Annotated in this window: 50 protein-coding genes and 5 pseudogenes (1 of these 55 running past the window's edge); 31 read left to right on the plus strand and 24 right to left on the minus strand. The window is 46.0% G+C overall.

All coding sequences use genetic code 11. The annotated features are described in order from the left end of the window. From TZ48_RS12600 to TZ48_RS12625, 6 genes are all read left to right on the plus strand, one after another. On the plus strand, window positions 1–1553 hold a 1553-nt coding region (locus TZ48_RS12600), incomplete at its 5' end, for a sodium:solute symporter family transporter (RefSeq protein ID WP_112479410.1). A gap of 249 nt (window positions 1554–1802) precedes the next feature. Continuing rightward, on the plus strand, window positions 1803–2861 hold the full coding sequence (locus tag TZ48_RS12605) for an AI-2E family transporter (protein ID WP_239670853.1): 1059 nt from the start codon (window positions 1803–1805) through the stop codon (window positions 2859–2861). Window positions 2862–3257: 396 nt separating this feature from the next. Further along, a complete protein-coding gene (locus TZ48_RS12610; protein WP_112479412.1) occupies window positions 3258–4109 on the plus strand; it encodes a type 2 periplasmic-binding domain-containing protein in 852 nt (283 codons plus the stop codon). Window positions 4110–4122: 13 nt separating this feature from the next. Beyond that, a complete protein-coding gene (locus TZ48_RS12615; RefSeq protein ID WP_112479413.1) occupies window positions 4123–5595 on the plus strand; it encodes a methyl-accepting chemotaxis protein in 1473 nt (490 codons plus the stop codon). 141 nt (window positions 5596–5736) lie between these two features. After that, window positions 5737–6186: a hypothetical protein gene (locus TZ48_RS12620; protein ID WP_112479414.1), complete on the plus strand. Its 450-nt coding sequence runs from the start codon at window positions 5737–5739 to the stop codon at window positions 6184–6186. 2 nt (window positions 6187–6188) lie between these two features. Continuing rightward, window positions 6189–6497 carry a hypothetical protein gene (locus tag TZ48_RS12625; RefSeq protein WP_112479415.1) on the plus strand — a complete coding sequence of 103 codons (309 nt, stop codon included), beginning with the start codon at window positions 6189–6191 and terminating at the stop codon, window positions 6495–6497. 132 nt (window positions 6498–6629) lie between these two features. On the opposite strand, the pseudogene TZ48_RS12630 reads toward TZ48_RS12625, so the two are convergent. The 3 genes and pseudogenes from TZ48_RS12630 to TZ48_RS12640 form a co-directional block, all read right to left on the minus strand. Then, window positions 6630–8190 (minus strand): annotated as a pseudogene (locus TZ48_RS12630) (hydantoinase/oxoprolinase N-terminal domain-containing protein). Next, window positions 8187–9320, minus strand: coding sequence for a DUF917 domain-containing protein (locus tag TZ48_RS12635; protein WP_112479416.1), 1134 nt, complete (start codon window positions 9318–9320; stop codon window positions 8187–8189). Before TZ48_RS12635 ends, TZ48_RS12630 begins: the two are co-directional and overlap by 4 nt. Beyond that, complete coding sequence (locus TZ48_RS12640; RefSeq protein WP_112479417.1) at window positions 9307–10608, minus strand: cytosine permease; 1302 nt, start codon at window positions 10606–10608, stop codon at window positions 9307–9309. The genes TZ48_RS12635 and TZ48_RS12640 overlap by 14 nt, the downstream gene beginning before the upstream one ends. Window positions 10609–10725: 117 nt before the next feature. On the opposite strand from TZ48_RS12640, the gene TZ48_RS12645 reads away from it, so the two are divergent. The 4 genes from TZ48_RS12645 (at window position 10726) to TZ48_RS12660 (ending at window position 15654) form a co-directional block, all read left to right on the plus strand. Further along, entirely contained in the window at window positions 10726–11652 is a 927-nt protein-coding gene (locus tag TZ48_RS12645; RefSeq protein WP_112479418.1) for a LysR family transcriptional regulator, read from the plus strand. An 88-nt stretch (window positions 11653–11740) separates the two neighbouring features. Further along, window positions 11741–12679 carry a LysR family transcriptional regulator gene (locus tag TZ48_RS12650; RefSeq protein ID WP_112479419.1) on the plus strand — a complete coding sequence of 313 codons (939 nt, stop codon included), beginning with the start codon at window positions 11741–11743 and terminating at the stop codon, window positions 12677–12679. A 139-nt stretch (window positions 12680–12818) separates the two neighbouring features. Next, window positions 12819–14729, plus strand: a complete 1911-nt coding sequence (locus tag TZ48_RS12655; protein WP_476723317.1) for a TonB-dependent receptor domain-containing protein — start codon at window positions 12819–12821, stop codon at window positions 14727–14729. 61 nt (window positions 14730–14790) lie between these two features. After that, complete coding sequence (locus tag TZ48_RS12660) at window positions 14791–15654, plus strand: alpha/beta hydrolase (protein WP_112479420.1); 864 nt, start codon at window positions 14791–14793, stop codon at window positions 15652–15654. A 74-nt stretch (window positions 15655–15728) separates the two neighbouring features. On the opposite strand, the gene TZ48_RS12665 is transcribed toward TZ48_RS12660, so the two are convergent. Continuing rightward, window positions 15729–17423 (minus strand): phospho-sugar mutase, encoded by a 1695-nt coding sequence (locus TZ48_RS12665; protein ID WP_112479421.1) that lies wholly within the window; start codon window positions 17421–17423, stop codon window positions 15729–15731. 141 nt (window positions 17424–17564) lie between these two features. Continuing rightward, window positions 17565–18167 carry a LysE family translocator gene (locus tag TZ48_RS12670; protein WP_112479422.1) on the minus strand — a complete coding sequence of 201 codons (603 nt, stop codon included), beginning with the start codon at window positions 18165–18167 and terminating at the stop codon, window positions 17565–17567. 119 nt (window positions 18168–18286) lie between these two features. On the opposite strand from TZ48_RS12670, the gene TZ48_RS12675 reads away from it, so the two are divergent. Then, window positions 18287–18757: an Lrp/AsnC family transcriptional regulator gene (locus tag TZ48_RS12675; protein WP_112479423.1), complete on the plus strand. Its 471-nt coding sequence runs from the start codon at window positions 18287–18289 to the stop codon at window positions 18755–18757. Between the two features lie 190 nt (window positions 18758–18947). Then, window positions 18948–19190 carry a YfgJ family double zinc ribbon protein gene (locus TZ48_RS26350; RefSeq protein ID WP_112479424.1) on the plus strand — a complete coding sequence of 81 codons (243 nt, stop codon included), beginning with the start codon at window positions 18948–18950 and terminating at the stop codon, window positions 19188–19190. A 93-nt stretch (window positions 19191–19283) separates the two neighbouring features. Here the strand turns inward: TZ48_RS26350 and TZ48_RS12685 are convergent, their stop codons facing one another. Further along, the gene (locus tag TZ48_RS12685; protein ID WP_112479531.1) at window positions 19284–19685 is read right to left on the minus strand and encodes a MaoP family protein; all 402 of its coding nucleotides are present in this window, start codon (window positions 19683–19685) and stop codon (window positions 19284–19286) included. A 257-nt stretch (window positions 19686–19942) separates the two neighbouring features. Here TZ48_RS12685 and TZ48_RS12690 point away from each other — a divergent pair, with 257 nt between their 5' ends. Continuing rightward, window positions 19943–21319: a DNA-3-methyladenine glycosylase 2 family protein gene (locus TZ48_RS12690; protein ID WP_112479425.1), complete on the plus strand. Its 1377-nt coding sequence runs from the start codon at window positions 19943–19945 to the stop codon at window positions 21317–21319. After that, window positions 21316–21792, plus strand: a complete 477-nt coding sequence (locus TZ48_RS12695) for a methylated-DNA--[protein]-cysteine S-methyltransferase (protein WP_112479426.1) — start codon at window positions 21316–21318, stop codon at window positions 21790–21792. Before TZ48_RS12690 ends, TZ48_RS12695 begins: the two co-directional genes overlap by 4 nt. A gap of 482 nt (window positions 21793–22274) precedes the next feature. Here the strand turns inward: TZ48_RS12695 and TZ48_RS12700 are convergent, their stop codons facing one another. Then, window positions 22275–23822, minus strand: a complete 1548-nt coding sequence (locus TZ48_RS12700; RefSeq protein ID WP_112479427.1) for a DUF3612 domain-containing protein — start codon at window positions 23820–23822, stop codon at window positions 22275–22277. 156 nt (window positions 23823–23978) lie between these two features. Between TZ48_RS12700 and TZ48_RS12705 the strand changes: the two genes are divergently transcribed. Then, window positions 23979–24551: an aldolase/citrate lyase/malate synthase family protein gene (locus tag TZ48_RS12705; protein WP_042502951.1), complete on the plus strand. Its 573-nt coding sequence runs from the start codon at window positions 23979–23981 to the stop codon at window positions 24549–24551. Window positions 24552–24625: 74 nt separating this feature from the next. On the opposite strand, the pseudogene TZ48_RS12710 reads toward TZ48_RS12705, so the two are convergent. After that, window positions 24626–25647 (minus strand): annotated as a pseudogene (locus TZ48_RS12710) (GGDEF domain-containing protein). 221 nt (window positions 25648–25868) lie between these two features. After that, window positions 25869–27118: pseudogene (locus TZ48_RS12715) on the minus strand (NADH:ubiquinone reductase (Na(+)-transporting) subunit B). Between the two features lie 142 nt (window positions 27119–27260). Between TZ48_RS12715 and TZ48_RS12720 the strand changes: the two are divergent. The 4 genes and pseudogenes from TZ48_RS12720 (at window position 27261) to TZ48_RS26130 (ending at window position 31038) form a co-directional block, all read left to right on the plus strand. Further along, window positions 27261–28606, plus strand: a pseudogene (locus TZ48_RS12720) (DASH family cryptochrome). A gap of 91 nt (window positions 28607–28697) precedes the next feature. Beyond that, window positions 28698–30248, plus strand: coding sequence for a cryptochrome/photolyase family protein (locus tag TZ48_RS12725; protein WP_112479428.1), 1551 nt, complete (start codon window positions 28698–28700; stop codon window positions 30246–30248). A 26-nt stretch (window positions 30249–30274) separates the two neighbouring features. Next, window positions 30275–30796, plus strand: a complete 522-nt coding sequence (locus TZ48_RS12730) for an SDR family NAD(P)-dependent oxidoreductase (protein WP_338062270.1) — start codon at window positions 30275–30277, stop codon at window positions 30794–30796. A 2-nt stretch (window positions 30797–30798) separates the two neighbouring features. Then, window positions 30799–31038 carry a Rossmann-fold NAD(P)-binding domain-containing protein gene (locus tag TZ48_RS26130; RefSeq protein ID WP_112459934.1) on the plus strand — a complete coding sequence of 80 codons (240 nt, stop codon included), beginning with the start codon at window positions 30799–30801 and terminating at the stop codon, window positions 31036–31038. Here the strand turns inward: TZ48_RS26130 and TZ48_RS12735 are convergent. Continuing rightward, window positions 31021–31173 (minus strand): DUF2256 domain-containing protein, encoded by a 153-nt coding sequence (locus tag TZ48_RS12735; RefSeq protein ID WP_112479429.1) that lies wholly within the window; start codon window positions 31171–31173, stop codon window positions 31021–31023. The genes TZ48_RS26130 and TZ48_RS12735 overlap by 18 nt on opposite strands. 298 nt (window positions 31174–31471) lie before the next feature. Between TZ48_RS12735 and TZ48_RS12740 the strand changes: the two genes are divergently transcribed. Beyond that, a complete protein-coding gene (locus TZ48_RS12740) occupies window positions 31472–32170 on the plus strand; it encodes a PhzF family phenazine biosynthesis protein (RefSeq protein ID WP_112479430.1) in 699 nt (232 codons plus the stop codon). A gap of 78 nt (window positions 32171–32248) precedes the next feature. Beyond that, on the plus strand, window positions 32249–32485 hold the full coding sequence (locus TZ48_RS12745; RefSeq protein WP_112479431.1) for a GNAT family N-acetyltransferase: 237 nt from the start codon (window positions 32249–32251) through the stop codon (window positions 32483–32485). Between the two features lie 56 nt (window positions 32486–32541). Here the strand turns inward: TZ48_RS12745 and TZ48_RS12750 are convergent, their stop codons facing one another. Continuing rightward, on the minus strand, window positions 32542–34242 hold the full coding sequence (locus TZ48_RS12750; RefSeq protein WP_112479432.1) for a heparin lyase I family protein: 1701 nt from the start codon (window positions 34240–34242) through the stop codon (window positions 32542–32544). Window positions 34243–34931: 689 nt separating this feature from the next. Between TZ48_RS12750 and TZ48_RS12755 the strand changes: the two genes are divergently transcribed. Next, the gene (locus TZ48_RS12755; RefSeq protein ID WP_239670834.1) at window positions 34932–35774 is read left to right on the plus strand and encodes an alpha/beta fold hydrolase; all 843 of its coding nucleotides are present in this window, start codon (window positions 34932–34934) and stop codon (window positions 35772–35774) included. 67 nt (window positions 35775–35841) lie between these two features. Here the strand turns inward: TZ48_RS12755 and TZ48_RS12760 are convergent, their stop codons facing one another. Next, on the minus strand, window positions 35842–36930 hold the full coding sequence (locus TZ48_RS12760; RefSeq protein ID WP_112479433.1) for a DUF3541 domain-containing protein: 1089 nt from the start codon (window positions 36928–36930) through the stop codon (window positions 35842–35844). A gap of 296 nt (window positions 36931–37226) precedes the next feature. Here TZ48_RS12760 and TZ48_RS25080 point away from each other — a divergent pair, with 296 nt between their 5' ends. Next, on the plus strand, window positions 37227–37382 hold the full coding sequence (locus TZ48_RS25080; protein ID WP_239670835.1) for a hypothetical protein: 156 nt from the start codon (window positions 37227–37229) through the stop codon (window positions 37380–37382). 686 nt (window positions 37383–38068) lie between these two features. Further along, window positions 38069–39325 carry an MFS transporter gene (locus TZ48_RS12765; protein ID WP_112479533.1) on the plus strand — a complete coding sequence of 419 codons (1257 nt, stop codon included), beginning with the start codon at window positions 38069–38071 and terminating at the stop codon, window positions 39323–39325. A 94-nt stretch (window positions 39326–39419) separates the two neighbouring features. Here the strand turns inward: TZ48_RS12765 and TZ48_RS12770 are convergent, their stop codons facing one another. The 3 genes from TZ48_RS12770 to TZ48_RS12775 form a co-directional block, all read right to left on the minus strand. Next, the gene (locus tag TZ48_RS12770; RefSeq protein ID WP_112479434.1) at window positions 39420–40145 is read right to left on the minus strand and encodes a sulfite exporter TauE/SafE family protein; all 726 of its coding nucleotides are present in this window, start codon (window positions 40143–40145) and stop codon (window positions 39420–39422) included. 250 nt (window positions 40146–40395) lie between these two features. Then, window positions 40396–40536: a hypothetical protein gene (locus tag TZ48_RS25085; protein WP_239670836.1), complete on the minus strand. Its 141-nt coding sequence runs from the start codon at window positions 40534–40536 to the stop codon at window positions 40396–40398. Window positions 40537–40831: 295 nt separating this feature from the next. Beyond that, window positions 40832–41551 (minus strand): SDR family oxidoreductase, encoded by a 720-nt coding sequence (locus tag TZ48_RS12775; RefSeq protein WP_112459942.1) that lies wholly within the window; start codon window positions 41549–41551, stop codon window positions 40832–40834. 301 nt (window positions 41552–41852) lie between these two features. Here TZ48_RS12775 and TZ48_RS12780 point away from each other — a divergent pair. Continuing rightward, a pseudogene (locus tag TZ48_RS12780) lies at window positions 41853–42328 on the plus strand (L,D-transpeptidase family protein). 21 nt (window positions 42329–42349) lie between these two features. On the opposite strand, the gene TZ48_RS12785 reads toward TZ48_RS12780, so the two are convergent. Continuing rightward, complete coding sequence (locus TZ48_RS12785) at window positions 42350–43465, minus strand: OmpP1/FadL family transporter (RefSeq protein WP_112479435.1); 1116 nt, start codon at window positions 43463–43465, stop codon at window positions 42350–42352. 351 nt (window positions 43466–43816) lie between these two features. Next, complete coding sequence (locus TZ48_RS25855) at window positions 43817–43948, minus strand: hypothetical protein (RefSeq protein ID WP_275426437.1); 132 nt, start codon at window positions 43946–43948, stop codon at window positions 43817–43819. A 318-nt stretch (window positions 43949–44266) separates the two neighbouring features. Between TZ48_RS25855 and TZ48_RS12790 the strand changes: the two genes are divergently transcribed. Further along, the gene (locus TZ48_RS12790; protein ID WP_239670837.1) at window positions 44267–45919 is read left to right on the plus strand and encodes an ABC transporter substrate-binding protein; all 1653 of its coding nucleotides are present in this window, start codon (window positions 44267–44269) and stop codon (window positions 45917–45919) included. Window positions 45920–45932: 13 nt separating this feature from the next. Further along, entirely contained in the window at window positions 45933–46070 is a 138-nt protein-coding gene (locus tag TZ48_RS25090; RefSeq protein WP_239670838.1) for a hypothetical protein, read from the plus strand. An 11-nt stretch (window positions 46071–46081) separates the two neighbouring features. Here the strand turns inward: TZ48_RS25090 and TZ48_RS12795 are convergent, their stop codons facing one another. Together TZ48_RS12795 and TZ48_RS12800 are read right to left on the minus strand one after the other, a co-directional pair. Next, on the minus strand, window positions 46082–46531 hold the full coding sequence (locus TZ48_RS12795; RefSeq protein ID WP_112479436.1) for a hypothetical protein: 450 nt from the start codon (window positions 46529–46531) through the stop codon (window positions 46082–46084). A gap of 184 nt (window positions 46532–46715) precedes the next feature. Next, on the minus strand, window positions 46716–47222 hold the full coding sequence (locus TZ48_RS12800; protein WP_112479437.1) for an EamA family transporter: 507 nt from the start codon (window positions 47220–47222) through the stop codon (window positions 46716–46718). 536 nt (window positions 47223–47758) lie between these two features. Between TZ48_RS12800 and TZ48_RS12805 the strand changes: the two genes are divergently transcribed. Next, entirely contained in the window at window positions 47759–48241 is a 483-nt protein-coding gene (locus tag TZ48_RS12805) for a GNAT family N-acetyltransferase (RefSeq protein WP_112479438.1), read from the plus strand. Between the two features lie 29 nt (window positions 48242–48270). Here the strand turns inward: TZ48_RS12805 and TZ48_RS12810 are convergent, their stop codons facing one another. The 4 genes from TZ48_RS12810 to TZ48_RS12830 all read right to left on the minus strand — a co-directional run bounded on the left by TZ48_RS12810 (window position 48271) and on the right by TZ48_RS12830 (window position 53155). After that, window positions 48271–48747 carry an SRPBCC domain-containing protein gene (locus TZ48_RS12810; RefSeq protein WP_112479439.1) on the minus strand — a complete coding sequence of 159 codons (477 nt, stop codon included), beginning with the start codon at window positions 48745–48747 and terminating at the stop codon, window positions 48271–48273. A 386-nt stretch (window positions 48748–49133) separates the two neighbouring features. After that, window positions 49134–49676, minus strand: coding sequence for a hypothetical protein (locus TZ48_RS12815; RefSeq protein ID WP_112479440.1), 543 nt, complete (start codon window positions 49674–49676; stop codon window positions 49134–49136). Window positions 49677–50099: 423 nt separating this feature from the next. After that, a complete protein-coding gene (locus TZ48_RS12825; protein WP_162674571.1) occupies window positions 50100–50765 on the minus strand; it encodes a hypothetical protein in 666 nt (221 codons plus the stop codon). Then, complete coding sequence (locus TZ48_RS12830) at window positions 50732–53155, minus strand: PAAR domain-containing protein (protein ID WP_112479443.1); 2424 nt, start codon at window positions 53153–53155, stop codon at window positions 50732–50734. The genes TZ48_RS12825 and TZ48_RS12830 overlap by 34 nt, the downstream gene beginning before the upstream one ends. Window positions 53156–53417: 262 nt before the next feature. Here TZ48_RS12830 and TZ48_RS12835 point away from each other — a divergent pair, with 262 nt between their 5' ends. Beyond that, window positions 53418–54494 (plus strand): MBL fold metallo-hydrolase, encoded by a 1077-nt coding sequence (locus TZ48_RS12835; protein WP_112479444.1) that lies wholly within the window; start codon window positions 53418–53420, stop codon window positions 54492–54494. A gap of 46 nt (window positions 54495–54540) precedes the next feature. Here TZ48_RS12835 and TZ48_RS12840 read toward each other — a convergent pair whose 3' ends face one another. Continuing rightward, window positions 54541–55986: a sucrose-specific PTS transporter subunit IIBC gene (locus tag TZ48_RS12840; protein ID WP_112479445.1), complete on the minus strand. Its 1446-nt coding sequence runs from the start codon at window positions 55984–55986 to the stop codon at window positions 54541–54543. 312 nt (window positions 55987–56298) lie between these two features. On the opposite strand from TZ48_RS12840, the gene TZ48_RS12845 reads away from it, so the two are divergent. Together TZ48_RS12845 and TZ48_RS12850 are read left to right on the plus strand one after the other, a co-directional pair. After that, window positions 56299–57288, plus strand: coding sequence for a LacI family DNA-binding transcriptional regulator (locus tag TZ48_RS12845; RefSeq protein WP_112479446.1), 990 nt, complete (start codon window positions 56299–56301; stop codon window positions 57286–57288). 192 nt (window positions 57289–57480) lie between these two features. Beyond that, window positions 57481–57671, plus strand: partial view of a glycoside hydrolase family 32 protein gene (locus TZ48_RS12850; RefSeq protein WP_112479447.1) — the start only. Its footprint extends 1447 nt past the window's final position; the window shows 191 of its 1638 coding nt (coding positions 1–191); the start codon lies at window positions 57481–57483; the stop codon falls past the right edge of the window.

Here is a 57671-nt window from a genome sequence, read left to right on the forward strand (position 1 = left end):
GATGGACTGAGGTATTGTTCATTTTTTGGGGTAATGCTTTGGGCTTTTTAGTGGCGGCTTGGTATTTTGCTGCCCGCTATCGCAAGATGCGTGTCGAAACGGCTATGGAAGCGATCAAGGTTCGGTTTGGACGTGTATCTGAGCAGGTTTATACCTGGCTCTCTTTTCCTTTGACTATTATGTCTGCGGCGATCTGGTTAAACGGTTTGGCCCTCTTCGCGGCAGCGGTTTTTAACATTGATCTTGTGGTTACGATTGTTGGTGTCGGCCTATTGGTGACCTTTATTGCCGCGAGTGGCGGCTCTTGGACAGTATCAGCAACCAATGTCATTCAGCTCATTTTGCTGGTTGCGATTACTATGTCGGTTGGGGCATTTGCTTTGCTTGAGATCGGCGGTCCGGTGTCATTAATAAATCGCTATCCTGCTGATAGTTACATGGGAGCAGACATTAGTTATTGGCAAATATTTTGGCTTTGGGTGGTGATGATGCTCCTCAAGCAAACGATTAGCGCGAATAACGCACTTTCTTGCTACCGTTTTTTGGTTACAACGAACGAGAGAGAAGCGAGAAAAGCGGCTATGTTCGCAGGTATCCTGTTTATTTTTGGCCCAGTTATGTGGTTTGTTCCTCCCTGGGCAACCGCAGCGATGGGCGTGGATCTTATGGCGCACTATCCTAAGCTTGCCGAGAGCGCAAACAACGCCGCTTATGTGTATTACATTGATCATTACCTGCCTGCCGGGATGCTTGGTTTGGTGCTTGCAGCAATGCTTGCGGCCACTATTGCTCCTATGACGACTGCTTTGAATCGAAATGCGGGCATTTTTGTGCGAAATGTTTATCAATCGGTGCTCAATCCCAAAGCAACAGAACAAAAGCAGTTATTTGTTGGCAAAGTTGCAACCATAGTCAATGGTTTGCTCTGTATCTTGGCGGCTTTGCTGTTTGCGTCGATTAAGGAATACAGCTTCTTCGATATCATGATGCTATTTGGCGCGCTATTACAAACGCCATTGGCGATACCATCTTTGCTTGCTCTTGTGACGTTAAAAACACCGGATTGGTCGGGCTGGGCAACGATTGCTGTTGGATTGGCAGTGTCGTTTTTTATGCAGTTTGTCTTCAATGTGGATTGGTTGTTGCCTTGGTTTGATGCTACTAGCTTCACCAATCGAGAGTCGGTTGACTTACTTGTTTCCATGACTCTGGTCGCGCATATTGTGATAACGGGTGGCTTCTTCATCTCTACACGATGCTTCTATCGAGAAACTTCTGGTGAACGTGGGGATGAAATCGCGTTGCTAAAAGCGAACTTAAACACACCTATTAGCTTATCTGAGGAGGCAAAAGTCGATACTCGGCAAGGCGCTTATCTTGGACGTATGTGTCAGATCTTAGGTGTTCTTGTGGCTTCAATCGCGATAACAACAAGTTCTATCTCCGATGCCTGCGTGTTCGTTTCAATTGGCCTTGCTATCTTGTTAGCGGGCACTCACCTCTACCGGCAGCGAAATGTACAGCCCTCCTTACAGGAGCCTATTACAGACTAGTTCTCCCGATTAGCCAGCCTGAAAATGCTGGCTTTCTTTTTGCCGAATCTTGAGAGTTAACGTTCGTCGACTATAGTTGACATATGCCCACTGTTTAGGGAGGAAGTTCAGTGGGTTAGCTAATCAGGTCATAGATAGTCAGCATCGATGATCGTCAAACTTTCATCATTACTCGTGTCAAAGAATGGAGTCTTAAGTGAACAACGATAATCTTAAGCAAGCCCTGTCTCAGCCTTTACGGCATCCCTAATACGTTTTTCTACCATTACCTTCATTGTATTGATGTGTTGGTGGGCATTCGCTCCTTTTCTGCCCATTTTACTTTGGTCGCTGGTTCTAGCGATAGCGCTGTTTCCAGTGCGTAATTTTTTAAAGACTAAGTTTGGTTGGACAACTAAGCGAAGCTCAATTGCCATCGCTTTGATAGGGGTGTTGGTACTCGGTACGCCTGTCGCTTTGGTGGGCAATTCACTCGCGGTAAAAACTCTGCAGACCTACCAAAGTTATGAACAAGGTGATCTTCATGTTCCAGCGCCTCCACAAAAGGTGAAGGATTGGCCATTGATTGGTGAAGATGCTTATACGGTGTGGAATGAGGCGGCGAGAGACTTGCCGAACTTTATCGATAAGTATCAGCCACAGCTTAAAAATGCATCTGCCTGGTTTGTTAACAAAGCCAGCGGTGCTGCCGGGAGTGTCTTTTTGTTGATTGGAGCAGTGATCATTGCTGGGATTATGCTCGCTTGGGCGGAAGATGGCACTAAAGCAATGCGCCGGATATTTAATAGCTTTTCCGATGAACACAAAGGGCCGGAGCTACATCATTTGACCACGGCAACCATTCGCCAAGTGGCAGTGGGTGTTATCGGTATTGCTTTCCTGACAGCAACCATTTTTGGTGCAGTCATCGCACTTGCTGGCGTGCCTGCTGCGGCGTTTTTAACGGTCATTGCATTAGTTTTTGCGATCACTCAATTGCCTGTCACCATCATTGCGATTGTTGCGGTCGCTATGTTGTGGTCGAGTACCGATGGCTCGACCGTGCACAACACTATCTTCTCTGTCTTGATTATCGCCGCTAGCTTGGTGGACAACATACTTAAACCTATGGTGCTTGGGCGAGGGTTAAGTGTTCCTATGCCCGTGGTGCTCATTGGCGCCATTGGTGGCATGATGTCTGGCGGTATTCTCGGCATGTTTATCGGTGCCGCGTTTTTAACTGCGGGATATCAGGTATTCATGAAGTGGGTAGATGAGGAAAATGACGATGTGTCACCTGAGACCGAGTCAGATGCGTCTCAGCATTAACCGCTATTAATAGAGGCATCTCATGAAAAAATATATGAGGTGTCTCGCATATTTTTGTTGGTTGGATGAAATTCAACCAGGCGTGACCGACTATTTTTTGTGATTAGTAGAGCGCCTTGACTGGTTTGTTATTTTGATTTTTACCTTTTAAGTAAAATAAAATCTATGTACCAGGCTTTTATGGTAGCGATAAAGTCTGGGTGACCTTTCTTTGCTGCCCGTGCGAACGATTGACTGTATATCGTTCTGTAGTTACATTCCGATACAAATATAAATGAGTGGCATACTGCGGCGCAGATCGTAAATGCGACAAATCCCTCCCCTACAAACCCGTTGTACCGCTGTTGTTTCTTACATGGCGGTGGTTGTTATTAGTATCAGAATGTTAGGTGCACCATGAAGAAGTTGCTATTGGCTACTTTGTGTGGGGTATTGTCGCTGTCGTCTGTTGCCCAGCCGTTAAGGCTAGCCGGTAAGCCTGACGACGATAAACTCCATTTAACCTTATTAAAAGAGATCATTTCTCGTTCCGAGCAGTACTCTTCCATCGATTTTATCTACGCCAAGACAGGCGAGCCCGCAGGGACTCGATTACTTGCTGATTTAGAAAGCGATACGTTAGACGTGGTGTGGACTGCGACCAACCAAGATCTTGAAACGCGCTTTGACGCCATTCCATTTCCCATTTATCGCGGCATGTTGGGCATGCGTATCGGATTAGTAAGCACAGAGCGAACCAATAAGTTAGCAGCGGTTAACTCTGTTGCCGATTTAAAGCGCTTATCACTTTGCTCAGGAAAAACGTGGGCAGATACCGAGATTCTGGAAGCGAATGGATTATCGATCGCCAAATCACTCAAGTACCCAAATATTTTCGACATGCTGGTTGCTGGCAACCGCTGCGATGCGTTTATGCGTGGCGTAATGGAGCCTTGGGCGGAAGTGAAATCTCACCCGCATCTTCCATTGGAAGTCGATGGAAACGTGATGCTTCGTTACAAGATGCCTTATCTCCTGTTTGTGCGCAAAGGCAACGATGCATTGAAGCTTCATCTCTATGACATCATGCTAGAAATCCATAATGAAGGGCTCTACGAGACTATGTTCTTTGCGGACAATGAGATTAAAGCTGCATTGCAACAAGCAAATTTGAGTGAGCGCGTGGTATTTGAGTTGGAAAATCCGAATGTCACCGCTGCCACGAAAGCCATCCCTGAACACTTTTTCTTTGACCCTTTAGCTAAGTAACCACAGGTGTAACATGAACAAACTGACCAAAAAAATTATTCTTGTGGTGACACTCGTCATGACGCTGGTTACAGCGATTGCCTTGTCGACCCAATATGTATTGACTAAGCAAAATGTGGAAGCAGATCTCGCGAAGGTTACCGAAGAAATCGAGCAGGAGTTGCAAGTTATCTTGCAAGAGCCGGTGTATGTGTATGACAAAGCGCTGATTGGCAGCATTCTTGAGGCTTACATCAAGAATGACACCATTTCGAGCATCGTGGTTCGCGATCAAAACGGCAAAGAAATGAGTCAAATTCGCCAGCAGGCGGCGGAATTTGAATCTCGTATTGATATTGAGTGGGATGGTCTGCCAATTGGCTCTGTTTCGCTTGGTTTTAATAGTGAGCAAGCGCGCAATGAGCTAGAAAGCTTAATGCTTCGCTCGATGTTGATGTTCGGGACTTTGTACTTAGTGGTGATCGTCTCGCTTGGTTTCATTATGGATCGCTTGGTTGTGACCCCAATAAAAGGGATGGCCAGCAGTATGAATGATATCGCGGCTGGTGGCGGCGATCTAACATCGAGAGTACAAGCAACGTCAAACGATGAAGTGAGCGATTTGGCCAAGGCGTTCAACCGTTTTGTAGAGACAGTGCAAGAGATCGTTATCGATACGGCTCGCACGACAGAAAGCTTAAAACAAAATGGCTCTGCTATTACTTCCGTGCGCACTTCAGTAAGTCAGCAAACTGAAAATCAGTTGGCGCTCACTCATGAAAGCCTGAGCAAGATTGAGCAGTTTAATCTGGCGACGAGTGAAATTGCAGCGAACACAGAGAACACTCTTTTCAAATCCAATGATGCACTTTCTCTTGGGGCTTCAAGCGAACAAGCGATTATGCAAAATGTCTCTAATGTAGAAGACCTGTCCGCTAACCTTGAGACTGCCGCCGAGCGCGCTAACGCGCTCAAGAACCGAAGTGACGATATTGGCCGCGTCGTTGAAGTGATTAAAGCGATTGCTGAGCAAACCAATCTTTTGGCTCTAAATGCTGCCATTGAAGCGGCGCGAGCCGGTGAAAGCGGCCGCGGATTTGCTGTTGTTGCTGATGAGGTTCGCGCCCTTGCAAGCAAGACTCACGACTCTACCAGCGAAATAGAATCCATTATTGAAAGCCTGCAACAAGAGGCAACCGAGTCGTTTAATGCGACTCAAGAATCTAAGCAACTGGTGGAACTCACAAAGGTAAGCTCTGATGAAGCGCAGCTTGCGCTCACTAAGATGATTGAAGCCGTGACCAGCATCAACGCCATGGTTGATTCTGTCGCGAGTGCTTGTGAAGAGCAGTCCAATGTGAGCAATACCGTTGCAGGGGATATGCGCGAGCTTGATTCTAGCGCAGCAGACATGCGCAGTGTTAACAATGAACTGCAAGCCTTAGCGGAAGCCATCACTTTGAACACGACTGAATTGGATAGTCAGATCCGTCGTTTTAGGTACTAATCACGATTGCACATAACCAGCGAAAGTAGTAGTGAAGTGCTAGCCTACCAAGAAGTGATCGCAGATTGTCTTTCTGTTTCATTCGTCGCTTTCTAATAGGGTTACTATCGCTACTGCTCATCTGTTGCAAGTGAGGTGATTATGGAGCGTAAAAAATGGAAAATTGTTTTTGAAAAAGAAGGCACAACGGTTGACCCAGTCTACTCACAAAAAGTAGTGATTTACGATGAAAAGGGGGATGTGTTAGGTACCTTTAAAGGTAGTTCGACGCCGAACCCTTATAAACCAAGAGAGCCCCAAATTAGCGGGCACGCTGCCTATCCATACATTCGTTCAGGAACATATAACATCAAACATGGCACACATAAAAATTTACCGGCGTTAGTGGTAAACGATAATCAGTTTGTGCCAACTCTAAATAGTAATCCTAATTTTCCAGCTTATGGAAAAAAAGCTAATTACATTCATGTACATTGGGGGTACAAAACAACATGGAAAGGTTCTGCTGGTTGCCCAACAATTCATCCTGGACAATGGAAAGACTTTTTGTCCAAAGTTCCAAATGGTGCCGGAGATTTGGTTATTCGCTAGCTTTGGCGCTTTCTTTATCTGCTATTGCAAATGATACTCCCATCTCAACAGAATATACGGAGCTATCTCAAAGATACGATGCTTATTATCAGCAAGATAACTTCCAAGCTGCGTTTAAAGTAAGCCTTGAGCAACTGAAGATGGATCCGAGTGACGCTGTTGCGTTGATGAGGTTAGCACTCGTTGTTGATGGATCGTGTGATCTTGTAGAACCTCATTTTGCTCGTTTTGGCTCTATGGATAGATTTAAAGAAATAACGTTACTTGCCAAGAAAACTATTACCAAACAGTGTGGTGTTGACTTGCTTTAGTACATGAGGTCGAGTTGTAACTTTATGAAGCATTGACCAGAGCCCATTTTTATGCATTTTGAGTGAGTAGAACGCCCTGTCGACTTATCGTCCGAAGGGGCGTTTTATTTCTGTCAGTGTCAGTGTCAGTTATCACGCAATTTTGCCTGCGGCTTTTATTTTGACATGTACCATGTTCCCTTGCAGGTAACTGAGCGGTATTTCACTGCGCTCGATTACCGAAACGCTGTTTGCGCACGCACCGGCTTCCATGGCGAGTTGGCAGGCTTCTCTCTCCAAATCAGCCAGTACCTCAGCTCGCTGATTTGGCTCGATGGGGACAATCTTGTCTAACTGACCTGATATCTCACCGAGCGCGACACCAATCGCATTGGCGACTTCAAAGTGCTCAGGACGAACGACTGAGCTGACACCTTCAAACTCGTTGGGCATTAGCGCGCTGCCACCGCCAACGAGAATAACCGGCACTTTGGTGGCGGAGGTCTTCATTCTGTCGATGGCATCTTCAACCTTTTCCACCATATTTGAGTAAATCTGATCAGCCATTTCTGGTGCAAAATCAATAGACTCTTGCTTTGCCTTACCAGTCCATTCCATCACTTGTTTAGTGAGTGCTACGTCGGTGAGAGTTAGCGTGTCTCCACCAAAACTGAGTGCCTTTTGAGTCAGTTCATGACCGACACTTTCAGGGCCTAACTGAATGTCACCATCGTTGAGCATCACTTTGGTTCCCCCACCAATGGCGATGGCTAAAATGTCCGGCATGCGAAAGTTGGTGCGCACTTCACCAAGCTCGACTGCTACGCTCGATTCGCGAGGGTAGCCATGTGTTAGTGCACCTACATCTGATGTGGTACCGCCAACATCGACCACAATAGCATCATCAAGCTTAGTGAGATGACTGGCTCCGCGAATGGAGTTGGTAGGACCGCACGCTACGGTAAGAATAGGGTACTTGAGCGCAAATTCTTGCGACATCAGTGTTCCGTCGTTTTGCCCAAAATAGGGCGTAACAGCGATGCGGTGTTTCTCTAGCGCGTGGCAAAATCCTTCGACAAAGCGTTTCGCTGTGCCTTGCAGAGCCGCATTTAAAATAGTGGCGTTCTCACGCTCTAGGATACCTAGACTGCCAACTTTATGCGAAAGGGAAATATTAACCTCTGGCAGTTCCTCTCTCACCCAATGTTCAACCATTAGCTCTTGGTCACCGTTCACGGGAGAAAACACACCACAAATTGCGATAGAATCAACCTTGCCCCTCATTTTATGACATAGCTGACGGATCTCTTTCTCATCCACGTCGGCGATTTTTTGACCGTCGTACTCATAGCCACCGTGGCTTGATAGAAATGCTCGCCGAGTAAGGTCTGCCAAGATACGCTCCAACCACAAAGAGGGGCACAGCGCTGCCGCTCGGCAGTGCTAGGCGAAGCATGCCTACCTTGTCGAGACCTCGCTTCTCAACAATGGCATTGGTGCATTGAGTCGTGCCAAGCATGGCATGTTTGACACTCTCGCCGGTCAGGTTTGCTCGGCGAAGCAGTTCATCAATGGCGTTGTCAATGCCCGTTGAAATATCGTGTGTTGTCGCGACTTTGACCTTAGAGATAATCTTGAGTGACTCATCCAAAAGGACACCGTCTGTGTTGGTTCCACCGACATCAATACCGAGGCGATAAATAGCGGTTGTCATAGTCCTGCCTCCGTATTTGTGCGTGTTGAAAGGTTCTCAATGGCGACATATTTCACGCCATAGCCAAAGTAATCGGGACCGGCGACTTCGATACCCTTAGCGGTGCGCCATTTGGGGTCGCAAGGGTAAGCGATAAGCTCAATCCGCTGTCCGTATCTAAGCTGCTCGGTCGTGATGGGCTGCCCAGTTTCATGGTCTAAGATGCTTATTAAATCGGGTGTGCAAGCTAGGAGCGATTCTTGGGTCATATCACTCGCATTAGTTCCCTTGTGAGCGAGCAACAGTTCATTTTGGAAATGAACGTAGACGGGATCCGCATTGCTTTCAGAGGTTTTAAGCGGCTCAATGACGACACCGCCAGTTACGAAACCACCGCCGGTATTTCGATCGATATCGACAATCTTTCCACTAATAATTCGATGCCCTTCAACGATCTCCAACACGGCGTCGACCGCACTGTCACCGCGAGCATTGGCTTCACGAATGGCTTTACCTATCTGCATGGCTTTGGTCAGGGTCTCACCGAGTGCGCTGCGTTTGAGCTCTTTACCATACATAGGGTAATCACACATCGCTGCAGAGCCACCCATTTGCTCAGTGATTGGGCGAGCAAATCGCTCAGACCAAACACCGTCAATAGGATGCAAAGTAACCACGTTACCCTTTTCATCAGCAAGTGTGTTGGGCGCGGATGGCAGACCGTCTAAATAAAAGGTCACCATTTGTGACTCTGGGAATGCACGTCCCATAGCATCACAGTCGATCACTGGGATCCCTTTTTGTGCCGCAACCAAAATTGGGATCAATGAGTTGAAACCGCCAACCTCAATAGGGAAGGTCGCTTCGATACGCTCACCGACGGCTTGTTCCATCGCTTCAAACGCGACCAACATTTGATCTTGAGAGTTGAGTTTCTCAATGGCGACGGTGGGTGCGCCGATCATAGACGAAGGCACTGTCATCCAGTCATCTTTCACCTCATCCAGCGAAATAAGCTCAACAGGCTTTTTTGTATTGGCGATGGCGACTTTCGCCATCAGCGCACCACTGTAGGGATCACCACCCCCTCCGGTGCCAAGTACAGTGGCACCTAGGGCAATGTCATCAATCATTTGATCATTGAAAATCACGAACCGCTTCCTTATTTGATACTGACAGCTTTACAAGCACAATGTAGGCAACGAAGGACGCAAGAATACCGTCAATCGCTGAAATACTGGTTAATGAGAATAGGTTGAAGAACTCGCCAGCGGTGCATGCACTCACCGCACTACCCAATGCCCAGGCCACCAAGCCTTTTAGCATCCAATTAGGCGCACTTTGAATACGTTCAAACTCAAGTGCAGACTTATCCAAGAAGTAGTATTGAGCGAGGTAAACACCTGCTGAAGGCGCAATCGTCACACCTAGAAGTGTGAGAAATGCAGTAAACATATCGATCATGCCAAGCTGAGCGATAGCAAGGCCAAGAATGGTCATAATGATGACCAAAATAGGACGCGGTACATTCGGCAACACAACCGACATGCCCAGAGCGCCTGAGACAAGGTTACTGCTGTTGGTCGTCCACTGAGCAAACACCAGCACGATGATCGCTGCCATACCTAAACCAATACCGAAGAACACATTCACTAGGTCGTCGGAGCCGGTCATTTGCGTGAGCAGCAAAGCAACCACAATCGTCGCGCTGTTACCAAATAGGAAGCCAAAGCCGGCACCAAGAATCGCGTCTTTGCGCGTTTTCGCGTAGCGGGCAATATCAGGAGCCGCGACTGCAGCGAGGATCCAAATCGACATGACATAGGAAATAGCTTCACCCATAGAGAGTGGTGATTCAATAACCTTGTCACCCGCGCTTTGTGCACCTGCTGCCATAAATAGGCCAACGGTAATCAGTGTCACCATCAGTGGCACTGAATAGGCGCTGAGCTTACCGAGCGCTCGGACACCATAGATAGCAGTGATCATCATCAGCACACCACCGCCAACAAGCGCAGCAAAGTGAGAGACGACGATGTCATACTGCGCTAGCGCATCGACAAGTATGTAGGCGAAAAAGTCCGCCTGAAACGCGAACCAGCCAACAAGAGAAATACCGTTGATGGCGCCGAGGACCTTACCACCGTGGCGACCAAATACAGAGCTACTCATTAATGGTGTGGAGACGCCAGATTGGAAACCAATATTAGCGCAAAGCATGGCAAGTACGGCGAGAACGGCAGAGCCTGCAAACGTCGCAAATAGGGCGTCATGAATGGTGAGTCCGGTACTTAGAAACGCACCCAAGAACAGGCCAGAGATATCAATACCAATTGCAAGCCAAATTAAACTGATGACGTACCACGAGCGTTTTGCCTTCTCGGGTACGGGCTCTAACTCAAAGTCATCAATCTTCCGTGTTGTTTGTGTGTTCGCCATCCTAAGCTCCTAAATAATTATCCATAAAGTTCACATAAAAAAAGTTAGCAGCTTGTTACATACAAATAAATACATATTATTAGATGCAAACATTTGTTTTTGGTTATGTATTAAATTATGGCTATTCATATTGAGAAACTGGACAAGCGTGACCTGAGACGATTAGAGATTTTCTGCGAGATCGTTGAGCAGGGCGGCATCAGCAATGCTACCGTAAGTACTGGGCTGAGTCAGCCTGTGCTGAGTAATCAGTTGATAGAACTCGAAAAGAGCTTGGGCGTGACGCTTTGTAAGCGTGGCCGAAGTGGGTTTGATTTAACAAGTGAGGGACACACTGTGTATGGTTATGCAAATGAACTGAGTAATGTGCTCAGTGATTTTGCCTTTAAATTGAAGGGCGTACAGTCAAAGCTGACGGGGCAGGTGCGTGTCGGTGTTCTCGACAATACGATTACGCTTCCTAGCAATCCTGTTCCGACCGCCATCGAAAATTTTTATAAGCTGAGCGACAGTGTGGAGCTCACGCTCGAGGTTGGCGATTACACCTTGCTTAATGAAAAGCTGGCGAAAGGACAGCTGGACATGATGATCGTCGTTCTCGCTGAACATCAACTTGATGCCTTTAGTCATGCTGAGTTTCTGTTCACTGAAAAGAGTTACCTTTTTGCCCGCGAAGATGTTGCAAAGGAAATTGAAACTAACAATCACTCGCTTGAGGGACGACGCATTAACATTGGTGGCTATGCTTCTGAGGTAATGCGTAAGCTTTTGAATGTTGAGCAGTACCAACAACTAAAACTTATCGATGGTTGGAACGTTGAATCTGGCGCTTTGCTCGCGATGGCGGGGACGCATTTGAGCTTTCTCCCTAGTCATCTTATTGAAAGCAACCGATCTCAACAGGCGTTGGTGGCAGTGAACCCAGAGCAGTGGTGGTTTACGAGTGACTTTTCGGTTGTATTAAAGGGAGCAAAGACCGCATTGTCACCTGCTGCAAATGCATTTTATGAGTGTTTAACTAGCGTTAAGCAATCTCCGGTTTGAGGAGTCAGTTGTACAAGCTAGATATTTACGTTCGTCCGCAATTACTTGTACTATTTGAACGACAAAACACATAAAGACACCAAAGCTAATGAACTTATCTCAATTTGATATTAACTCTCTGACGATTCTAAAAACCTTGTTGGATGAAAAGCATGTCTCGAATACCGCTTTGGCAATGAATATTAGTCAATCTTCTGTAAGTCGCGCGCTGCAGAAAATGAGACTTTTGTTTTCAGATGAACTACTTGTTCGAACTCATGCCGGTTATGAACTCACCCCAAAAGCGGTCAGTATCAAGGCGGACATTAACACTGTAATCAACAGTCTAGAGGTTTTGGTTCACAAACAGGCTTTTGAGCCAAAACAAGACGCCAGTGTTGTGAAGTTTTTCGGCCTTCTGCCACAGGTTAATACCTTAATGCCAAGCATAGTCTCCGAGATTCGTGAAAGAGCCCCTAATATGGTGGTGAGTATCGATACGACCGCACAACGCCATTTTGATGCGCTGGTGGCCGGAGATGTACATTTTGTGTTGTCATCCCATCAACCTCCGACATCGGAACAAAACCTTTACCGAATGTTAGTGGCTAAACGTGAATTTCAGTTGCTAATGAACCGAGACCACCCATTGGCAGAAGAGACGCTGAGTGCTAAAAATTTGTTGCCTTGTCACTTTGGGCAAATATCTTTGCAGGGAGAGCAAACCCTCTCTTTTGAGCATAAATTTATTGAGTTGGGCTTAGTCGATCGCAAGAATCGCCTGTCTATACCAGTGAGACTAAGTCATTTCAGTTCTGCGGCAAGTATTGCTGCTGAGTCCGATGTTATTTTCCACCTTCCCACGCCTTTCGCGCAAGAAGCTGCGAGAGACGATAGGCTGATCGTTCGTGAGGTACCTGAAGAGCTAAAACTGGACTTTCAATCTGTCTACCTCTACTGGCACAAGCGATTTCATGAGGATTCAATGTGTGAGTGGATTCGAGATCTGTTTAAAAAACAATATGCTGATGGGCAAGCAGTGGCATAAATATGGCATAAATACGGCAGATGTTATGCACAATGCGGATAGCCACATTCGATGTTCTAGATACTGTAATGGTTGTGGTGAAACTGTTTTGACTGTTTAATTGATAACGATTATCAATAACAAGAAAGTTTGCCAACCCATGTCGTCTATTCACCACCTTAACGTTTCTAGCTATGCTGGTGCCGCTTGCATCAGCTTGTTTACCTTATCTTTTCCTGCTGTTTCTGACGAGAAGGCTTCAGAAGCTATGGAGACCATGGTTGTCACTGCTTCTGGTCACGAACAACTCGTCACTCAGGCTCCGGCATCGATCAGCGTGATTGACCGAGAACAGATTGAAAATCGCGCTTATCGTGATCTCACAGATGCCATCAAAGACCTACCTGGTGTCGTCGTTACCGGTGGTGGCTCTCGGCAAGAGATTTCGCTGCGAGGTATGCCGTCAGATTATACGGCGATCCTTGTTGATGGACGCAAACAGTCAGGCCGTCAAACACAAGTGAGCAGCGGTGGTGGTTTTGAACAAGATTGGCTCCCGCCTTTGAGCGCTATTGAGCGAATAGAAGTTGTGCGGGGACCGATGTCAACCTTGTATGGTTCCGATGCGATTGGTGGGGTGATTAATGTGATTACCCGCAAAGACTATCAAGAGTGGCACGGCAATTTGCGTGCTGAGACGACTCTGCAAGAAAACCCGAAGTCTGGTAACGAGTATCAAGGGGAGCTGCATTTAGCGGGGCCGATCATCAAAGATCTACTTAGTGCTTCTGTCACTGGTTTATATCAAGAGCGGGTTGAAGATGAAATACTGTATGCCAACGGTGGTAAAGATCTAGAAAACTATCGCGCCTCTTTGTACCTCACACCAACGGACACGGACACTTTTACGCTCGACTATGCGTATCACGATCAAAAGCGAGTGAATACAGAAGGGAAAACTCGAACCTCAACGTCAGAAACCCAAAATAATCGCAATGCTATTGGCCTTGCTCACGATGGCAATTACCTTTGGGGTAGCGGCGCGTCCTATGTGAGTCAGGAGCGGGTAGAAAACGTTGGTCGAGAGCTAACGGTTGAAAATACCAATGTTAACTCTCAATGGTCGTTGCCGTTGAGCGATCACTTCCTAACACTCGGCGCAGCCTTTGAGCAGCAAGAACTTGATAATACCCAGTATGTATTTAAGAACGCTCAGTGGTCACTGTTCGCCGAAGATGAATGGTATCTTCTCGATAATTTCACCCTAACAGCTGGACTTCGTTACGACAATAATCAGCAGTTTGAATCACAGTTTAGTCCGCGTTTATACGGGGTTTGGAGTGTGGATCAAGCTTGGACGGTGAAGGGCGGTGTTTCCACGGGTTATAAAGCGCCGAGTCTTACCGAGATGGAAGGCGATTGGGTTCAAGAGAGCTGTAACGGCCGATGTGATGTTTACGGCAACCCAGACCTAAAACCAGAAACGTCGGTGAATACCGAGCTCGGGGTTTATTTTGTTGGCTCCCGCTCTTTAACATCAAATATCACGCTGTTTTATAACGACTTTAAGGACAAAATTGACAAGGTCAATCTTGATGACAGTTGTACGGGGAGAGCATGTGATGCGACCTACGTCAATATTGAGGATGCCGTTACCTATGGTACAGAAGCTGCAATAGCCAAACAGCTAACGGACTCAGTAAAAATCGCTGCCAGCTATACCTTTACGCATAGTGAGAAAAAATCGGGTGCGGATAAAGGACAGCCGTTGACTCAAATGCCTAGGCACCTTGCTAATCTGAACGCTGACTGGGCGATTCGTCCAGATATTCGTTCTTGGCTGCGTGTTTCATATCGTGACAAAGAGGCAGATACGATAACGAAAGACTCACGCAATAGTCTTGCTCCCGCGGTGACTTACGTTGATGTGGGTGGGAACTGGCAAGTTTCAAACAATGTACGTTTGATGGCGGGTATCTATAACCTACTTGATAAGCAAACGAATTATGAAGAGTACGGTTATGTTGAAGATGGGCGCCGTTACTGGTTGGCTATCAACACTTCGTTCTAAACCTGACTGTTTTGTTTTGGCGTGCGGCTTTGTCTCGCGCCTTTGAGATAGAGAACTATTGATGAAAAAAACACTGATAATCATGCTGCTTTTTCTGCTGCCCGTTAGCTTAGCGAACGCCAACTATACCGTTCGTAAAGACATTGTTTTTAAACAGGTCGGTGACAAGACATTGGCTTTGGATTTGTACTTGCCAACCGTCACAAAGACTCAACCTGCACCGTTATTAATTTGGGTACATGGTGGTGCTTGGAAACGAGGCTCGAAAGATGCCATCCCGACCAAGAATCCACGGTTACTGAACTCGTTTCTAGAGCGCGGTTACGCGCTCGCTTCAGTGGATTACCGTCTGAGTGGAGAGGCTACTTTTCCAGCGCCAGTGGCGGACATCAACGATGCGCTCAACTATTTGTACGAAAAAGCTGCGCAATACCAAGTTGATGCAAACAAAGTAGTACTGATGGGGCGTTCTGCGGGTGGTCACTTGGCGGGGCTCGTCGGGGCTCTCAATACGCACAAAGAAGTTGGTTTTATCTCTTCGCCAAACTACCAAGTAGCGGCTGTGGTGAGCTTCTTTGGGCCGACGGATCTGTTGGCTCTGGGTAATAAAGGAAATAAAAAGGCGTCAGCGAAGTCTTCCGTATCACGTTTTTTAGGTGGGATTCCGAGTGATATTCCTGATGTGGCGATTGAGGCCTCCACAACCACTTATATTGGTGCCGACTCGCCAGCGTACATACTCCTTCATGGTGATGAAGATAAGCGTGTGCCGCATTCACAAAGTGAGCTGCTCAAGGCTAAGCTTGATGAGTTTGGTGTGGAGAATGCGCTGTATATTGAAAAAGGGGTAGGTCATAGCGCTGACGTGTTCGATTCGCCAAAATACGTTCCTACTGTGGTCTCTTTTGTAGGCAAGTATTTGTAAGTCACTAAGTCACTAAGTCAATAAGTCACTAAGGCAATAAAAACAGGGAGCGATGAGTCGCTCCCTGTTTGTACTTATAGACTCTGTTGATGTGCCAAAATAAGCGTGTTCATTTTGTCTTCTGCATGTTGGTTGGCTGATGCGTAATCCATGCTAGCGGGAAAATCGCTGATCACTTCGTAATAACACTTCAATTTAGGCTCGGTGCCAGAAGGGCGCACGATAACTCGTGACTGATCTTCTAGGATATAGATGAGCACATCACTGGATGGTAGATTGATAGTCTCTGTCGAACCATTGGCTAACAAGCGTGTTGAAGACTTAAGATCCTCTGTCACGACGACCTTTTGCCCTGCAATCTGGGTTGGTGGTTGCTGGCGTAACTTGTCACCGATCGGTGGCGAGTTTGGGTCGAGCGCAATACTGCGCTGCGCATTGCAGTAGAAGCCATGTTGTCGATACAAGGCTTCGAGTTTATCCCAGATGGTTTTACCTTGTGCTTTTAGCTCGCTTGTTAGTTGGGCAAAGGCAACCAAAGCAGACAGACCATCTTTATCCCACACTTGATTTCCGATGGTGTAGCCTAGTGCTTCCTCATAAGCGAATAGGAACGGATGGACTTCACTTTGCTGCTCCATAGCGACGTTGGTGAGCCATTTAAAACCGGTGAGTGTTTGGTAGTATTGTGCGCCGTGCGCTTTGGCTATCGCACTCAATAATCTGGAAGACACAATCGTATTGCCAACCAGCGCATTTGGGTTATTTTTCAATAGGTAATCGGCAAACAGCGCTCCGACTTGGTCACCGGTTAACATTTGATACTCGCCATCTTCGCGTCTTACCGCAACGGCGAAGCGATCCGCGTCTGGGTCGTTTGCGCAGGCGATGTCCGCGTTGTGCGTTTTGCCAAGTGCCATCACCAAATCCATAGCGCCCGCTTCTTCTGGATTTGGGAAATTGACGGTGGGGAAGGTGCCATCAGGCTCACGCTGCTCTGCAACGCTGGCAACGTTCTGAAATCCGGCATCGGCAAGCAAGGTTTCTGCCATCTCGGCGCCCACACCATGCATCGCAGTATAGGCAATGGAAACATCAGTGTGATTACTACGTTTAAGTAGTGGATTGCCATTCATCGCAATGCGATAGGATTGGTAGTAGTCTTCTTTTAGCCATTCCAGCAGGCCTTGTTCGCTCGCTTGCTCTAGGGACATTAATGTGAGTGGCTTGGTGGTGGCTTGGTCAATATTCGTCGCGATGCCAGTGTCATGAGGCGGGATGATTTGCGCGCCATTTTCCCAATAGACTTTAAAGCCGTTATATTCCGGCGGATTGTGGCTCGCGGTGACAACGACTGCCGCCGCCGCGTTAAATTTTTTCACGCCAAACGCGACAATCGGCGTTGCCGCTACTTGGCTGGTCAAATAGACCTTAATACCCATTGCGGTAAGCACACTGGCGGTATCGTGAGCAAACTGTTTTGAATCGATTCGACCATCATAGCCGACAATCACACCTCGCGTGTCCGCATTGTCTATTTGCTCAAGCAGATATTGCCCAAGTCCTGTTGCGGTTTCTTGGATGACGAGTCGATTCATTCGGTTGGGGCCTGCGCCGACTTTTCCTCTGAGTCCTGCGGTACCAAACGCTAGACGAGCACTGAATCTATCAGCCAGCTCTTGTTGATTGTTACTATCGATAAGCTGTTGCAGCTCTTGACGAGTTTTTGAATCCGGATCTCGTGCTAACCATTGAGTGATGGTTGTGGTCATGGTGTTCTCCTTACCCGCAGTGAATGGGCAGATGTCGCATCTTTAATGTCTTATATTGTAAATGACTCTTACTCTCATTTCTGGGGTGGCAATCGATAAAACTGTGTTTGTTAAATCTTAGCTCAATGATCAGGCGATGGGTCAACCCAACATGGTGTATAGCCCAAACCCAATAAACAGTACTCCTGCGAACTTCTCTATCGGCGCGATATAAGTATTGACCAATGACCTAAACGGTTTGGTGGTCAAAAAGTAGGGAAGGAGGAGAAACCAGGCTAAACAAATGGCGGTGATGACAAGGCCATATTCAACTTGTACCCAAATTGAAGTGTCGCTGGATATGACTTGGCTAAACACACTTATGAAGAAAAGCGTCGCTTTAGGATTAAGGGCGTTGTTGATAAAGCCTTGCAACCAAAAGTTGCTATTCGATCTTGTTTTAGCTAAGTCAACATCGTCTTGTCTCGTCTTCAAAGATTGATACCCCAAATAAGTGAGATAGCACGCACCAGCGTATTTCATCCCTTGGAAAAGCCATTGGGAGTGAGAAGAAGCCAAATGAACTAGTCCAATAGAGTAAGAAATATGTATCCAAACGGCGCTAGCCACACCACAAGCAGTCAACCATCCAGCCTTTCTTGAGTGCACTACCGCATTGCGGGACACAATGAGAAAGTCGGGACCTGGAACGATAACGGTAATGATGGTTAGGGCAATTAATGTAATCAGCTCTGGCGTGTTCATAGTCGTCTCACGTTTTTATGAAGGAGCCATGAGTATGCAAAATCCACCTGAAACAAGTTGGTTGATTTATCATCAAAATAGAGCCAGTATGAAATAAATTTTCTATATTAGGCTGATAAATGAAACAAAATACCGATAGTCTCAGTAGAATGGATATAAACATACTTGAAGAGCTACAAGGTGATAGCCGGATTACGGTGAGCGAGTTGGCAGAGCGCGTTAGCTTAAGTGATAGTCCTTGTTGGAGACGATGGAAGAAGCTTGAACAAGATGGCTATATTACGGGCTATCATGCGAGCTTGGATCGTAAGAAGTTAGGGTTGCAAGTTGTTGGATTTAGCCAAGTTCGTTTGAGTAGCCATCATCCTACCGATACCGAGAAGTTTGAAGCCGCGGTCAATGCGTTGAGTTGGGTCATCACATGCTTTTGTATTGCCGGTGATGCGGATTACATTGTTCAAATTGTCGCTTATGATCTCGACCAATATTATGAGCGAGTATCTGAACTGAGAAAACTACCGAGTGTTTTCTCAATTCAATCTAGCATTGGTATTAAAGAAGTTAAAAATACCCATAGATTGCCAATTTAGCCTTGGTTGAGTTGCGAGGTGTCGGTGAGTCATTTATGACTTAAATAGATGGCTGATTTACCTATTTAAAACTCTAATTGTCAGTGCTTGGTGGTTTTGTCATCAAAGTCGGTGAGCAATTATACTGAGCTATCTGTAGTTGTTTGCCTTCTTGAACCGGTTGAGAGAAGCGTTAAGTAAAAGGTAGAACATGGATCACGCAGCGATTCAAGCACTAACGTTGGCCTGCCCAACATGCAAGATTGAAGTGAAAAATGAGGAAGGTCGCACTTGCACTCAGTGTCAGGTGAGCTTCAATAAAACGCCATTTTGTCCTGATTGCGACACAAAGCTGGATGCTATGAAAGCGTGTGGCAACGTAAGCTATTATTGTAATTGTTGTCGAATTCCAAAATCACGATCCGTCATTAAATGGAAGTTGATTCCAGCGTAGACATATAGTTTTCAGCTTAAGAACAACAGTTGTAGCCCAATTTCCAAATTGGGCTACAGTCTTCAGATGAACCGTTAAACGCGAAGCTGGGATTTAGTCGTCTGAACGAGCCTCATCATCAACGATGTCATTACCAATATCGTCATTACTATCATCATAATCAGTCTCATCCTCGACACTTTCGGTCGCGGCCGCCTTTTTCCCATTAAGGGTATGGAACTTCTTCCGGTCTCGAGCTAGATGGATGTACTTGATCCACGTTTTCTCAAGCTTGCTTTTTGCTTGCTTCTCATCGGCAACGACTTGCAGAAAATGACGCTCCCCTTCAGACTCTGGCACGAGCTCGCCGCCTTCAAGTAAGTTCATCGTATCTCCGAAGCGGATCAATATCTCCTCTTCAGCAATGGTAAAGTCCCCGGATTTTGCAAACCCACGTCGAAACCGCTTGTTATCGTAGAACGGTTTCTTTCCAAGACGAAAATCTACATTAGACATAGCCACCCTCATAAAATGACGTTTATCATCAAACTCTGCCTCAGTATAGACAGAGCTTTGGCGTTTTTTGAAATTTTGCCAGACGATTAATTTAAGCACTTAGTAAGTCGTTACTTTTACGTGAAAATTTGAAACTTAGATGACAATGTGATGAAGCTTTCCTTGCGAAAATTATCCTATGTTGAGTTCCGAAAATGGCTAACGACGGACCTAACTTGGTTTACACTGGACACTAATGATAAAAAGAATGAGGCGACATGGTGACAGTAATCTCAATGACCAAAGAACAGTATCAGCAGGCGAGGCTAGCTCGTGACGCCCGCTTCGATGGTGTGTTTTTCGTTGCTGTGAAAACAACAGGAATTTTTTGTCGGCCGATTTGTCCTGCGAATTTGGCGAAAGAGGACAACGTGCGTTATTTTCAGCATGCTCACGCTGCCCTTGAGGCGGGATATCGTCCGTGTTTGCGTTGTCGTCCGGAAAGTGCTCCTAACTCATGGGCTTGGCTTGGCGCGGAAACCAGTTTTCGTCGCGCTCTGACACTTATTGAGCAAGGGGCGCTGAATCAGTCGAGCTGTGAGGCGCTCAGCGAGCGTTTGGGCATTAGTAGCCGCTATCTACGCCAGCTATTTCAAGAGCACCTTGGTTTATCACCTAAGAAATACGCCCAGTATCATCAATTGATGTTTGCTAAGCAGCTTCTCCATCATAGTCATTTATCTATCGCAGACATCGGTTTTGCCTGCGGCTTTAATAGCGTACGGCGTTTTAATGATGCGTTTAAGAAGACGCTTAGGTTAACCCCATCACAATTGCGTCGCGGAGATGGCAAAGTTACTGCCCGCAACGAAGTCTATCTGGCCTATCGTGGCGCGTATGACTGGTTAGCAATGCTCAGTTTCCTTCAAAAGCGTGCGATCAGCGGCGTTGAGTACGTCACCGAGCAAAGCTATGAGCGCTACCTTGATATCGATGGGACGCTAGGTTGGTTCCGCTTGTATGCAGACCTAAACGGGACGCAGACGGTCAAAGTCGAGTTTGAACTAGAGCAGGTCACCAAGTTGGCAAGTTTGTTAAGTGGCATTAAGCGTGTATTCGATCTTGATACTGACATGACTGCTGTCGAGTCTCACCTAAACACTGTTGATGAGGGGCTTATTTTAAAGCCTGGTCTTAGATTGCCTGGAGTTTGGTCGGCTTGGGAGGCGGGCGCACGGGCGGTGCTTGGACAGCAGGTATCTGTGAAGGCCGCGATAGGTCAGCTCAATCTTTTGACTGAGACTATGGATCAGCGCCTTTCAGGCCAGCGAGTGTTTCCGACCCCTGACTATGTCGCGGGAAAAGACCTAAGTTTTTTGCGAATGCCCGAAAGCAGGAAATTAACCTTATCGCGACTTGCCAGCCATCTAGGCGAACACCCAGACGATCACCCTGATAATTGGTTGTCGCTAAAAGGAATTGGGCCTTGGACCGTCAACTATGCAAAAATGCGCGGCTTATCGTCCCCAGATTTGCTACTTAGCTCAGATCTTATTGTTAAAAAATATTTGGTTGATCATAACGAAGTCAATGCAGAGCATACTGCACCCTGGGGCAGTTATGCCACTCTTCACTGTTGGAGTCATTTCTCATGAACTATTACACTGTATTCACTAGTGAACTAGGGCCTATTACTGTGCAAGCGAATAGTGAAGGCTTACTGGGTATTTGGTTTGAGCAGCACACTACCTGCCCAGATGAACTTGGGGAGCACAACCCAAGCTATCCGTTATTGAGACAAGCTGAAATCGAGCTAAAAGAGTATTTTGCTGGTGAGCGTCAGGCGTTTACTTTGCCGTTAGCAGCTATAGGGACTGAGTTTCAACGTAAGGTTTGGCAAGCTCTGTGTGAGATCCCATATGGTGAAGCAATCAGCTATCAAGAGCTTGCCAATCGAGTGGGTAACCCGAAAGCGGTAAGGGCGGTTGGGACGGCGAATGGCAAGAATCCGCTGTCTATTGTTGTCCCTTGTCATCGAGTAGTGGGTAAGAATGGAAAGCTGTCGGGTTACGCTGGTGGTGTAGAGCGAAAACTTAGATTACTCAATTTAGAGTCGGGCAATTACTGAAATTTGGAGGGTTGTGCGTTGGGTGTATTTAATCGAACTGGCCTAACGACAGCTTAACTATTTCACACCCTCACCTATGCAACTGGTAACGCTTGTGGGTTACGTATTTTATCAATATTCCTACTATGAGAACCGTCGTGATTGCAAAATGCATTTTAATTTGCATTTTGCAAAAGTGATATGAACGCTATTTCCCTGAAATTGGTGTAGATTTAGTCAAAATCAATTAAATAGAGGCTTTTAAAAGTTGGCACGCATACTGCATTAGTAAGAGCGACCCTTTTTAAGCCGAGGGTCACCTAGCCAACTGACGTTGTTAGTGAACCTATTTTGTTCACACTTGTATATAGCCAGTCACACACTTTTTGTGGCTGGCTTTTTTTCTTTCTGGGCTCAGAAAAGGCTCTTTCCAAGCCTATTCCTCACCTAATTTTGATTCGCTATTCATTCATTAATCTTTCGCTTGCTAGGCCTTGTGCATGTCAAACAATGTCTCCCAGTGTCCGACTTGCATCATCCTGACAACCTTCATAACAACTTGGTTTACGCGGACAAACAGCCCCTCGTGAGCAGATTAATCGAGCATCACCTTCAATCCCCCGCTCTACCCAGTTTATGTTGAGTATTTTGGCGACAGTTTGCAGATCTTTTTTGATATGACGCGGAATGGTGACACTACCACCGCCTTCAACGCATGAACGTTTAAGTTCGCTAGCGATGTCTAATGCATTGCCTCCCTGCGCATCAATAGCAGGGTTGAGATCGATGCCCGCACACAGCACTCGATTGTTACCCGCAGGGTCGGTCATATTGATGGATTCACAACAATAGATCCTTGGTTCATCACCGACATTCAATATGGATATTTGCGCCGACGAACCATTTTGTGGTTCAGACAATCTTCTGAATACTGCCCAGTGCTGACAGGGGTCATTAACCATCCGCATATTTCCCCACGGAAGCGGAATACCATTTCCGCGATAGACAGCCTTGAGTTTCCCAGGGCCATAAGCATCGAAATAGTGCCAGTGGGGATATGGGGACACAACAGTCATGCGACGCATAGCGACCGAAGGTGACACGCCGACCCGTTTATGAACATCAATCTCATAGCCGCTTCGGTCGAGCAGTTGTCTGAATGGCACTTTGGGACACAGTAGTGCCCCTGCAAAGAAGCTGGATTCAAAATCGCGCCATGCTTGAAGGATGTCCTGTGAGTTGAGTGCCGAAGAAGACTGATGAGCTGCACTGTCGTCCCAGGTATTTTGATTGCCGACGCTGAGTACGCTTTTTAAGCCTTCGTCGCGATGCAGGATACGGTGACCAATATATACCGCCAAATCGTATTTTAGACGTGTTGGGTAGGCTTTCAGGATTTCGTTGAGGTAGATGGTGCCGGGTGGCTCGAAAAATGACGTCACCAGCTGCTTAGCGTTCACCCCAAGCTCGTCCACCACATCTTTCGGAGTCCGGTTTACCCATTGCACGCGCAGTCCCAAATCGCTCGCAATATCGATGAGATCTTCAATCGAGAGATTAAGTCGTTTCAAGCCAACGTCTTCTGCGGCACGTTCAAGGTCGGGGAAGTGGTTCTGCAAACTTTCCTGATGCGCACGTATCAACAAGTGAGCAAATTGACGACCCGTGATCCCGGTTTGCGAGAGCATTTCGGGAATGGCGATCTGCAAAATGTCATTGGAGAACAAAAAGCTTGGCTCAAGTGCCATACCACTTATTCCGCCGCGATTTCCTTTTACCGGGGTAATTTCATCTGGCTCGGGTTCATTGTCGAGAAACCAAGCGGGATCCTTTTGAAATACTTCGGCGATCACCTCCAGCATATCGATGCTAGGGACGCGTTTTCCACGTTCAATCATCGATAGGTAAGAGACGGAAGGCGCGTACTCTGGGTTGACGCGAATACAACGCGCAGACAGATCTTCCATGGTTAAGTGGTTACGTTTTCGTAGGTTACGAACTTTGGTGCCCAAAAAATGGGACTGGCGGATCAGACTTTTTGACACTGGCATTTTGTAAAATTCACATTGTAAAATTTTTGTTGTGAAATTGTAGTCAAAAACACGCTAGTCTACAAAGTATACAAATCACAAAACGAATATAAATTTAAACATCCGTTTGGGTTGATTACTCTAATTTGGATCTAGCAGCAGTAAGAGGGACAGACTATGAACATGTTGACATTCGATAAAACAGAACTTCATAAGAACCATTCAACCTTTATCGCAGAAGCCGTGTTCGCCGTCGAGATGGTTAAAGCTGATGAGCAGATGGAAAAACAAAAGATGGCAAAACAGCTGCTAGACACCCTGTTTCCCCTCGAAAAAGGCTCACATGAGGACGTGGTGAGCTACGAAATTGATTATCGCCACGTACAGGCGTATTTCAAAAATGGAGAGCACACGGGACTCAAACGCGCTAAGCACTTCGTAGCTTACCTTGGCGATAAATGTGCACCAGAAGGTATTTTGCTTCGTGATGAAAGCGGCACTCACCTAGAGGTTACGATTGGTCGTCGTAAAGGTACTGGCAATTTAGAGCTGGTAGAAATTGAAGACATTCAATTGGAAACATGTACCACGTTTGGTCAGTCAGAAAACTGTCACGCTTCGGGAATTCGTCACTGGGTTAGTCTAGTGAAAGGCGATGAGCAAGGGCGACCACGCGCTTGCAGTGAGGATAAAGAGTACACCGCGAAAAACGGTGACGATTACACATTAGGATTCAGCTTCGCATTTTAATTCACGCTAGCACGTTTATTATTACCGCATTTTCCTTTGGTAGTATTGCCCCGCCTTAACGGTGGGGCGTTTTTTTAGAACGGCATCACTCGGTTACGACCAGAACGTTTCGCGTCGTAAAGCTGCTTGTCGGCACGGTCAACCAGCGACGCATAGCTGTCCCCTGTTATGAATTCTGCCACGCCAAAAGAGGCGGTAATGTTGCCGACCTTTTGGCCGTTCTTACGATCTTTAATGGTCATTTTTTCAACGGCCAAACGCAGGGCGTCTGCCATTTGTCTCGCAACACGCAGTGATTTATTCGGTACAATCAGCGCGAATTCTTCGCCACCGAATCGATAGGCAGTAATGCCGCCACGACAAGCTTGCTTCAGACGCTGAGAGATCCCTTTCAAAATGGTGTCGCCAAATAGATGCCCCATTTCATCGTTGAATTTTTTAAAGTGGTCGATATCTAACAAAATCAAACTTAGTGGCTGCTTGGCTTCGCAAAACATGGTTAAGTCGGCATCAAAAGCACCGCGGTTATACAGCGAGGTTAAGCTGTCGAACATGGCGTTGCATTGGACTTTTGCTAACTGAGATTTGAGTCGGCTGATCTCATCGCTGGCGTTTTTGAGCTGTCCGTGTATGAAGTCTGTGGAGTGCCTAATGTCGTTGGCTTCATCGACTAATTGTTTGATAAGGGGCATCACTTCATCAAGGTCGGTGCACGCTCGGCATCCAGACTTGATGATAAGCCGTCAAAGCTATGTTCAAGCGCTTGTGAAAACTCGCTGGTGTCGCTAAGGGCATCATCCATCGAGCTCGACATCTCAGTGACAATGGCTTCCAGGTTTTCTTTTAAACCCTGAAGATCCACTTCTGCTTTTTCAGCAATGTGGCTTCGATAAAGAGAAGCGGAGTTAACAGGTGGTAGGACTTCGTAATCTTTAAGTATGGCATCCATATCGGCATTTAACTCAGGGATGGTCTGATCCACATAGGTATACCATAAAGCGTAATTCGCCGGCGTTGCCGGTACGTGATGTTTCACCATCAGCGGCACCGCTTTTTTCAGATTGGCAGCCGATTTCTGAAAATCGTTTTTCTTCATAGTCCCTTCGTTGTCCTTAGCTCATTCCGATAAATGCCATAATTTCTTGTAGTTATTTTTACTGTATAGCTGTGCAATTATCTAATGAGATGAGTAAATTGTCACTTTCGGATCCTCAGTTTTTGAAAATAGACACTAAAAAAGGTGTGATCTTTATTCCGCAACAGCACTCTTATAAATGCTGTTGCAGTTTACAATGTGTATTGCACGCTTTTTGAGCATTATTGATTAAGCTTGTTCATCCTACGTGTTCGGCGCTTAACCATAGACTCTTTGACCACATGATCGAACAGTGGCGCAAACAGGTTCGCGAACAAGATCGCGAGCATAATGCCCTCTGGATAAGCTGGGTTGAGTACACGTATGAAGATGGTCATAACCCCTATCAGCACACCGTAAGCCAGTTTTCCCGAGTCAGTAAATGCAGCGGAAACCGGATCGGTCGCCATAAAAAAGGTGCCAAACGCGACGCCGCCAATCACAAAGTGCCACCATATCGGCATGGAGAACATAGGGTTACTATCTGACCCAATCAGATTGAGCAATGTCGCGGTAGCAGTCAGGCCAATCAATACACCAAGCACAATTCGCCAAGACGCAATGCCTATCGCAATCAAGAATAGGCCAGCCAGCATGATAAGTAGCGTCGACACCTCGCCCATTGAGCCTGGAAGATTACCGATAAAGGCATCACTCCAAGAGAGGGTTTCACCCGTCATGTTATTGATTAGCGCACTTTGACCACCTTCATACCATTGGCTTAGTGGCGTTGCGCCTGAGTAACCATCGGCAGCCACCCAAACTGCCCCGCCAGACATTTGAGCAGGGTAAGCGAAATACAAAAAAGCCCGTCCGGCGAGCGCAGGGTTTAAGAAGTTACGCCCTGTCCCTCCAAAGACTTCTTTTGCAACCACTATCCCGAAGGTGATGCCAAGCGCTGCCTGCCACAAGGGAATCGTGGGGGTAAGATAAGTGCAAACAGGATGGAGCTGACGAAAAAACCTTCGTTGACTTCGTGTTTGCGGACGATAGAGAACAGCACTTCCCAAAAACCGCCGACGATAAATACTGTCGCATAGACTGGCAGAAAGAAGAGCGCGCCGTAGAACATTTCACTGGCCCAACCGGCACTGGTCAGTGCCTCTGGAGACCCAAAAGCTAGAGACAAGCGCCAACTTTGCTCAAACACTGGCACCAGTTCATCCAGTGTGTAGGTGACACTGAGTGCCGCTGTTGCTTGGTTACCTATGTTGTACATTCCCCAGAACATGGCTGGGAATACCGCAATCCATACCATGATCATGATGCGCTTCAAGTCGATGCTGTCTCTTAAATGGGTGCGCCCTTGTGTTACGTGACCGGGCGTATAAAAAAGGGTAGCGACAGCTTCGTACAGTGGATAGTAGGTTTGGTATTTCCCTCCTGGCTCAAAATGTGGGGCGAGATTATCGAGTGTTTTTTTGAGTGCCATAATGCAAGCCTCTTATGGTTTAGACACACTTTTTACGTGTGTACTTCGCGAACCGCCCACTCATTGACTAAGCTAACAAGCGCGTCTGTACGTATGTGTAAACACTGCCCGCGCTTAACGCGACGAACATAGCGAGAACAAGATGGCCATCAAACGAGGATTGTATTGGTTTTATAACGACTTGCGGTTGCATGACAACGCACTGCTCTCCAAAGCAGCTAGAGAAGTAACCTCTCTTCACTGCGTGTTTTTTCCTGAATTAAAGACGCAGTTCGAACGTCGATTTCTCCCGGTTGAAATCAATAATGATGCTAAGCAGCACTTCTTAATGCAGTCAGTCGGAGAGCTCAATCAGTCCCTCAGACAAATTGGGCAAGTGCTCCACAAGTTGGAGGCAGATAGCTTGGGGAAGCATCGCAGCAGTTAAGCGAACTCATTGGCCGTTATGACATTACTGACCTGTTTGTTGCACAAACAGCCAGCTGGTACGCTGAGACTGTGGTGGATCACTTGGCTCGTCATCATCCAAGACTCACCGTACATAGAGAAGAAAGTCACAGTCTGTTTTGTGAAAACACATTACCTTTCGACTTATCTGATTTACCCGATTCATTTTCAAAGTTTCGAAAGCTGATAGAAAAGCAGCCCATTGCTCTTCCCGGAAGTACGGTGACTGAGCTGCCACCTCCGATTAACAATCGCCAAGGACTTCCTGAAGCGTACGGATGCTTCGAGCAGGTGGTAAATTTGGGAGAACAAGGTGTCCGGGGTGGCGAGCTTGCAGGACTTGCGCATGTGCGAGGATATTTCGAGACAGATGCCGCGCTGAGTTACAAGCAGACACGCAACGCGTTGGACGACTGGCGAAGTTCCACCAAGTTCTCGTTGTGGCTTGCCAATGGCAATGTGTCACCAAGAACGATTGTGAGTCAACTGCATCGGTTTGAAAGGCGGTTTGGTGCCAACGAGTCAACCTACTGGATTGTGTTTGAGCTGCTGTGGCGTGAATACTTCCATTGGTATGCTCGCTGTCATGGCGCAAGATTGTTCGCGTTTTCAGGTATTAAGCACAAGTCGCCGCTGACTTCATTCTATGCACAGCGATTCCGTCAGTGGGTAAACGGCAACACCCCTTACCCCATTGTTAATGCCTGTATGCGTCAGCTGAAACAGACAGGTTATATGTCTAATCGTGGCCGACAGCTGGTGGCCAGTTGTCTTGTCCATGAACTCGCCATTGATTGGCGCTACGGCGCTAACTACTTTCAGCATACATTGATTGATTACGATGTGGGCTCGAACTGGGGGAATTGGCAGTACTTGGCAGGTGTCGGGGCTGACCCGCGTGGTCATCGTAAGTTTGACTTACAAAAACAGACACAACTCTATGATCCTGAGGAAGTTTTCATCCGTACGTGGGAAGGTGATGGCCTATCTATGAGTGTAGATGCAGTAGATATGGTGGATTGGCCACTTGATAACGGTTAAATGACCCGCTAAAGGTGTCGCATCATAAAGACGAAGTCAAATATCACGGGCAAAACTGACTGCCAACATACAACAGAAAAGGAGAGTAGCGATGGCGTATCACACGGTTCGACTCATATTGGGTGATCAACTCAACTTACAGCACTCTTGGTTTTCAGATGTAGAAAATGGCGTGCTCTATCTTATTGCTGAGTTAAAACAAGAGTCTGAGTATGTGACTCACCACATCCAAAAGCAGGTCGCCTTCTTTCTCGCCATGGAATCCTTTGCCCATGCCTTGTCTGAGCAGGGGCATCACGTGGAGCATTTGACGCTTGATGATAGCGCTCGGTTTGAATCGTTAGACGAACTCATTTTCGCAAAGTGTTTACATCATGGCGCCGAGCATTTTCAGTACCAAAGACCTGACGAATGGCGTTTGCTCGAGCAACTGAGACAAATCGCACTACCAGATATCGCTGTGAAAGAGGTGGATACCGAGCACTTTCTGTTGCCGTTTTCAGAGATCGAAGCACTGTTTCCAAAGGGTAAAGCGATCGTTATGGATCGCTTTTATCGGAAAATGCGCAAGAAACATGGCATGTTGATGGAAAGCGAAGACAAACCGCTTGGAGGTAAGTGGAGCTTTGATGCTGACAACAGAAATAAACTGAAAAGCAACGACTTAAATGACTTACCTGCGCCTCTCCTGTTCGCCAACTCCACACGCGATGTCATCGATCGCATGGTGAGACACGATATTGAGTCCATTGGAGAGATTGGTCAGCAGTTGCTGTGGCCGATTAATCGCGAGCAATCGCTGAACTTACTCGCCCATTTTTGCCAGATCTGTTTACCCAACTTTGGCCGCTTTCAAGATGCCATGACGGCGGAGCATGAGTCGATGTGGAGTTTGTATCACAGTCGGTTGTCATTTTCACTCAACAGCAAAATGTTGTCTCCGTTGGAAGTGTTGTACGCCGCTATTAACACGTATTCTGAATCGGATGGCTCGATCAGCTTAGCGCAGGTAGAAGGTTTCGTGCGTCAAATATTGGGTTGGCGCGAGTACATTCGTGGAATGTACTGGAGCAATATGCCGGAGTATCAATACAAAAATGCCCTTGAAGCATATCGGCCTTTGCCCAAGTTTTACTGGACTGGGCAAACGAAAATGCGCTGCATGCACCATGCCATCTCTCAATCGCTAGAGTTTGCCTATGCGCATCATATTCAACGTCTTATGGTCACAGGTAATTTTGCATTATTGACGGAAGTTGACCCAGACAAAGTTGAAGAGTGGTATCTCGGGATATACGTCGATGCCATAGAGTGGGTTGAGATGCCTAATACGCGAGGAATGGCCTTGTACGCCGATGATGGGCTTATTGCGACCAAGCCGTATTGCTCAAGCGGTGGCTACATCAATAAGATGAGTGATTATTGTGGCGGCTGCTACTACAACGTAAAAGAGAGGAGTGGCGAGCAAGCGTGTCCTTTTAATGGCTTTTACTGGCGTTTCATGCACAAACATCGTGAAAAGCTCGCGAGAAACCCACGCGTTGCGATGATATATCGCACTTGGGATCGCATGGCGCCGGAAGTGCAAGACGAGCATTTGACGACAGCAGAAGCCAATTTAGCTCGAATTGACGAGCTATAAATCATGACACTGTTTAGGAGCAAGGGATGTCAGATTTAGGGTTAAACGTTTTGATTGTTGGTGGCTCAGGCGGCATTGGTTGGGCACTATGCAAAACTCTATCTACCCTTCCTAACGTGACCGTCATGGCTACATATCGACAAGGTATTCCGGCAGAAGCAGAAGACTATAGTGACATTGTTTGGCTGCCTTTAGATGTATGCGAGCCTTCGCAATACGCGCCTCTGGTTGAAGGGATAACAGAGGTTCTATCTGGAAATAAGGCAGCTAGGCAATCTGCTTGCCTGGATTGGGTGATAAACTGCGTTGGTCAGCTTTCTATCGACCACGAGCTGCCTGAGAAAAATCTCAAATCTATTGAGGCTGATCGGTTTACTAAAGCGATGCAGATCAACACATTACCAACTCTGCTTCTTGCTCAGCATCTACAGTCTTTATTGAGGCGCTCCGCTGCACCTCGTTTTGCAACGGTGTCAGCTCGCGTTGGCAGTATCAGTGATAACGGTTTAGGGGGTGGTATAGCTACCGCTGCTCGAAAGCGGCACTAAATATGGCGCTGAAAAATATCAGTATTGAGTGGGGGCGGTTGATGCCCAACTCCTGCACGGTTGCTTTGCATCCTGGGACGACCGATACCTCTCTTTCAAAACCTTTTCAAGCCAATGTGCCTGAGCACAAGTTGTTTTCAGCAGACAAAACCGCACGCTTGCTAATGAGTGTGTTGATGTCTCTGCAGCGTGAGAATAATGGCCAGTTTCTTGCGTTCGATGGTTCACTGATCGAATGGTAATCGATGTTTATTAGAAGCACAGCGCTTTGAGCAATATTTCACATCATCCCAGCAGCGTTGCCATTTCTTGCGCCAGTTAAAGTGGCGGCGACACACGGGGCACAGTTTACTCGGCAGATGGGCTTTGTTGTGCATAGGTAACTCATGTCTAGTTCGGTATGATCCTATACGAAACTCCGCTGTAGATAGATGAAACTCGGCTGTAGATAGATGAAACTCGGCTGTGGATAGGAGCAAATGTGACTATGATTCCGTGGTTGCTTCAGGTTTATTGAGATATTCCCTCGTTTATTATCTATTCTTTACACAGCAGTGGTGTAAAAGGTTATTCTCATGAAACTCGATATTTATCAGTAAACGCGTTTACCGCAGAGCCGTTTAAAGGCAACCCCGCAGGGTTTGTGTTACGCAGCAGCCGCTGCCGGCATCATTGATGCTCAATATCGCAAAGGAAATGGCGATTTCAGAAACCGCGTTTTTGTCGCTTAGCGATAACCGACTTCGCTGGTTCACGCCGCAAATCGAGGTCGCGCTTTGTGGTCATGGCACTCTGGCTACCGTTAATGTACTAGATGAACTTGGGTTGCTAGGTGAAAGAGGGACGTTTACGTTTCACACCTTATCTGGCGATTTGTCTGCGCAAAAATCTGGTGCGCGAATTTCAATGGATTTTCCTTTGTTTCCACCACTCCCACGAGCATCCATGTCAACCGAGCGTTTGGCTGCGTTAGGGCTTAGCAGCGATGATGTTGAGTTTGTTGGAGAAGTCGAAGGTGGGAAAGATTTCTTAGTTCTGAAACATGAAGACAGTTTGCATCATCTGCGTCCAAACTTTAATGCATTATTAGAATCGGATGGCAGGGCAGTGATCGCCACAGCCCAATCTTCGAGAAGCGATGTCGATTTTATTGCCCGTTACTTTGCTCCTTGGGTTGGGGTGAATGAAGACCCTGTAACAGGTTCCGCCTACTGCGCTCTCGCGCCATACTGGGCAGAAAAACTTGGCAAGTGCTCACTTGTAGGCTATCAGGATTCAGAGCGAGGTGGCTACGTTGGTATGATGGTGAAAGGTGAGCGTATTGAGCTGTGTGGCCAGGCTGTGACCCTAATTAGGGGGACGATCGATGTTTAATACTGGTTTTCTAATTTCATAACGCGCTGATTTTCGGTAGTCTTTGCCTTTCTATCCCGACGTGAATCTGGAGATTTTATGATTGAACACCAACAAGAACGTCAACGTTTTGTGGTTGCGAAAGATGGCCACGAAAGTGTATTGGAGTATAAATTAAACGGTAACAGCATTAACTTTACTCGTACTTATGTGCCGGATGTATTTCGTGGGCAAGGTATCGCCAAACAATTGGTTGATCAGGGTTTGGAATGGGCTCGTGCGGAGCAGTTTGATATCGAAGCGGACTGTTGGTACGTTGCGAAGTTTTTAGACTGACTTCATTTTAGAACGGCGAATCGTCAGTGACGGTTCGCCGATCGGCTTATTATTGGCTATCGATTGGGATCAAAAGGATAGGGATCGAGTCCATTACTCACCCCGTCATCGTCACTATCGTTATAAATGCCATCTACGGGCGCCTGTCCCCACTCTTCTAACGAGCGGTTAATGGCTTTAGACACAGATACGTTGTCAAAATATAGGGTTCTCGCGTCACGAATCTCAGTGTACATACCTAGCTTGGTATAACCATTGTTACCAATCAGTAGCGTTTTACCTGTGCGATCGAGTTTCAATTCACCGTTTACCCAGATCATCACACGACCATCAGCGTCTAACGATTTTTTGAAGTAGACCCGAATATCCGTCCAAGTGTCTTGCGGCGCAACGCCAAGATCCATCGTTGGGTAGTTAGGTGCGTGGTAGGTGAGCTTAAAGTCGCCGTTGTTGCTCAGTCGAATAGCGCCATGTGGCCCCGAGCTAAAGGATTTCCACTGCGTAACGATAATGGAGTACTTAGTGATGTTTTGCCATGATGCATCAGGGCGAATACTGGCACTGTAATAGTAATCATCCCCCGGCGCGAAATTGTAATCACTGTTCATAAAGGCAATTTCACTGCGATACGCCGGTGGCTCTCCATAAAACTTGAGCACATGCTCACCCGTTCTTGCCCAAGGGACGTTCTCTACTTGGTAATAATGGTAGCTAGCTGGCTCTTTTGTCAGTGAGTCATAGCTACTTGAAAATGAAGCCGTCAACGCTTGATTTAATCCTGATTGAGGGTCACCATTTTCGAAACCGGCAGTGTAGATAGGGGCAGCATCCTCAATAGGTGTCGTGCGATCTATTTGCACGCTTACCCATTCTGGGTCGGATACATTGAATCCATCATCAACGCGGTAGCTAAATTCATCAAGACCAACGAAATCAGCAGAAGGCGTATACAGAACTTTGCCTTCAGCGATACTGATGGAGCCATATGTTGGCTGTTCTGTCAGTACAATGGTGAGTTGATCGTTTTCAGGATCATTATCATTGGCGAGTACATCACACAGCAACTGCTGATTTTCCGCGCCGATACATTGATCCGGTTGAGTGCTGGTGGCGATATTTTCTGAACGTGTTGGGTCGAGAGGGTAATCATCATCGACATCGGGAACGCCATCATTGTCATCATCAGGGTCTTGGTTGTCACCTAGATCGTCTTTGTCTGAATCTTTAGTTTCTGCTGGATCGTTAGGGAAGGCATCTTCGGCATCGACAACACCGTCACCATCGGAATCCTTTGACAGTGGTGACAGATCGAATTGCATTCTGTCGACACGTACCGAGCCATCTCGAGCAAAAAGAGTAAACGTGTGCTCACCGGCGGCTAGAAAAAGAGTATGTGGTTGGGTTTGCTCAAAGTTTCTTGTTTCCCCTGTACTTGACAGGAAGGGCATTTCGACCAGGATCGTATCCCCTTCATGCAGTTCGAGAGAGCGAACTTTTGTCGACTTAGAGCCAAGCCAGGCAGAAAATTCATAATAACCCGATTCAGGGACACTTACGGTGTAGTTCATCCATTCACCGCGACCAAACCAGCCGACATGGACTTTGCCATCGTGAGTGGAAAAATCGACCCCTTCGTTTCGATAATTCTTTGACCCTAGGTTGTCCGCTTCTCTATCCGAGTAAGCAATATTTTGACCACCGAGATCGAAGTCTTCCGCTTCAATGACAGTGGGCAACTCATGAAACGGCAGAGCCATTTGGCCGGATCCCAAGGGAATACATCAAGACTGTCATTGATACCATCTCCATCGGTATCGTTCGCCAACGCTGTTGTCGACGCACAGGCAAGCGCAATAGCCATCACCAGTGTTCGATTTTTTATGGTTGTGGACATAGTGCCACTCCTTATTTATGGGTAAGCAGAGCTACACCGCCAGGCGTACTTGGCGGTGGATATTGAAAATAGGAGTGCACTCATCTTCAACATAGCGAAGTTAATTTATATATCAAACTGGGTTTATATTGGCCTGGTGAATAGTTTGCTGAGTGTGGTTCGTAAAGTAAATATCTGTTGTCGCTTTCTATATTAACCACGAGAAAGTGACGGTTTTGATTATTTAGACCTTATATTTCGTATGGTTAACTTAAAGCGCAGCGAATCTAAGCGTGTAAATTTTACGAGCTCAGGAGACAAAACTATGATTTTGCTTCCGCATTAGAGGGGGCGTATTGAGGTAAGTAGTATCGAGTTCAAGATTGCCCGCATTTTGCTATCTCTCAGTTGTTAATAGTTTTTATATCAATAAGTTGTGCTACCCGTTTTCTCAATGTTCTATCGACCACTAATATGTCGTAATTTGGAACAAAAATCCCTTCATCCCCTCCTAGTACAGGTAGTACCCGTTTGATATGCTAACAATGGATCGGTGGTTTGGAGAGAGGTAACATGATGCGGAACAATTGGGCACTGCTTGTACCCGCAATATTACTCGTAGGATGTAGCAAACCCGAAATGGAGGTCACTGACGCGCAGTATCAAGCTCATCATGGCGAGCAGGTCGTGATAGTGCATGGTTTAGCGCGTAGCGCTTGGTCGATGCAAAATATGTCGAAGGGCATTGCAGATCAAGGTTATCAAGTCTGTGTTGTAGACTATCCAACGTTGCGTCAACCTATCGAAAACACCTTGGATAAAAGTGCCGAAGAATTGTCACGCTGTATCTCAGAGTTCAATGACTCTAAACAGAAGAGAGATAGTCAGGCGGTAGCGAAGCATGCTTCTGGTGAACACGTACCCACCAACTTTGCTTTAAAAAATCACGCCAAGATCCATTTTGTAGGCCACTCCCTTGGCGGTTTGGTGATTCGCTCTTATCTTGCCGAGCATCCTGATTTTGTTCATTCTGAGCAAATGGGCAATGTGGTTTTTGTAGGCACTCCTAATCATGGCAGTGATGTTGCGGATTTTTTTTCTGATACCTGGATGCTGTCATTAGTGGGTGGCACCGCAGAATCATTGACGACAAACCCGGAGAGCTTTCCAAACCGTCTTCCGCTTCCCAACTATAACTTTGGTGTCATTGCTGGCACCCAAAGTTACCCAGTGTTCAATAGTATGTTTGCTAAAACCAATGATGGTTTGGTGTCCGTTGAGTCAACAAAGTTAAAAGGCATGCAAGACTTTATCGAAGTAGACATTAAGCATGACAGGTTGCGCCGAGATCCTTACGTGACGGGGCTCATTGTGCAGTTTTTGCAGTCAGGGCAATTTGAACCGGACAGTGAATAAATCCAAAGGCCGGTTCTTTTAACTGTTTTCGATTCTTCTAACCGCTCTCGATGCTTCTATCTTCTCTCTATGCTGATGGTCGCACGCCGTAAGGCAACTGCTTAAAGAGCTTTGGATCCGATGACACATTGGGTCCAATATAAGGTGCTCTCCAGTCGAGTAACATAATGGCGAGTACGTTACGATGCTCGCCATAAGCAAAATCGAAATCGCCAGAAACTGATGGGATCATGCCATGTTTCTTATCAACGGCACGAGCGATAGCGGCGCGAGCTTTCGTTACAACAGGATCATCATGAAGTCCTGCTAACAAAAAGCTGATCCCAACTTCAGCAATAATATCCTCCTTGGTGTGCTTGATGATGTCATCGATGTTGCGACGGAAATAATCGTAAATCCATTGATGGTCTTTTTCATTGACTGGGCGTTGATAGTAACCAGAATCCGCCAAAATGATGTGCGTCATGCCATAGAGTTTGTTGCCAAACTGCTGCTTGCTTAAGCGGTAGTCTTCGCTATCTGGGTAAGTGCGTTGGAACGCGTCGACAAACTCAGAAACTAAATCTTGCTCACCGATCTGCCTTAACCAATACGCTTGGTTAGCCAGTTGCGCTGCCCATGCGGTAATCATTGTCTTATCAGTCAGAATGCTTTCAAAATCGTAGCTTCGAAGCACCTTGCGCAATTTTTGGTCAGACTTATGAGTGACTCCATATTCTTGCAATCTGGCGAGATACCGTAAAAGGTCGAGTCCCATATAGAAGTAGTCTGGGTTGTTTTTGGTTGCAGCATAACGGCGCTGGCTGCGCTCGTCTTTACCTTTTTTGTATTCATTTAGGCGAGCAAGAGAGTGCTGACGAATTGCGTTGGGCGTGGTGACGTCGGCGGCTATTTGATTGAGTCGGTCAGTCACATTAGCAAGGTCGACCAAAATGGTGGTGTGGTATTTCTCATCTTGAGTTTGGCGGTACATGCGTAAGCCAAAATGCCCTTGTTTATAGGGAGATAGAGAGAATAGCTTGGACTCGTAAGTATCTTTAACCACGTTCGCGTATGCCTGAAGCTGGCCAGGGGAGTTGTTTAGATCGAAGATACTAGCACCGGTGACCAAAAAGGCACTCAGAATTAGAATCAGCAGTCTTTTATTCAATAGCATAGCATTTACCCAGTGGATTGAGATCTACCAAGTGTAGGAACAAACTGACGGCGCTTTGTAATGGTTGGGTAAAACTTATTGTTGCTCTGAATGTATGCTGTCAAAATGCGTGAAAGTGAGTAGTTAGCTTTAATTGATTGTCGTGGTGAATGGTTTGGCTTGGGGTTATTTGCGCTGATTATTTGCACAGTGAAATGACGCTAATTCTTTGCTGATCTTTGAATTTCTTGTCTATGCTGAGAAAGCGAGGCACGGAGACTGCCCGTAGAACAAGACTTTAGCAAGGAGTATTCATAATGAAGTCATTAGTAGTGTTCGTGCTAAGCACGGTATGTTCGTTTTTTGCTTTGGCTGATGATGCAGGTGAGCCAGGCAATATCTGTTTAACTGATACTGGGTTGGTGGTGACCACTCATCTCGATACCTGTCCTAAAAACATGAAAAAACTCTAACCTGATTGAACCAGCGACTTGCTGGTTCAACTTATCTTTTCTTGAATATTTACCTCTCATTGGATGTTTTTAACTGAATATCTAACCATAAATTCCCAATCAAGAATCAAATATTATATCTGGAGTTAAACATACCGCAGTAAAATACTTAGGTATTTTACTGCGGTATGTTCAAATCTATTTATAATGCTTGGCTTTAATTAGATTTTGCCCTCCTATTCGATAATTTGTTGGATGGTGGTTTGTTCTAATTTGACGGTAAATAGGTCGTTAAAGCTATAAAAAATGTCAAATTTTAACAGTATTGGATCATTTAATGGCTTTTTGTTTTGCGTATTTATCTTTTTGTTAACATATGATTTTTTGATTTTAGAACATTTTATAATTTTGAGACATTGAGCATGCCTATTTCTTCAAAATATTGATTCAGGGTATTTCAATATTTAAGTTTGGTAGTAAGTTAATAATCAACAAACAAAGGAATATGATCTATGGATAACATTATTAAATGTTACGCCCGGAGTAACATTTAATCTGTCGTCGTAGGATTATTGTACTTGTTTGATACCAGTCAGAATGAAAGGCCACGGTGGCCTACTTATTTACCAGAAGGATGCTTGCTGAAATTTTGCGGTATGAAAGCAGACAGTGCTTTCAGACAAGCAAGAGGGATGCGCAGAATAGTTATGCTAAAAAATCTATTTAACAAACTTGGGATCGAACTTTGGTTCTCCGCCCACCTTGCCTACGGCTTTGTACAGCTAGTTTTCATTCCGATTGTTATGCCTGCTTTTGTTGCAGAGCGTACAGGCAGCTTTGCAAACGCGGGTCTAGCAATGGGCTTCTTTGGTGTTGCAGGCCTTGCCGCTCCAATTATTGGTTTATTGGCCGATAAATTTAAGGCGCACCGCCTAGCGCAGTTCCTTGGTATGGTTGCGTATATCGTTGCCGGCTTCTGCTACATCGCAGCGGGTACTAATTTCAACATGATGGCAATTGGTTCGGTATTCTTTGGTTTAGGTTCTGCGACATTGCTGATGCTTAACCCAGTGTTCATTGCGTTTGCAGGTTATGACAATAAGACGGAAGCACTAAAGCTAGGACGCATGGCGCAAGCTGCAATCATCGGTACGCTATTGGGTGGCGGCGCACTGGCTGCTCTAACTGACGGTGGTTTTGGTTACGAGACGAGCTTCTACACTATGATGGCGACCGTTGCGGTGCTGTCAGTGATTACTTTCCTAACCAACAAAGAAGCGGGTCAGCGCGTACTGGATACGGCAGAAGCGCGTGAAAAAGCAGCGGCAGAAGAAGCGCAAGAGAAGGTGAACCTAATCAAAGTGATTTTCTCAAAGTTTGGTCTGTTCCTGTTTGCTGTTGCGGCATTATGTGCGGGTCAAGGTGCATTCCAAGCCCAGTTCCCTAACCTAATGAAAAATGCCTTCACAGTCTCGGAAGCCTTGTCGGCAACGAGTTTGTCAATCTCAGCGGTATTAGGTCTTATTGTTGTTGTTGCCGCAGAGCGCTTTTCTGCGAAATTTGGTCCTACAGCACTGTTTAAGTTATGTACTGTTGCATCAATTGTGGTTATCGCGGCGCTATACTTTATCGCAGAGCTTCAGTTTATCCCTACAGTGATTCTGCCAGTGGCTTTGGTTATTATTTACTTGCAAGGTATTACCGTTACAGACATGTGTTCCCCTGCGGTTGCATCACGCTTGACGCGTGTTGGTGCAGGTTACACACAAGGTCTAATGATGTTCTTCATCTCAATCGGTTTTGCTACAGGTAGCGCAATCAGTGGCTTTACTGTTGAAGAGTTTAGCTGGAGTGCACTACCGGTCGCGATTGGTGTACTAACTGCGGTAGCGTTTGTTGCCATTTGGATTGTAACGCGTGAGAAGCAATCATCAGATCACTCTGCTGACGCAAAACATGCCTAATCTCGCTTGATCTAAGCAATGAAAAAGGAGCGACTTCGCTCCTTTTTTTGTGCTTGTTGTTTAGGCAAGCACGAGTAAAAGTTACTAGGCAGAACTAAAAGCTCTGCCAAATTGCGGTGATGCCACTTAATGAACATAGTACTAGTGCCGCAAGGCGAATCTTTTCTTTCGGCAACGACCCTGTGGTGAGCTTAGCTAATTGGTAGCCGAGCCATGCTGCTGGGATCAGTGGAACCGTAATGAACAAGTGGTGTGTGGTTAGAAAGCCTATGGGTGCTTGCATCACGAGTGAAATAAACGAGCTAAACACAAAAAATGCAGAGAGGTTACCGCGTAGCTGATTGGCCTCTTGGTGTTGAAGCAACAATGCCATTGGTGGACCACCAATGCCGCTACTGGTACCAAAAAAGCCAGAGAAAAAACCAGCGATCCCCATTCTTACCGGGGTCGGCTCAATACGAACCGGAAGTAGACTGACGACAACCGCAAACACAACCAGTAACCCTAGCCAAAGTGACAATACTTGTGTTGATACATAAAGCAGAAGCGCAGCGCCAGCGATTGAACCCGGGATACGGCCAATGATGGCCATTTTAAGTCCACCAATCGCAATGCTGCTGCGATGTTTCATTGCGTTGAGTAGCGAAATAAACAGCGCAACAAGACAGATCGGCGCAGGCACATAGTCAGGTGATACTTGAAACAGTAAAGGCGCAGCGACAATGGCGAGTCCAAAGCCGATGGCGGTTTGAACGTAGGAGCCAACAAAAATGAGCAACATCGCAATAAGCGATGTTTGGCTAAACCAATCAGCGAACATGGATTGTCCCTTTCAACAACAAGGCGAAGAATTGGCTATTGTACCCGCAACTTACTCTAAGCGGCATACCGAAATGAAGATAAATCTTGCGTTGTGAGAAGAGGCTAGACAGGGATATAGGGTATATATGTGTTCTAATCGTTGTCTGCGTGAAACTGACATAAAAAAGGGAGCAAAAGCTCCCAAGTAAAATATAAAGCAACGAAAAGGTTAAATAGAGGTTTGTCGCGATATATTCCCTACAAACCGCTTATTCAGAGTTTTCCATCCCTGTGCAAAGTAGCTCTGCTGCAACCACACCAGTACTGAATGTGATGCCCGCCATTAACAATACGATAGCGTACTTACTTGCAATGATGCATAAACCTAAGGTGTTGATAATTTTATCCATTTCACTTCTCCTTCATTCAGGAATCGTTATTGACTAACGCTATTTTAATCCAGAGAAGAGAAGGGATTTGCGAGATGACGCTACTAATAATAAAGCTTTTGCAACTATATGCTGAAAAATAAGACAGCGTCATAGAATTACAACTGATTACAAAATAAACGTTTTGCAATACTTATATTCAAAGTGTTTCGATTCTTTTATTTGCTGCTTTTCAGGCGTAATTCTTTATATAGGGTTGGCTTTAATGGCTAAAAAATGGCGATGCTACTGAGCATCGCCGATGTTAAAAAAGCGCTTATGGCTGCTGTCGAGTTGGCGCCAGAACGATTTCTCGAACACACACATTTTGCGGTTGTGCGTAAGCGAACTCAACGGCTCTCGCTACGTCATCAGCCGCTAGTACGCCACCCATGACTTCTTTCCACTCGTCGTAGCCATCTTTGATCTCTTGAGATGTGGTATGTGACAGTAGCTCAGTCTCAACCGCACCTGGAGCGATAGTAACAACGCGTACATCAGATTCAGCCACTTCTTCACGCACATTTTCAGAGATAGCATGCACGGCAAATTTAGTGCCGCAATAGGCAGCGTGATTACCAAAAGTTTTACGTCCAGCAATAGAGCTAATGTTGATAATGGTACCTGAATTGCGCGCTTTCATTGGCGCTAACACTGCTTGCATACCGTTTAGAAGACCAAGCACGTTGACGTCGAACATGGTTTTCCACTCAGACGCGTCTTGAGTGTCGATTTGGCCAAGTAGCATAACACCAGCGTTGTTGATTAACGCATCTGCAGGACCAAATGCCTGTTCCGCTTTTTGAATCGCGGCTTCGAAAGTCGCTTTGTCAGTAATGTCGACTTTTTCACACATAGTGTTTGGTAACTCTAGTGCCTCAAGTTTTTCGACGCGACGAGCAAGAAGTAGTAGAGGGTGGCCTGCGTCACTGAGACGACGAGCAATAGCTTCACCTATACCAGAGCTGGCACCTGTAATAACAACGAGCTTTTTCATGTGTTCACCTTAACGATTGTTTGGACTTCTCTGTGAAGTTGCTAAGCAGTTTAGTCAATTTACTATTGTTGATATATGGGGATTTAATGAAAACAGTGTTGTTATTTGGCAACAAAAATAGAGAGAATCTAATCCTATAATGTATTCAGTTGCTTGCATCAATGAGCGTTGAGAGCTCAACCCACACGAGGACTTTTCATTGGAACCGAGAGTGAGAACGGGTAGAATCTGCCTCCCAAAGCTAGAATCGCTTGGGGTACGAGAGGAAAGACTGATGTATAAGTGGTTATTAGTTTTGGTTATGGTGATCGCGTTGCCTACGAATGCTCAAGGTTTTGAGCTTGAAAAACAGGCAGTGGTTGATCGCGTGGAAGTGAAAAAGTCTGTTAGGCGAATGTATTTGATGGACGGTGACGTCGTGGTTCGAGAGTATCGTATCGCTTTGGGTAAGAGTCCACGCGGCCATAAGATCCAAGAAGGAGATAACCGCACGCCAGAAGGAAAGTACTATTTAGACTTCGTGATGGATGATTCGGCCTTTTATCGCTCAATGCACATTAGCTACCCCAACCTCAGAGATAAGAACCGAGCGGAGAGTTTAGGTGTCAGCCTGGTGGGAACATCAAGATCCATGGCTTAAAAAATGGCGATCGCCGTGCGCCACAGTTTGTTCAGAGTTTTGATTGGACGAATGGCTGTATCGCCATCACCAATGAAGAGATGGATGAACTTGTGTCTTTAGTCAAGATTGGTACACCCATCTACATTCGATGGTAGGAACTTCTCTTTTTGTACTCTTTAATAGCGGTATGTTAGCCCAAGACTTACGCCGTAGCCTTTGTTTTGAACGTCGACTTTAGTATCCAGTGGATCGATTGCGATATATTTTCTTGCGTAGTTCTCAGCGAAGCCAGTTAGATCTAGAGTCAGGTTATCACTCACGTTATACGCTGCACCCAAACGATAACGCACATCCTCTCCACCAAAAGAGTCAATGGCTTCATCTATGCTTGCACCACCGCGTAACGAAAAGTCACCAATTCGATATTCCATTGAGGTCGCATAGCGTTTGCTATGGCGAGAGCCTTTCAGTAGCCCGAAAAGGTCATCGTAATTGGAATAGGTCACGCCTTGTCCATTCCAGCGTGATAGGCTGAAGGTATTGTGCCACGACCAGTTGTCTGTGAGTGCTATTGTGCCGTAGACGCTGGTTATTGATGGCAAATCAAACTGAATATTGCTGTCGCCAAAATCGCTCGCTAATCGATGTGTCGCCGCAAGAGTTAGCCAAGAATTCGCTTGCCATGTTGCACTTAGAGCGCCGCTCCAACCATTAGTATTCCCGGTCGTAGTGTCAACGTTACAGGTAAACCATTCACACTTTTTTGCTTCAAGCAAATAGTCCGCGTATTGATACTCCAACGTAGCTCCGATGCTGAAGTTACCCATTTTATAGGCAACACTGGGAGCAAATGAGACAACAATTGGCCGAGTACGTGCTTCTCTGTGGAATGGAATGCCTAAAAATTTTATATCAGGAACCGAAATATCCGCTGCGGTTCGGCTATAAGCCGCAAGACCGACATACCAGTTTGATTCGAGAGGCATAACTAAAAAACCAGCGGGAATCGGGTTGGCTTTGGAGTAGGCTGCTTTGGTTCCTAAAATGTCGTAATCGGTATCCACTTGATAGCGCGTCACGCTTGCCGTCACTGTAGTCGAGGTTAACTGCGTCATACTCGATGGCGCGGTCGCCAAAATACTGGCATCGATGGCTTCGGCGCCATTGGCACTGGCAAGGGCGCTATTCGATGTGGACGACTCCCAAAAGTTTAGCCCTGTGGCATTGGCAATTGGGTTGAGCATTAAGGCAGACAGGCCTGCTGTCATTGAAACACGTTGTTTGAAAGACATGTTCGTTATGATTGAGTGAAAAAGGCGCACATTCTAGCACGATGGTTTTTTAGTCAAAGACAGTTTTGTGTGAATAAAAGTGTAAACCAGTATTTGTGCTGAGCCCTTGGATGCTCTGAGCTCCGTATCTAATCTTCTAAGTTTGCTAACGTTCTGATTATCAAAAGGTTGATGTATGAATACAGAGAGTGGATATGCATTAGAAGATGATTGTCTATTGGATAGCCAGTTTGGGGAAGTGTCAGATTTTTCTTCTCAAGGGTAAATCTTTGTGAAGAGGCGATAGCCGAGGAACGAAAGTGTTTAATTGGGGTGAGCATAAACATGCTTCCCCAGCTATCGCGATTCGGTTTATTTAAGGAACTGACAAGCTTTTGCTAGTTGGATGAGTGCTTCAGTTTGCCAGCGTGGTCGTTGTTTGTGACTGGCAATCTGCTTTAAGTAATAGGTTGTTAAGGGTTTTGCTTTGCTATTGTTTTTCATTGGGAAGCTCCGTTTGTGCTTGTCTTTGACGATGCGTTTAGTATGAGTTTTTATGGGGAAATAAAAAACAGAGCTTGTTGTTTGAAAATTATGCCTTAATTTGGCCTATTTATGGTCGATATCGCAATATTGTCTATTTGAAGCTAAAATGAGGAACTTGGCATTTCTTTTGGAGTACCCATTATTGGAACCTATTAATCTGTACCGCTATTATCAGCGCCTGTTAGATTTGGAGCTGGGCCAAGAGCATGCGGTGACTCTAGGCAAGTGTCGGAAACGCTATTCGCCAGTCCTCGTCACACAAGATCCATTCTTAAAATGATGACTGAAAAGCGCTGGATATCCTGGATCCCGAGAGTAGGGCGCAATCAGCGCTCCACTCTAATTCGTACGATGAGCGATGACGAGGTAAAACGAGATGTAGCATCGGGCTGGGTTAAGTCGAGTCAGTACGATAAAGCGTTAGAGTTTCTGCATCATGACCAAGTCGCTTTTGGTCAATTGCTGCAACAAAACGCCGGTGCGCGGGTTTCTGAGGGCAAAGTAAGAGTACAGTTGACTTACAACCGTCCCTTTACTGTGTTGTCGCCGAGTCGGCCACAGCGCAACAGTGAGCGATTTTTAATTCGTCAGGTGCACGCTGGGTTAGTGACATTAAATGAGCAAGGAGACGTTGTCGCGGATATTGCTCATCATTGGGAGGCAGAACAAGACTTCCACGTTTGGCGATTCTACCTCCGTCCATCGGTTTACTTCCACAATGGCAACCGCGTGGATGCCAAAGCGGTGTCGGAAAGCTTGGCCTATGCTCAATCGTTACCTTACTTTCGACATGAGTTAGACCATGTGGCGAGTATCAAAGCGGTGGGAGAAAATACTCTTGAGGTAACGCTGACGCGCCAAGACAAAGGGTTCGCTGCATTGCTGACGGATCTTAAATACTCCATTGAACCGAGAGAGTCATTTAGCTTGGCATCGAGTTCTACAACCAAACTTGTGATTGGGTGCGGCGTATTTTCGCTGGCGGTACATACACTGGAGAAGATGGAGCTTAGTGCCAATGACCGCTACCATGGCTTGCGAGCGTTAACCGATCAGGTATCAATTTGGTCGCTTAAGAAGGATCTGTTTTCGAAACAATCCACCAGTTGCAACCATACCGTTACTGACAGCGTAGGTCATGAAGCGACCCCAGTGATTTCACATCCAGAGCTCGACTACTTAGCGGACGAAGGAAAAAGTGCGGGGAGTACAGATTCGAAAGCTCGTATCGAACACGGATGTATGTTCATGATTTTTAATCAGCGGAACACCAACCTGAATCATGACCAACGCCGCTGGTTAAGTCAGGCGCTGAGTGGAGAACAAATCTGGAAGCAATTGCAACGGGACGACCAAAAGTTTGGCGCCCAAAATGCGACCAACTTTTTCCCTTTTTGGCAGCCGATTAAACGTCTTAGCTCGAATGCGGTCATGTTACCCGATACGCTGAGTATTGCTTTCTATCATCACCCGGGGATCACTCGTGGTGCTAAAGCGATGAAACGCCTTCTACAACAGCAAGGGGTAGAGGTCACTCTGAATGACTATAGCTTTGACGAGTTTATTGATAAGTCGTTCAACCAAGGGTTTGAAGAGGAGTTAGTACTTAGCAGTCTTAACCTTGATGACAACTATCAGGTTTCCGCACTCTTGTTCTTTTTGAGTGACCCTGTTCTTCATACAACGATTGGTGACGATCTAAGTGCTTGGCTTATTCAAGAGATCAACCAGATCCGTGCCAATTGTGAGCCCAAAGATTATCTTACTGAGCTGGAGCCGTTTGGTTCCATGTTGATCCATGAAGGGGTGATAAGCCCAATGTTCCACCATAGGCAGACATTGAGCTTTGAAGGCGTGATAAAAGGCGTTGAGATCACCTCATGGGGTGGCCTCAACTACGCGATGTTTGGTCTGCAGGTTGAATGTTAAGAGATTCAGTTTCATGCAGATGCTGTGTGATGATCTTTTGGTTTTCGGTGGTCGTCTCAAGCGATTCGGCGGTTTTGTGAATCGCCGACGCCATTTTGGAAACGTTGCGTGTCGCGTGCAAGATGGTGCCTTGCATTGGGCGCAGCAATAACCAGTATGCCGCTACCAATGCCAAGACAATGGACAGTACCAACAGTGCCAACAGCAGCAGTACGTTAAAACGAACATCATAAGCAAACTTTTTTGTGCTGTTGGCAATCGAGTTCTGAGATTGCTCAAGTGCCCTGGCAGTGCTGCTAGAGACGACTTAGACATCTCGGTAAGCTCATTAATGTTATCCATGGTATCCACTAGCACTTGGCGCTGCTCTTCGTTCAGGCTTTCATTTTGTGACAGAAGGGTTAGTGACGTTGCTAGGTTATCAATCGCAACACTAGAGCGGTTGATTGACTGCTCGATGCCGTCGAGGTCAAGCATCATATTTATATTTACCAAGGGCTGCTCTGTTTCATCATCGGCGGGCTGAGCAGTCGCGACCGTGTCATCGCTGGCAGCGAATGTGGTTGTGATTGGAAGTAAGGTGGCAAGGGTGAGTAAAAATAGAGTTCTCATTGGCATCTCAATAGGCAGTTCGGACTAAGGTATCTTGGCTATAAGTTAGTGTAGATTGCGCTCAGATACCAATTAAGGTTTTGTATCTTATCTAGATTTCTATTTGGTATTCATTGTTGTTTAGCATTTATAGTTGTTTAGTGTTTATAGCTGCCCAGTATTTGTCGTTGATTAGTATTAATGGCTATTTCATGGCTCCCACAGCGGAACGAGACTTAGCCCATGTCGTTAGGGCTATACCTGACAAAATCAATGCAGTCGCCAGCAACGACAGGTAAGACGGCACTTCTGCAAGCAAACCCCACCCGAGAAACATTGCAATGGCAGGTACGCTCAGTTGCATCAATGACGCTTGCAATATGTCGATACTTGGCAGTAGGCGGTACCAAAGATAATAGCCGAGCCCAGAAGCGATGACGCCAGAAAGTAGGGCATATAGGATGCCGGACGCAGTGAATGTACTTGGTAAAGCGAACAGCACTTGGCTTAGAATCGCAAAAGCAAAAACCATCACACTGGCGACGATGAAACCTTGCTTCGTTGCTAATATCGGTGAACTCACTCGCTTTCCTAGTAGCGTAAAACCACTCCAACAGAGCCCAGAGGCCACCATTAGACTTGCTCCCAACCAGGATGGCTGAGCAGCCCCTGGTAGCAACAATAAGATAAAGCCGCCAACAGCGACGAACATACCGAGTATTTCGAGTAAGGTAAGGGTATGCCCGGTAAGGCGATGGTGGATAACAAGCGCAAACTGTACGGTGCCGAATAAAATCAGCTCCAGTGCCAGTATCTAATGTAATGTACGCCAGAGAAAACAGTAGCGCATAACCAAATAAAGTCGCACCGAGTGCGATGGATTGTTTTAATGGAATGGATGTATTGGGCGTTTTAGCTTTGGTTTGCTGCCTACGCCCAATCAAGGTACTGAGAACAATAAGTGTCGCGGCTCCGCTGATAAGACGAATTGAGGTAAAACTCACCGGATCGATAGCGCTACTGCCAAGCGCTAGGCGACACAGTAGCGAGTTGAATGCAAACGCCGTCATGGCGGCAAAGGAGAGAGTCACGGTGCTGTTCATGGTTAAAAATTCATGGTCAAAGCCTATTAAAATCAGTAGACAATCCTAACTCGATACCAACATTAGCTAAACAGAGAATAGTTCATAAGATATATTACTCGGATGAGTGTCTTCGCTCCCCCTCTCAATCACAATGGAAATTGCAATGGATGTACAAGTAGTAAAAGTAGCCGCAGAACATGATGACGCGCTATGTGACGTAATCAAAACGGTTGGTGCAGAATATGGAGCGATTGGCGATGGTTTTGGTCCATCTGATCCTGAAGTGTTGGCGATGAGTGAGCACTACCATGAAGAAGCGGGAAGCCTCTATTTGGTTGCGTTAGTGGATGGCGAAGTGGTCGGTGGCGGTGGTATCGCTCCGTTTGGTAAGCACGCTGGGGTGTGTGAGTTGAAGAAGCTATTTTTGCTGCCGAAAAGTCGCGGACTTGGATTGGGTAAAAAGCTCATCGAGCAATGTTTGGCATTTGCCAAACAGCAGGGCTATCAAAGCTGCTACCTTGACACGCTGAGCTCAATGGCCGCCGCTATCAAGCTTTATGAGCTTGCTGGCTTTGAGCATCTTTCAAAACCTTATCCGGGTACATTACACAATGGTTGCGATGTGTGGATGCTGAAAACGCTGTAATAACTCAAACCAGCGCTTCCTATATTCAGTTAACTTTTCTTTTGAGCCGCCAGTGTTTCTAACCAATGCTGGTGGTAAGCATCGAGCTGCTTCTTAACAAACAAACCCGTAAGCCAACGAAGCCCACCGCGCTGCGTTGACTCAGTGACAATATGGCATCCCTGGGTGCAGGGAGAGATCAGCCAAGCGTGGTACATGTCGACCCCACCTGTTTTCCCTCGCCACGCAATGCGCTCAAATGGCTCGTACTCAACGACCGTGCATTCAAACCGCATGGTCTTAGTCACCCAGTTAAACACCGTCCCTTTATGCAGCTCGTTGGTATCTCCTTTGACAATCTGCACTTGTGTCTTACGGTGCTGCCAGTTCGGCCAACACGGCGCGCGAACAATCCAAGACCATACCTGCTCACAGTCGGTAGGCACAATCTTCTCATTTCTTACATGCACCGGCGCATTTTTGGGGTGGAAGTACTCCGGCCATTGTATTTGCTTTAACTCTTTCATAATCATCTCGCATGGTGTTGCGGGATGTTTTAACTATATACGCGCTTTGCGAAGTAAGCTTAGTTTCTGTTTCGCTATCCATGCTAACGCTGAGTCACGAGGTCATGGATAGCGAAAGTTGAGAGTTATCACTTTGACTTTTGGCCGTGATGATTGCTACGCATTGCTAGGAGGGTGTTTTGGTTTTGTGCAGCAAGTTCTTTTGTTTAGCTCTTCTATTTCACTTCGGCTGATGAACCAAGTGACATCTTTGAAACTATGAACCTCCTTGGCAGTGATAATATTACAATTGATCTTTAGATAAGTGATGAGTTGGTATAGTTTTTTGGGTTCGATAAATAGTTCTTGAGGGCAGCGGTAGGCTGAATGTACTTGCCAATCTCTCTCTAAGGGATAATTGGGTGGGTGGAAATTCGCCACTCCTGTCGATACAGGCGAAAGTCTATATATTGATGTAGTGGGAAAGAGAACTGTCTGGGAGTTTTGTGCAATTTACTGTATCTAGGAGCTAACAGTGAAAATGCAGCCCCACCTATAAATGCCATGGGACCAACTGTAAAGAGCGCTACAATACATATTACGATACCTGCACGAGCCAAGATGCGAGTTGTAGTATAAATTCCATTTGGAATGTTTTCGTTTACGGTGGCATTTATACCGTGACTAGTTATATTAAAATCATACGTCTTAGGTTGATTTATTACGTGATGTAAAAAGTATACTAGAAGCGCTCCCCAGCTAGAGAAAGCTATACCGTAGAAAATAGCGTAATCATGGTCTTCTAATGCAATGAAAATACCTATAATTATAAATACTATGAGAAAAGCTAATTCTCCTATTAATTCCAGCCTTCTTCTTGGCGGAGTTGTTGTCCATGCATATAATTGTGGTGAGTCTATCTTCGGATTAGTATGTTCATCAAGGATCATTTTAGTTTTCTCTATCCACTATTAATATGTCGTCATTAGATAATGTCGGTTTATCTTTAATTATCATGGAAACACCTCTGTTATTATTTATAGTTACAGTGTAATAAATGTCTTCTCTACCCTCTAAACCTAATTGAAAAGAAACTTTGTTCAATTTCGAATATACCTTAAGGTAATGAGTTTGTTTGTGATTCATACTCTTTTCTGGGTAGATTTCAGCTGAATGGGAATTTACTCCTTTAACATGTTTGGACAGAGAAATTATATGGTTTTGACCGGTGGTTAGTACTTGAACTAAGTAATACTCAGGCTTTATTGGTACCTCTCCAAGGTGGCTACTATCTTCAATGTAGGTTTTATAAACTATGTCCTGTATTGAAACATGAGGCTGGAGAGCTATGGACTCATACTCTTTTATTTCACTTATATAGCTCTTTTGTAATGGCTGCTGCCCCAATATCCATTAAATATCCATTTCTCGATAGGTGTTTTTGTTAGCCAGTAAATTAATACAAATATGACCAGTATAACAAGAGAACTCCAGAATATTATGGTGCTTACAAATCCTGCATGTAAAAGTGATATAGGAGTTCCCAAGACCGTGAGGCGGTATAAAATCCAGCTGTAGGAAAAACTTTGAGAGGCAAATGCAGCCCCTCGAATTAACAGCAGGGTTTGCATTAGTAAAGAATTAGATGGATCAAATGACGCGCTAAAGTCTCGATAAGCATCCATGCCACTAGCTAAGGATCCAGTTACAGTTCCGAGTATGCATCCACTTATTAGACGTTTGGTTACCAAGCTGTTTGATGTGTTATGTGAGTCTCTTATTGCAGAAGACAAGTTCGAAAGTAACAATGTCCTCCCCTCTCCTTGAGTTAACACATATTTAGCAGCGCTCTCCGCAGTAGCCCCAATAGCTGAGAGTGTCCATAAAAAGCTCACTCCTAAATCTTCCCACGCCTTTCTATATTCTTTTGATTCTTCTGGCAGTGATCGCAACGTATCTAACGCTACCTGTAAATTAAATAGATTGAGCAATGCAATTCCGGCGTTCAAGCCGCCAACAGATTTAGCGGAGTGAACCAAGTTCTCCTTGGCGTTATTGTAGGTAGCTTGCACATACTGCTCGACTTGCTACTCACCTCAGTCCTAAACTGAGTACTTCGGTCGTTGTTGACTATGGTGATGAAGTCAGTGCTTTGTAGTGTCTTCGCAAATCGCTTTTGTAGATTTAGCAGTTCGAGGGCACGTTGATGATAGCGTTTTCGGCTCATGATTTTTTCATCGTATAGGCGTTTTTTGTGCTCGATGATATCGCGCAGTTGTTGGCGCGCTGTTTGTGAGGCTTGAATATAGTCGCGGTTGATTTTAAGAGTAAAGCGATTAACGGTCGCTCCCCAAAGAGACATTAGTAACAGTCGTTTAGGCTGAGAACCAGTACTTGATGTCATTGGGAAAAGGGTGAGTAAAATCCGGTCAAAAGCACCTGACGTCGAATCGACAACGGAGGAGGTGATTGCCTGCATAACTTTTTTAGAATGCTCATCGAGAATACTAAACCAGTGCTGCTCTCTGACGTCAGGCTGTTCGACCCAAGTGCTGAAGTTGTTGGTAACGCCAAGAAGATCCGAGAAGCGAGACATACCAGCGAAATCAGCATCGTGGTTAAAATCTCGTGCTATGGCTTGAGCGAGTGCTTTACTGCCTCCATAAGGAGCGTAGGCAAGTATCGTGCGTTCACTCAATAAACGATTGACTGCCGATTGGCTCTTTTCTCGATGCTCTGAGCCTGTTTTTAACGTTGTGACCACAAGATCCATAAGGTCGAGATACTGGTCGACACCTTGTTTAGTTTCGTTGTCGAGCCCCAAAGAAATAGGATCGTCGTCGAGATCTCGAATGAGTGCGCATAGGAGATCAATACTGAGTCCCAATTGCGCATCCACTCGATCGAGTTGCTGATCTAACTGGGTAGAAAAAGCATCGAGCCTTGACCAGTCAACGTATTTGTTGAGTGATTTCTTTTGAGCCCATTGCTCGTGGATATCACCGCTTGGTCGATAACCCCAATTGCTTAAAAGTTTCTCTCGCGCTTTTTCTGAATGTTGATTGCCGTGTCTCATGGTGTTGGCGAGGTGAGTGTTTTTGACCTGCTTAGCCATGGTTTCCACATCGAGTGCTACGAGATACTCATGCAGATCTTGTTCAAACAGGACATAGTTCTCTTGGGTCACCTTTGATGGCCAGTGTTTTTCGTCTATCTGGACCCGAGCAAGGTTGCGCACGATTCCAGCCATCAATAGCTTGTGTTGTGTCTCTTCATCTCCTTCAGTGATCATCAAATAATCTCGAACATGGTGAAGAATAGGGTAGGCCAGGTCTTGAAGATCAGAATAAGGGTCATCAAGTGCAACGACTAGCTTGTCTGGGGTTGTTGCATTGGCTAACCACTGTGCTGAGTCGAAGGCGGGTTTTACATGATTCAGTGGGTGCTCAGATTGTCCCGATGAGGAAGACGAGCTGTGAGCGAATTGATGTTCTACATGATTATCCGCGAGTGAATCTAAACCTTCTTCGTTGCTGGTGTGCTTTTGAGGGGCTTGCTGACAGCGGATCTGACGCATAAAACGAGTTCTAAGATGAGCCTGTTCTCTGAGCGTGTTTTTGATTCGCGGTGTCCATTGAAACAGGGAAAACGCGAGACTTAGTGCCTTGCCTTCAGGATATTGAATACCACCGTTACTTATGACAGCGCCTTTTATCTGATGTTCTTTGAGTTCTTTAGTGGTTTCGTCAAACACATAGACCCAGCCATCTCGGAGTTGACGGGTAACTTTAGGCAACACTTTATTAAGCTTATCTTGCGCATATGGCGCAGGGGGTGGATTGGCGAGAAACTCGGTGTCGTACGCATAACGGATCGGGATAATTGAAATAGGCAGAGCGACCTCTTCAGGCTCGTTCTGCGAGTTAGTTGCAGTGTTTATTTGATCCTGTGCGCTATTAGATTGCGGTGCGCTGCTTTCAGCCTTAGAAGCATTGCCACTGTTTTGCGATGAACCGCTTTGTGATGAACTGTTTTGAGATGAAAAGTTTGATGACGACTCGGATTTAGACTCGCTCTGTTTAGATTCAGATGCCTTAGCTTTACTACCAGAACGTGATGAAGCTGCAGGTGATTTGCCGGCATTGCCGATGAAGACATTTCCGCTGCCCGCGACAATCTGCCCACCATGCGCGGTTCCATCTCCCATACGTGCTGCAGGTTTACCATCGATAAATACGGAAGACGAGCCTTCTTTAATCGTGTCTGGTGGACCAACGCAAATCAGCTTATCGCCTTTACGGGCGGCAGGCATACCATTGATGGTGATACTGGATGAGCCAGCCGCAACGGGACCTCCGATGTGGGAGACTTTAGCTGTGGTTTCTGGACACTGGTGATGGTCACCGATTCGCGCGGCGGGCTTTCCCATTTCGAACTCTAAAATAGACTAAATATCGAGCGATGCTAGCACGGTGTCGGTAGTCCTATAAGTTAAGTTGCATAAAGTGCGAAGTGCCTCTTAGGGACTAGTACTTTTGATTCATTTGCTGCAAAGGTTGAACCCAAGCTTGTGGCATTAAATGTGTCAGTTTCTTCATGTTATCGACATATAGCTTTCGTCAAACTGGCATTGAAGTGTCACTTAAACCCGCAACACTGGAGGAGGACAATGACTCAATAGGAAGCTCACTATGCCAGCGTCGCTATCCAGGAATGTTAAAACTCGACTGTTGCCACTTTTCTCGGACACCAAGCTCAATAACACTAAGATTAATAACACTGCGCCTCAACGCTTTACCAACTCCGAAACCCTTTATAATCCGACGTTTAAAGATACGATTACCACGCTACGTTCCTATCTAAATCTCGATAAAATCCTCAATTTTCAAACTCCCACAATTCCTGTCGAAACGATGTGTCCTGACTCAGTCAACGTTGAGACTCGCGATTGTGTTTATCGATTAGGGCACTCTTCGGTACTTATGAAAGTCGACAAGGTGACTATCTTAACTGACCCAGTATTGAGCAACCGAGCTTCTCCGTTAGAGTGGGCTGGCCCCAAGCGCTATCACGACTTACCGATTTCGCTGAATGAGTTGCCATTCGTCGATGTATGTTTGATAAGCCATGACCACTACGACCACCTAGATAAGCAAACCATCAAACAGCTTCACGATAATGTAGGGGTGTTCTTGGTGCCGAAATGTGTAGCGAGTCATTTGTTAGAGTGGGGCGTGCCAGATAACAAGATTTTTGAGTTTGATTGGTGGCAGTCGATGAACATAAGTGGTGTTCGATTTGCATTTGCGCCAACTCAGCATTTTTCTGGGCGTTCGTTTAAACAGCGCGACAGTTCGTTGTGGGGAAGCTGGGCGATTCTAGGGCAAAAATCTAACATCTATTTCAGTGGTGACTCGGGGTATTTCGGCGGGTTTAAACAGATCGGTGAGCGTTACGGTCCTTTTGACCTGACGCTAATGGAAACCGGAGCCTACGATGAGAATTGGGCTGACATCCATATGTTTCCAGAGCAAAGCGTTCAGGCGCACTTGGATGTACGGGGTCGAGTGATGCTGCCAATCCATAACACGACGTTTGACCTGTCTTATCATGTTTGGAATGAACCACTGCTTAGAGCAGAGCAAGAAGCTAGGCGCTTAGGAGTCGATTTCTTATGTCCAAAGATTGGCGAAAAGGTGTTACTTAGTGAACTTAAGGTGAATGGTCAAGAACGCTGGTGGGATGAAAATGAAAAGGCTCACAAATAGTGAGCCTTTGGATTAGTAGGGGGTATATCAGGGCAAAAAGGGATGATTAAGCAGAAGCTTCGGCTTGGTTACCAGCGGCTTGCTTGTTACGCATACCAAGAACAATCGTTAGACCAAACGCGACAGCGAATGAAATAGCCATACCTGCGATGTAGTAGCCGATGTTCTCTGGACGAATCGAGATGATACCTGGCAGACCAGCAGCGCCAAGTGCTTGAGCTTTCACGTTGAACATAGTGATGAAAGCACTTGAGATGGCCGCACCGATGATTGCTGCAATGAACGGGTAGCGCAGTTTTAGGTTCACACCAAACATCGCTGGCTCTGTGATACCTAGTAGGGCAGTCACGCCAGAAGGCATCGCAATCCCTTTAAGCTTGACATCCTTGGTGGTGAAGCCAACTGCGAGCGCTGCCGCACCTTGTGCAACGTTTGACATTGCAGCAATAGGGAAGATGAACGTACCACCTGTGATCGCGATGTCCGCCAGAAGCTGGGTTTCGATTGCAATAAAGCTGTGGTGCATACCAGTAATAACAAACGGTGCGTAGATAAAGCCAAATAGTGCGCCACCAACAAAACCAGCTGAGTCGTATAGCCAGTTCAGGCCATCACCAAGCAGGAAGCCAATATCACGAGTGAATGGACCGACAACCGTAAAGGTTAGGAAACCTGTGATAAAGATGGCTAGCATTGGTGTTAGCAAGTTATCCAAAACAGATGGGATAAACTTGCGCAGGCCATTTTCTACTTTAGCAAGAATAAACGCGGAGACGAGTACAGGTAACACAGAGCCTTGGTAACCAACTTTTTGGATCTCAAAGCCCAAGATGTTCCACGTTGGGATCGTACCTGATACGGCTGCGCCGCCAAAACCCCAGCCGTTAAGAAGATCTGGGTGAACCATCAGCATACCAAGGGCTGCGCCAAGGAACGGGTTACCGCCAAATTTCTTTGAAGCTGAGAATGCGAGCAAAACAGGTAAGTAAACAAATGGCGCGTTTGCAAAGGTGTTAATCATACTTGCCAGGTCAGCAAGACCTGGATTAGCTTCAATGATTGATTGACCTTCAATGAACAAGCCTTGTGCAGTCAGTAGGTTGAAGATACCCATCAAAAGACCGCCGGCTACGATAGCGGGAATGATAGGTACAAAAATGTCTGACAAGCCTTTAACTGCTTGCTGCAACCAGTTTTGTTTCTGAGCACCCGCTGATGCTACATCCCTAGTCGACATCTCAGACATACCTGTCAGCTTGGCAAGCTCTGCATGAACTTGGTTGACAATGCCAGAGCCAAAAATGATCTGATATTGACCAGCGACTTTAAATTGTCCTTTCACACCTTCTAAATCGTCGATGGCTTTTTCTTGGATCAGCGATTCGTCTTTTACAGCAAGGCGTAAGCGAGTAGCGCAATGTGCCAAGGCAGAGAGGTTGTCCTTTCCCCCAAGCAGCGCGAGTAGTTGTTTGGCTATGACTGGATAATTCATAACGAGCTCCGGTTACATTTTGTACGTTATTATTTAATGCTGTTCTCAATAAAGTGTGTTGAAAATATTTTTTGGGAACGTTTTGCAAGATCGAATCATAAGCATGTGCGAATCAGTGTCAAAAGTTTAAGTACCACAATGTGACTGTGATCATCTCTTGTGACGTAAGGCTCGACAAGAGTGTGCGCTCTGTAAGAGTTTTGGCCGAAATAGAGCAATAAGCAAGTCGTTGATGGGCTGATTGGCTTATCTAGAGGGCAATTTTCATGATATTCTTTGCAATCATTCCCATAAATATCGGACATTTACCCCATGGCAAGCTTACATGATGTCGCTAAATTGGCTGGCGTATCCAAATCCACTGTTTCTCGAGTTGTGAACAACGAATATGGGGTAAAACAAGCGACAAAAGATAAGGTTCAAAAGGCCATTGATGAACTGGGATATCAAACAAACCTAGTGGCGAAAGAGCTTAAGTCACAAAAGACCAACCTCATTGGCGTGATTGTCCCAAGGGTTGCGTCAAGTGCCACCTCGCAAGGGGTGGACGGATTAAGTCGTGTATTTGACAATGCCGGTAAGCAGGTATTGCTTGCCAGTACGCAGCAATCTTTTCAAAAAGAAATAGAGTTCATTCGTCTCTTTAACCAAAAGCGGGTTGAGGGCATCATTTTGTATGCTACTCATTTAGACGAAGAGTTGGTTGAGGTCATTTTGCAATCCGTTGCACCTGTCGTGCTGGTGGGTCAGGATGGCTCACTGTTTAACATTCCAAGTATTGTTCATGATGATTTTAGGGTAGGCTTTGAGGCAGGAAATCGTTTAATATCATCGGGTTGTAGCGATATTGGCTTTATTGGAGTGGACAGTTCAGATATTGCGGTCGATAAGCTTCGTTATCAGGGGCTTGAGCAGGCGCTGCAATTTAAGCGCAAAGGTGAGCCATTGTTTCATAGCCGCGGCGAATTTACGATTGAGTCGGGCTATCAGCAAGCGAAACAGCTATTGGCTGAGCATGCTAATTTGGATGGTTTGTTTTGTGCAACCGACCGAATTGCGATTGGTGCGGTAAAGGCGATTCAAGAAGTCGGTTTGACGGCAGGATCAGATATCAAAGTACTCGGTGTTGGCAATGATGAGCTTGGCTCTGTGTCGTCACCAAGTATTTCTACTTTTAACTATCCTTTTGATAAAGCTGGTGAAAGTGCCGCGAAGCTACTGATGGATTTGCTTAGTGGCGAGCCAGCGAGCATGAGCAAGATTGTCCTTACCTTCCAAACAATTGACCGCGAAACCTGCTAGTTTCGTTTCTTACCAACCGTTTTAATCGCCTCTAAGCTCTGATATTTGCATCAATACTAGGCGGAGGCGAGACGTGTTTCAGGTCACAAAACGAGTCACTCACCTTGAATACGCTTGTATCAGTCCTGTTTTATAACTAGTATTGCAAACGTTCCCAAAAAAGAATTCTCAGTATTAAGGTGATAAGCCAACATGTTCTCAGTTAGCGATCTTGTAACAATGCTCGGTGGTCAAGCCAACATCACGCGTGTGTTATACCCCAACAAACAGTTGGTGATTGAAGTTAATGACCTAGCACTTATTCATGACTCTTTGCCACCCTATAGTTTAGAGGAGGTGCTGGGTAGGCCGCAGCTCACTTTTTCTATGCCTGAACATTTTGA

Origin of the sequence: Vibrio variabilis (assembly GCF_003263785.1) — a bacterium.
Lineage (GTDB): Bacteria > Pseudomonadota > Gammaproteobacteria > Enterobacterales > Vibrionaceae > Vibrio > Vibrio variabilis.

Excerpts from the sequence above, each read along its gene's own strand:
- TZ48_RS12610 (WP_112479412.1), top strand. The coding sequence starts at position 3,258 with ATGAAGAAGTTGCTATTGGCTACTTTGTGTGGGGTATTGTCGCTGTCG.
- TZ48_RS12615 (WP_112479413.1), top strand. The coding sequence starts at position 4,123 with ATGAACAAACTGACCAAAAAAATTATTCTTGTGGTGACACTCGTCATG.
- TZ48_RS12620 (WP_112479414.1), top strand. The coding sequence starts at position 5,737 with ATGGAGCGTAAAAAATGGAAAATTGTTTTTGAAAAAGAAGGCACAACG.
- TZ48_RS12640 (WP_112479417.1), bottom strand. The coding sequence starts at position 10,608 with ATGGCGAACACACAAACAACACGGAAGATTGATGACTTTGAGTTAGAG.
- TZ48_RS12645 (WP_112479418.1), top strand. The coding sequence starts at position 10,726 with ATGGCTATTCATATTGAGAAACTGGACAAGCGTGACCTGAGACGATTA.
- TZ48_RS12650 (WP_112479419.1), top strand. The coding sequence starts at position 11,741 with ATGAACTTATCTCAATTTGATATTAACTCTCTGACGATTCTAAAAACC.
- TZ48_RS12655 (WP_476723317.1), top strand. The coding sequence starts at position 12,819 with ATGTCGTCTATTCACCACCTTAACGTTTCTAGCTATGCTGGTGCCGCT.
- TZ48_RS12660 (WP_112479420.1), top strand. The coding sequence starts at position 14,791 with ATGAAAAAAACACTGATAATCATGCTGCTTTTTCTGCTGCCCGTTAGC.
- TZ48_RS12665 (WP_112479421.1), bottom strand. The coding sequence starts at position 17,423 with ATGACCACAACCATCACTCAATGGTTAGCACGAGATCCGGATTCAAAA.
- TZ48_RS12670 (WP_112479422.1), bottom strand. The coding sequence starts at position 18,167 with ATGAACACGCCAGAGCTGATTACATTAATTGCCCTAACCATCATTACC.
- TZ48_RS12675 (WP_112479423.1), top strand. The coding sequence starts at position 18,287 with ATGAAACAAAATACCGATAGTCTCAGTAGAATGGATATAAACATACTT.
- TZ48_RS26350 (WP_112479424.1), top strand. The coding sequence starts at position 18,948 with ATGGATCACGCAGCGATTCAAGCACTAACGTTGGCCTGCCCAACATGC.
- TZ48_RS12685 (WP_112479531.1), bottom strand. The coding sequence starts at position 19,685 with ATGTCTAATGTAGATTTTCGTCTTGGAAAGAAACCGTTCTACGATAAC.
- TZ48_RS12690 (WP_112479425.1), top strand. The coding sequence starts at position 19,943 with ATGGTGACAGTAATCTCAATGACCAAAGAACAGTATCAGCAGGCGAGG.
- TZ48_RS12695 (WP_112479426.1), top strand. The coding sequence starts at position 21,316 with ATGAACTATTACACTGTATTCACTAGTGAACTAGGGCCTATTACTGTG.
- TZ48_RS12700 (WP_112479427.1), bottom strand. The coding sequence starts at position 23,822 with ATGCCAGTGTCAAAAAGTCTGATCCGCCAGTCCCATTTTTTGGGCACC.
- TZ48_RS12705 (WP_042502951.1), top strand. The coding sequence starts at position 23,979 with ATGAACATGTTGACATTCGATAAAACAGAACTTCATAAGAACCATTCA.
- TZ48_RS12725 (WP_112479428.1), top strand. The coding sequence starts at position 28,698 with ATGGCGTATCACACGGTTCGACTCATATTGGGTGATCAACTCAACTTA.
- TZ48_RS12730 (WP_338062270.1), top strand. The coding sequence starts at position 30,275 with ATGTCAGATTTAGGGTTAAACGTTTTGATTGTTGGTGGCTCAGGCGGC.
- TZ48_RS26130 (WP_112459934.1), top strand. The coding sequence starts at position 30,799 with ATGGCGCTGAAAAATATCAGTATTGAGTGGGGGCGGTTGATGCCCAAC.
- TZ48_RS12735 (WP_112479429.1), bottom strand. The coding sequence starts at position 31,173 with ATGCACAACAAAGCCCATCTGCCGAGTAAACTGTGCCCCGTGTGTCGC.
- TZ48_RS12740 (WP_112479430.1), top strand. The coding sequence starts at position 31,472 with ATGCTCAATATCGCAAAGGAAATGGCGATTTCAGAAACCGCGTTTTTG.
- TZ48_RS12745 (WP_112479431.1), top strand. The coding sequence starts at position 32,249 with ATGATTGAACACCAACAAGAACGTCAACGTTTTGTGGTTGCGAAAGAT.
- TZ48_RS12750 (WP_112479432.1), bottom strand. The coding sequence starts at position 34,242 with ATGGCTCTGCCGTTTCATGAGTTGCCCACTGTCATTGAAGCGGAAGAC.
- TZ48_RS12755 (WP_239670834.1), top strand. The coding sequence starts at position 34,932 with ATGATGCGGAACAATTGGGCACTGCTTGTACCCGCAATATTACTCGTA.
- TZ48_RS12760 (WP_112479433.1), bottom strand. The coding sequence starts at position 36,930 with ATGCTATTGAATAAAAGACTGCTGATTCTAATTCTGAGTGCCTTTTTG.
- TZ48_RS25080 (WP_239670835.1), top strand. The coding sequence starts at position 37,227 with ATGAAGTCATTAGTAGTGTTCGTGCTAAGCACGGTATGTTCGTTTTTT.
- TZ48_RS12765 (WP_112479533.1), top strand. The coding sequence starts at position 38,069 with ATGCTAAAAAATCTATTTAACAAACTTGGGATCGAACTTTGGTTCTCC.
- TZ48_RS12770 (WP_112479434.1), bottom strand. The coding sequence starts at position 40,145 with ATGTTCGCTGATTGGTTTAGCCAAACATCGCTTATTGCGATGTTGCTC.
- TZ48_RS25085 (WP_239670836.1), bottom strand. The coding sequence starts at position 40,536 with ATGGATAAAATTATCAACACCTTAGGTTTATGCATCATTGCAAGTAAG.
- TZ48_RS12775 (WP_112459942.1), bottom strand. The coding sequence starts at position 41,551 with ATGAAAAAGCTCGTTGTTATTACAGGTGCCAGCTCTGGTATAGGTGAA.
- TZ48_RS12785 (WP_112479435.1), bottom strand. The coding sequence starts at position 43,465 with ATGTCTTTCAAACAACGTGTTTCAATGACAGCAGGCCTGTCTGCCTTA.
- TZ48_RS25855 (WP_275426437.1), bottom strand. The coding sequence starts at position 43,948 with ATGAAAAACAATAGCAAAGCAAAACCCTTAACAACCTATTACTTAAAG.
- TZ48_RS12790 (WP_239670837.1), top strand. The coding sequence starts at position 44,267 with ATGATGACTGAAAAGCGCTGGATATCCTGGATCCCGAGAGTAGGGCGC.
- TZ48_RS25090 (WP_239670838.1), top strand. The coding sequence starts at position 45,933 with ATGCAGATGCTGTGTGATGATCTTTTGGTTTTCGGTGGTCGTCTCAAG.
- TZ48_RS12795 (WP_112479436.1), bottom strand. The coding sequence starts at position 46,531 with ATGAGAACTCTATTTTTACTCACCCTTGCCACCTTACTTCCAATCACA.
- TZ48_RS12800 (WP_112479437.1), bottom strand. The coding sequence starts at position 47,222 with ATGTTCGTCGCTGTTGGCGGCTTTATCTTATTGTTGCTACCAGGGGCT.
- TZ48_RS12805 (WP_112479438.1), top strand. The coding sequence starts at position 47,759 with ATGGATGTACAAGTAGTAAAAGTAGCCGCAGAACATGATGACGCGCTA.
- TZ48_RS12810 (WP_112479439.1), bottom strand. The coding sequence starts at position 48,747 with ATGAAAGAGTTAAAGCAAATACAATGGCCGGAGTACTTCCACCCCAAA.
- TZ48_RS12815 (WP_112479440.1), bottom strand. The coding sequence starts at position 49,676 with ATGATCCTTGATGAACATACTAATCCGAAGATAGACTCACCACAATTA.
- TZ48_RS12830 (WP_112479443.1), bottom strand. The coding sequence starts at position 53,155 with ATGGGAAAGCCCGCCGCGCGAATCGGTGACCATCACCAGTGTCCAGAA.
- TZ48_RS12835 (WP_112479444.1), top strand. The coding sequence starts at position 53,418 with ATGCCAGCGTCGCTATCCAGGAATGTTAAAACTCGACTGTTGCCACTT.
- TZ48_RS12840 (WP_112479445.1), bottom strand. The coding sequence starts at position 55,986 with ATGAATTATCCAGTCATAGCCAAACAACTACTCGCGCTGCTTGGGGGA.
- TZ48_RS12845 (WP_112479446.1), top strand. The coding sequence starts at position 56,299 with ATGGCAAGCTTACATGATGTCGCTAAATTGGCTGGCGTATCCAAATCC.